A 56434-nucleotide genomic window follows, 5' to 3' on the forward strand; every position below is an offset into this window, starting at 1 on the left:
CCGACAGCGAACACGCGGCCGCCGGTGTGCCGAACGACCCCGGCATGCATGTGCACCTGACGTTCGACCCCAAGGACAACGTGGCGGCGCCCTTCATCAACGTGGCGGCTAAACCCCGTGTGGCTGTTTTGCGCGAGCAGGGCGTGAACTCCCACGTTGAAATGGCCTACGCCTTCACCGAAGCCGGCTTTGACGCGGTGGACGTGCACATGACCGATCTGCAGACAGGCCGTGCGCAGCTCAAGGACTTTGCCGGCGTGGTGGCTTGCGGTGGCTTCAGCTATGGCGACACCCTGGGTGCAGGCATTGGCTGGGCACGCTCCATCACCTTCAACGATCGTCTGTCTGCCGAGTTCCAGGCCTTCTTTGGCCGCACCGACACCTTCGGTCTGGGCGTGTGCAACGGCTGCCAGATGTTTGCCGAGCTGGCCGACATCATCCCCGGTGCGCAAGACTGGCCGCGCTTTACGCAAAACCAGAGCAACCGCTTTGAAGCGCGTTTGAGCATGGTCGAGGTTCTGGAATCGCCCAGCCTGTTCCTGCAAGGCATGGCCGGCTCGCGCCTGCCGATTGCCGTGGCGCACGGTGAGGGCTATGCCAACTTCAAGTTCCGCGGCAACGAAGGTGCGGTGCTCAAAGCCATGCGCTACGTGGACAACCACGGCCAGCCCACCGAGCAGTACCCGTTCAACCCCAACGGCTCCACCGGCGGCCTCACCGCTGTGACCACGGCTGACGGCCGCTTCACCGCCATGATGCCCCACCCCGAGCGCGTGTTCCGCAATGTGCAGATGAGCTGGACCAATGGAGATAAGTCGGAGTTCAGCCCCTGGATGCGCGTGTGGCGCAATGCGCGAAAGTGGCTGGGATAAATTGGCTGGGTTGATACCTTGCACGCTTGAATAGAAAAGCCCCGCAGTGTGAAAGCTGCGGGGCTTTTTTTTGTGTGCTGCGGACTGAGATTTGTTGCTGGTCTGTCTCAGGCCAGTCTCAGGCCTGTATCGGCATTTTCAGGCGCTTGTAGCTGCGCTGTCTGTCTGGGCTTGCAGATACTGCAGCAGACTGTTGTTCAGCGCATTTGCAAAGTCCGGGTTGTTCACGATGCGCACATGAGGAATCCAGTAGCGCAGCGTGGGCAGCAATTGCTCGGCATGGCTGACCTGGGTGCTAACTTCAAGATAGTTGCTGTGTTCTCTGAGAATGGCTTGCTGAGGCACCTGCTGGCGGCGCTTGAAATACTCCATGGCCAGCCCGGAAACATGCAGGGTGACGCTGGTTTTCAGGCCGAACCAGATGCCGTCGCTGCTTTCTATCTCCTGCGTGAAGTCATTGCGCGGCTCGAAAAACTCCTCGGTTTTCAGCACATGGCTGCATTGCGATAGTGCAAAAGCCTTGAGCTTGCCGTTTTCCGCTGCAGCCAGATACCAGATTCCCTGCTGGTTGATGAGCTTGTAAGGCGCGAGGGTTCTGGCTTTGCTGCGGTGGCGCAAATGGCAGATATGGCGTTTGCGCACCGCCTCTTCCAGTGTGTCGAAGTCCTGGCGGTTGATGCCTTCCATTTCCGAGAAGGGGCCGCGAAACAGATAGCTTGGTTCGTCGCCCGGTGTTTCGGCCCACTGAGTCAGTCGCCGTAGCGTGTTGCCCGGCAATTGCTCCTGAATATCCAGCAGTGCCATCACGGCTTCGAGCTGTTTGAGTTGCAGGCGAGGCTGCAGATGCGGTCTGAGCTGATATCGCCCTTCAGGTGTGCTGTGCACCCATTCTTCGAGGCGTTCCAGGTCGCGGAAGATGGTCCGTTCGCTGACGTTGAATTCCTGTGCAAGGGTCGCAGCTTGCTGCAACTGTTCGCCTGCATAAAGGCGGTGAATGAGTTCTGTCAGGCGCCTGGCTAATTTTGTGGTGTTTTCAGATGTCATGCTGCTTAAAAATGATTTCTTTTTGTGAGTATAGAGGGGCTCTCTGACAGCGGATGTCAGTGGAAGCATTTTTTAAGTATTTTGTGAATTTATTGATTGGATGATTCTTTGCTGACTTCACCTGTCATTCGATATTTCTAAGCTTCAGGCATATTGATTACAGAGGGTGCGGATGGCAGACATATTTTCTCAATACAGAAATGATGAAGATGCTTATGTGATTTATTCAGAAGTCATTGAGCTCAAAGGTGTACCAGTGCTTGCGCAGCGGTGGTGCTGCAATGGGGTGCTGGGCGAGAGTCTGGTTCTGAGTGCTTATGCGTTGAAACACTGGTCTCTCGGCCAGGTGCAGCAGCTTGTTGCCTCTCATGAGCATGTGCGGGACTTGCAGTCGCTGAGTATTTCATTCATGGGCGACTATGTAGTCGTGGACTTCAGTCAGAAAAACCTGGCACAAAAGCAGCCCTGTCGGTAGCTTCTGTCACGCCCTGTCAGTGACGCTGGCTAAGATAGGGTGTATCAAGGAGGACGTAATGAAAATCAAGGAATATTTGAGTTTGTTTGATGGCGGTATTTGTAAAGTCAAGGTGAAATTTAAAAATAATGCAGGCCAGGTTGCTGAAATGGCAATGGCTCCTGAGGAATTAATCAAAATTGTCAAGCCGAATGGCGAAGGCTTTGAAGATGAAATGAATTTTGATGAATGGAAATTCAAAGTAGAAAAATATGAAATATTTCCGCGAAAGAATTTATTGATTATTCATGCATATCAATAATAAAGATGGTGCAGGCGATTTTTTAATTTTGTTTCATTTGAACCCCGGGCGCAGATGGTAGGCTGATGCTTGGCAAGGTGCAGATCCTGTACCTGTGCGTGCGCTTAGCAGTTTTGGCTTGAGTCGCTTGATGGACAAGCGCAAGCAGCTATCAAATTAAAAGCAGCAACTTGACCGAAGAGGGGAGCATCGGTGTCGCGTGTACTAGCTACAGAAGCAGAGGTGTTGGCGCTATCGCCCGACGCGGCTTCGTCCAAAGCCGCCAAAGGGCTGCAATCCATCAGCAAGTGGCCGACCACGGGGGGTAACGATGCGGCGGTCTGGGGCGAATGCCAGGGCAGCGGCTCCAAGCCCTACCAAACGCAGGTCGATCTCAGTGGACCCGCCTTCAAATGCTCCTGCCCCAGCCGCAAATTCCCCTGCAAGCACGGCCTGGCGCTGATGCTGCTGCGCGCAGCGGGCCAGGTGGCAGATGGCGGTGAGCAGCCCGAATGGGTCAACGCCTGGCTGGGTGGCCGCGCAGAGAAGGCCGAGAAAAAAGAGGCCAAGGCAGCAGCCATAGCTGCGGCCCCCCCACCAGACCCTGAAGTGCTGGCCAAGCAGCAAGCCAAGCGCGACGACAAGCGCTGGGATAAGGTGGCTGCGGGCATGCAAGAGCTGTCGCTGTGGATGCAGGACATGGTGCGCACGGGCCTGGCCAACCAGTCTGGCGACGCCAAGGCGCGCCAGCACTGGCACACCATGGCCGCACGTATGGTGGACGCGCAGGCCACAGGCATGGCCGCCCGCATCAAGGAAGCCTGGGAGCTGGTGGACAGCCACCCGCAGTGGGCGCGTGATTTGCTGGTGCAGCTGGGCCACTGGCAGCTGCTGGTGGATGCGGTAGAGCGCCGCGAATCTTTGCCCGTCGATGTCAAAGCCGATGTGATGGCAGCGCTGGGCTGGCCGCTGGATAAGGCAGAAGTGCAAGCGCAGGGCGAGGCTCTGAGCGACCAATGGCGCGTGGCCGGCATACGCTTGATAGAGCGCGAAGGCCGCTTGCTGGAGCGCCATGTCTGGCTGCAAGGCCTGCAAAGTGGGCGCATGGCGCTGTTGCTGGACTACGCCCAGGGCGGGCGCGGTTTTGAATCGGCTTGGGTGCAAGGCGCCAGCTACAGTGGCCGCCTGCATTTCTACCCCGGCCGCGCCGCATCGCGTGCGCTGGCCGGTGGCGATATGCAATTGCTAGATAGCGATGCAGTGCTGAACACCGATGTGCTGGGCGATGTCCTGCAACAACTGAGCCAGCGCATTGCCGCCAACCCGCTGCAGCCCACGCAGCCGCTGTGGTGTGCCAATGCAGGGCTGAATTTTGTCGATGGACAGTGGTATGCCGCATGGCCGAAAACCGCCGATATGGTCACCAACATGGCGCCAGTGCCTGTGGTGATTCAAGACGCCGAAGCGTGGCGCCTGCTGGCGCTGACGGGCGGCGCACCCGTGGCCTTGTTTGGCGAATGGGAGGCTGGCCCGCAGATTGGCCGCTGGCGCTTGCTGAGCGCCTGGCAAGCCACAGAGCAGGGCGGTGCCTTGTCCTGCATCTGGCAAAACCGGGGAGAGGTGTGATGAGCCAAGCCAATTTATGGACTGCGCTGCAGCAGTCAGCCTTGGTGGGGGCAGAGCGACTGGCCGTGCCTGTTATTTTGACTACGCCCGATGTGAGCACGCCCGCCAGCGTGCAGGCCGTGCAAATGGCGCTGCAGCAGCCTGCGGCATCCATCGCCGCGCAAGTTCTGCGGGCCAGTGCGGCGGCTGCGGTGTTAGAGCGCACAGGCTGGGTGCCGGGCAGCCAGATTCAGCTGAGCGCGCCGCTGACGGTGCCTGTCATTCCGGCGCCCGAATCACGCAGCGCGCCAGACGATGCGCAGTTGGAAAGCCTGGTTGAAGCCATCATCACCGAAGGCCCGCAAGACCAGCTGGCGCCTACCTTTGCAGAGCTGAACAACGCTGGCCTGCGCCTGCCGCACGGCCTGCTGGTCAGTGCGCTCAACCAGGGCCGCCAATCGACGGAGCTGCGCGAATGGCTGCTGCCCGTGCTGGGCGAGCGCGGCCGCTGGCTGGCCACGCAAAACCCGCAGTGGGCTTATGCCGCAGGCGTGCAAGAGACGGCCAATGCCGAGCAAATCTGGCAAGAAGGCTCTGTTGCCCAGCGCGTGAGCCTGCTGGAGGCAGAGCGCGAAACCGACCCCGCCACGGCCCGTGCGCGGCTGGAAGCCAGCCTGAAAGAATTGAACGCCAAAGAGCGTGCACCCATGGTGGCGGCGCTGCACGCGGGCCTGAGCATGGACGACGAGCCGCTGCTGGAGAAACTGCTGGCCGACCGCAGCAAGGAAGTGCGCGAAAACGCCGCCCAGCTGCTGACCCGCTTGCCCGCCAGCGCGCACAGCCTGCGCATTACGGCCTGGCTGCAAACCATGCTGAGCCGCGATGACAAGGGCGAATGGCAAATCGAGCCGCCCACCGAGGGCAACAAAGACTGGGAGCGCGATGGCATTGCGCTGCAACTGCCTGCCTATGTAAAGGGCGAGCGTGCCTGGTGGCTGCAGCAGCTGGTGGCGCTGGCGCCCATTGATTTCTGGCGCCAGGCGCTGGACAAAAGCCCCGAGCAATTGTGGGATTGGAGCCGCCGCAGCGACTGGAAATCTGCGCTGCGCCAGGGCTGGCTGAAGGCGCTGGATACCCAGCACGACCTGCGCTGGCTGCCGCTGCTGCAAAGCATGGAAAGCGATTCGCGTGCGCAGGCTCTGCTGCCGCCGCTGCTCGACCAACTGACGACGGAGCAGCGCGAAGCAATGTGGCTGGAGCGCCTGCAGCGCAAGCAGGGCCAGAGCGCACTGATCGATTCCGTCAACAGCATGGATGACAGCATGGGTGCGGTCGATGTGCTCTCGCCCGCCATCTCGCAGTGGATTGTGGATGCGCTCTACACCGCCACACGCGGCAAACAGGCACAGGGTAATTGGCACAGCTGGCAGGCCGACCAGGCCGTGCTGGCCTGCGCCAAACGCCTGCATGCCAGCCTGCTGCCGCGCTTTGCCGACCTGTGGCGCACGCCTGTGCCTGGGAGCGATTTGCCAGCCGCTAGTGAAGAACCCAAAGAAGCTGTGCAAGGCCCGAACGCCGAGGCCAACGCCGAAGTCATTGCCAAGCTCAAAGCCGAGCAGGAAGCCCGCCGCGCGCGCGCCCGCTTGCGGCCCTGGGATGACGAGCGCGTGCTGCAGCAACTCAACCGTATTGTCGATTTGCGCATGGCCCTCGCCGCCGTCGCATCCCCCTCCATCTAACGCCCATTTTTTACCGGAAGCCACACCATGAGCCAAGTCCTGCGACAGCACGCCGAACAGCAATTTGCCGAAGAACTCGATGCCCTGCAAAAGGTGGATGACCGTCCACGTCCGCCGAACTGGAAGCTCTCGCCCTGGGCCGTGCTGCAGTATTTGATGGGTGGCACCTTGAGCAATGGTTTTGAAGTCAGCGCCAAGTACATCGGCAATCCGCGCCTGATGGAGATTGCGGTTTCCACCCTGGCCACCGACCGCGCACTGCTGCTGTACGGCGTGCCCGGCACGGCCAAGTCCTGGGTGTCGGAGCATTTGTCGGCTGCGGTCAGCGGTGACTCGACCATGCTGATCCAGGGCACCGCAGGCACCAGCGAAGAGCAACTGCGCTATGGCTGGAACTACGCCCAGCTATTGGCCCACGGCCCGTCCGAGAAAGCGCTGATCCCCAGCCCGCTGGTCAACGCCATGAAGCTGGGCAAGATCGCCCGCATCGAAGAGCTGACCCGCATCCCCGCCGATGTGCAGGACACCTTGATCACCGTGCTGTCTGAAAAGACCTTGCCCGTGCCTGAGCTGGGTATGGAATTCCAGGCTGTGCCGGGCTTCTCCGTTATCGCCACGGCCAACAACCGCGACAAGGGCGTGAACGAACTCTCCAGCGCCTTGAAGCGCCGCTTTAACACCGTGGTGCTGCCCGTGCCAGCCTCGCAAGACGAAGAAGTGCAGATCGTCACCAAGCGTGTGGGCGAGCAAAGTCGCGCCCTGCAACTGCCTGCCGAAGCGCCTGCGCTGCAGGAAGTGCGCCGCGTGGTGCAAATCTTCCGCGAACTGCGCAACGGCCAGACCGAAGACGGCAAGACCGTGCGCGTGAAGTCGCCCAGCTCCACCTTGTCCACAGCAGAGGCCATCTCGGTCATCAACAGCGGCATGGCGCTGGCGGGCCACTTTGGCGATGGCGTGCTGAGCGCGAACGATGTGGCGTCTGGCCTGCTGGGCGCGGTCATCAAGGACCCGGTTCAGGATACGGTGGTGTGGAAGGAATATCTGGAGACGGTCGTCAAGGAGCGTGCCGACTGGAAAGATCTATACCGCGCCTGCCGAGAGCAATTGTGAGTTGTGCGGCAGTGAATACAGCTCTTGATACTTCGTTGCCACGCAGGCCGCGCGCAAGCTCGCCGTAGCGCTGCTACTGTCTTCGCTTGCGACGCCTCGTCTCAACCGCCCATCTGCGATGGGCTGAGCTGTCTTCACTGCTGAAATTCCGTTGATTCACGCACATCGCAGCTTTCAAGAAATCTATGGCCACTTCCGCTGATTCCGTTCACTTCTTTGGCATACGCCACCACGGCCCCGGCTGTGCGCGCAGCCTGCTGCAGGCGCTTGAAGCTTTGCAGCCCGACTGCCTGTTGGTTGAAGGCCCGCCCGAGGGCGAGGCGCTGCTGCCCATGCTGCAAAGCGCCGAGCTGCGCCCGCCCGTGGCCATGCTGGTCTATATGCAAGACGCGCCCAGCCAGGCCGCGTTTTATCCGTTTGCCGAGTTTTCGCCCGAGTGGCAAGCCCTGCAATGGGCCAGCCGCCAGGGCGTTGCCACGCGCTTTATCGATCTGCCGCAAACCCATGCCATGGCGATTGAGTTTGCGCGGCGAGAGGCTTTGAAGAAGGCGATGGAAGAGGGCGGCGGCGCGACTGATGAAGTTGAAGACGCCGCTGAAGGCGATGAATCTGAGGCAGAAGCCGCAGAGCCTGCAGCGCAAGAAGCGGAAGGCGATGCACCAGACGCTGAGCAGATCGCCGCAGATGAAGCTGTAGAAGAGCCACAGACAGCGGCGCAAGAGCACCATAACCACCGTGATCCGCTGGACTGGCTGGCCCACGCGGCAGGCTTTGAAGACGGCGAGAGTTGGTGGAACCGCTTGGTCGAGGAGCGCGGCGATAGTGAGGCGCTGTTTGAATCCATCAACGAAGCCATGACCGCTGTGCGCAGTGAGTTGGCCAAAGACGGCGAACATTGGCGCGGCGAAGCCTATGTGCAGCGCGAAGCCATGCGTGAGGCCCATATGCGCCAGTGCATACGCGAGGCGACCAAGGCAGGCTACCAGCGCATTGCCGTGGTGTGCGGCGCATGGCATGTGCCCGCGCTGCAGCAAAGCGTGACGGCCAAGGCCGATAGTGCCTTGCTCAAAGGCCTGCCCAAGGCCAAGGTGATGGCCACCTGGGCGCCGTGGACCTATCGCAATCTGGCCAGCAGCAGCGGCTATGGTGCGGGTGTCACATCGCCGGGCTGGTATGAGCATCTGTGGCGCTGCTACCAGGCAGATATGGAATCAAACAGGCCGCTAGCGCAGGATGAAAGCGCGCCAGAAGCTATTAAAAATATAGTAAACCCTGCGGTCAAGCCAGCCGTTTTGCGCACCGCAGGCTGGCTCACCCGCGTGGCCCATCTGCTGCGCGATAAAGATCTGGACTGCTCCAGTGCACACATCATTGAAGCCACGCGCCTGGCCGCCAGCTTGGCTGCGCTGCGTGGCCAGCCCACGCCGGGGCTGCAAGAGATTAACGAGGCCATCGTCACGGTGGTTTGCATGGGTGAGACTGCGCCGCTCAAGCTGATTGACGACGCACTCACCGTGGGCCATGTGCTGGGCAGCGTGCCCGCCGATGTGCCCCAGGTGCCGCTGCAGCGCGATATAGAGCAGCAGCAAAAATCGCTGCGCATGAAGCCCGAGGCGGCAGCCAAGCTGCTGGCGCTGGATTTGCGCAAAGAAAATGATTTGGCACGCAGCCACTTTCTGCACCGCCTGCGTCTGCTAGGCATTGGCTGGGGCACACCCGCGCAAGATGCGCAGCGCAACCGCGGCACCTTCCGCGAAAGCTGGCAGATGCAGTGGGAGCCCGAGCTGGCCGTGCGCGTCATCGAAGCCAGCGTGCATGGCGCCACCGTGGCACAAGCCGCCACGGCCAAGCTACGCGCCAGCCTGACGCCCGAGACCGCACTGCCCGAGATTGCCCATGCCATTGACGACGCACTGCTGGCCAACTTGCCGCAGTTGGTTGAGGCCTTGATTGAAACTTTGGCCGAGCGCGCAGCCACCACGGGTGATGTGGCCCAGTTGCTGCAAGCCTTGCCGCCGCTGGCCAATGTGTACCGCTACGGCAGCGTGCGCCAGACGGATACGGTGCTGCTGGCCACGGTGATTGATTCGCTGGTGCTGCGTGCCGCCATCGGCCTGCCCGTGGCTTGCATGGCCATGGACGAAGACGCGGCGGGCGCGATGAAGATCAAGGTGCTGGCCGCCCACGATGCATTGCGCTTGCGCGGCATGGATGGCCAGGCCCAGGAAGCCGTGGACGCCTGGCGCGCCGCACTGCGTAGTCTGGCCATGGGCGATGCGGCCGCGGCCTTGCTGCGCGGCATGGCCTGCCGTTTGCTGCTGGATGAGCATCTGCTGGAAAGCGCCGAAGTGGTGCGCCAGTTCAACCGCAACCTCTCGCTGGGCGCCGCGCCCATGGATGTGGCGGCCTGGCTGGATGGCTTTTTGAACCAGCAAGCCTTGGTGCTGCTGCACGATGAATCCATCTGGGGCGCGATCGATGCGTGGTTGACGAGCTTGGGCGAGCTACAGTTTGCGCAAATCCTGCCGCTGGTGCGCCGCAGCTTTGCCAACTTCAGCAAGCACGAGCGACAAAGCCTGGGCGAGAAAGCCAAGCGTGCACCGGTCGCTGGTGCGGTGCAGACCGGCTCAGTGCAAGTCGCCCCAGTCGCAAGCGGCGAGGAAGCCGGACCATGGGACGAGCAGCGTGCAGCACTGGCACTGCCGGTGTTGAGCGCACTATTAGGGCTGAATCTGCCTGAAGTCCAGGCAGTAAAGTCGCCTGTAGCTCCTGATTTTGAAGCATCTACAGATAAGGTGTGATGATGAATGCCAACGTGAACACACCTAGCACCGATCCCGAACTGAACGAGCAGGAGCTGCAACCCACCTCACGCCTGCAGCGCTGGCGCATGGTGCTGGGCAGCCCGGCGGACGCCAGCTGCGGCGGTGTCTCTGGCCGTTTGCAAGAGATGGATCAGGCGCTTGCATCGCTGTATGAGCAAGACACCAAGCTGGGCTCGCGCAAGGGCGGGCGCGGCGATTCTTCGCCATCCGTCTCGCGCTGGCTGGGCGATATCCGCAAATACTTCCCCAGCCAGGTGGTGCAGGTGATGCAGCGCGACGCGATGGAGCGCCTGCAACTGCGCGAAATGCTGCTGCAGCCCGAGATGCTGGAGAACGTGCAGCCCGATGTGCATCTGGTGGCCGACCTGATCTCGCTGGGCTCGGTCATTCCGCAAAACACCAAGGCCACAGCGCGGCTGGTGGTGCGCAAGGTGGTCGATGAGCTGATGAAAAAGCTGGAAGAACCCATGCGCAGCGCAGTCAGTGGCGCGCTGGACCGCAGCCAGCGCAACCGCCGCCCGCGCCATGCAGAGATCGACTGGAACCGCACCATCCGCGCCAACCTGCGCCACTGGCAGCCCGAGTACAAAACCATCGTCCCCGAGACCTTGATTGGCTATGGCCGCAAGGTGCGTCGCCCGCAGCGCGAGGTGATTTTGTGCATTGACCAGAGCGGCTCGATGGCCAACTCGGTCGTGTACTCCAGCATCTTTGGTGCGGTGATGGCCAGCCTGCCTGCCGTGGCCACCAAGCTGGTGGTGTTTGACACGGCGGTGGTGGACTTGACCGACAAACTGGACGACCCAGTGGACGTGCTGTTTGGCGTGCAACTGGGTGGGGGCACTGATATCAACGGCGCGGTGGGCTACTGCCAGAGCATCATCAGCGAGCCGCGCAACACGATTTTGGTACTGATCTCTGACCTGTATGAAGGCGGCGTTGAATCGGGCCTGCTGCGCCGTGCCAACGAGCTGGTCGAATCCGGTGTGCAGTTTGTCACGCTGCTGGCGCTGAGCGACGAGGGCGCTCCGTCATACGACGCCGACCTGGCCGCCAAGCTGGCCGCCTTGGGCGTGCCATCGTTTGCCTGCACGCCAGACGCCTTCCCGCAGCTAATGGCCGCTGCCATCCGCCGCGACGATGTGAGCGCCTGGGCGGCGACGCAGGGTTTCAAGACCAGCAAATAACAAAGCTGGCTCGGCTGGCTCGGCTGGCTCAGTCTGGCAGGGCCACGCCCAGCTTGGCCAGCTTTGCCGCCGCCACATCACGGCGGCGTGCGGCTTTTGCCGCTGTTTCACTCACGGTGGCAATGGTCTTGGGGCCTTTGCCTGCAGCGGCCTTGACCAGGTCTGCCTTCTTGCTGGCTTCGGCGGCCAGCTTGCGGTAGCTGGCGATCAGTTCGGCAATCAGTTCGGCATGGGCTGCGGCTTGGTTCACGGGGTTTCCTGTTCGTTGAGGGCCGCATTGTCACGGCAAAAGCGGGAGCGCTTTGAATGCCATTACAGATTGGCGAATTACTGGCACGGAGGGCGCTGGGTTTGAAGGCATGATGGCGGTCGTTCAAACCAATGAGGAAATGCGATGGCAGGTGCAGGCCTATTGATGCTGCTCGACGACATCACAGCGCTGCTGGACGATGTTGCCTTGATGACCAAAACAGCCGCCAGCAAAAGCACGGCGATTCTGGATGATGTGGCCACTCAGACCAAAGTGGCGGTGCAGAAAACGGCCGGTGTGCTGGGCGATGATCTGGCGCTGAATGCGGAGCAGGTGACTGGCGTCAAGGCCAACCGAGAGTTGCCAGTGGTCTGGGCAGTGGCCAAGGGCTCGCTGATGAACAAGGCGATCCTGGTTCCAGCGGCGCTGTTGATCAGCGCGTTTGCGCCCTGGCTGATTACGCCGCTGCTGATGGTGGGCGGCGCTTTTCTGTGCTTTGAAGGAGTGGAAAAAATCCTGGAGCTTTTTCACAAAAAGAAGGCACACGATGTGCATGAAGCCGAGGTCGATGCAGACGAGGCCGTGCACAAGGGCGTAGCGCCTTCGTCGGTCAGAGCAGCGCGCGAAAAGCACATGGACCCGATGGAGTACGAGAAGCAAAAGGTCAAGGGCGCTGTGCGCACGGACTTTATTCTTTCTGCAGAAATCATGGCCATTGCGCTGGGTACGGTCTCGACCAAGCCCATCTGGGAGCAGGGCGCAGTGCTGATCGCAGTGGCGCTGGCCATCACGGTGTTTGTCTATGGTCTGGTGGCTGGGATTGTGCGTATGGATGACGTGGGCAACTGGCTGATGGCCAAGTCCAGCAGCGCCGCCCAAGCCTTTGGTCGCGGCCTGATTGCGTTCACGCCCTGGTTGATGCGTGGCCTGTCCATCGTGGGGACAGCTGCAATGTTCATGGTGGGCGGCAGCCTGCTGGTGCATGGCATTGGCCCGATTGAGCATTGGGTTCAGACCGCAGTGGTGCCTATGGGCGGTATTGCCGCTGCGCTGGGGCCAGTGCTGGTGCATGTGGTGGTGGGCGCCATCATTGGTGGCGTTGTGGTGCTGTGCGTGGAGTTGTGGCACAAGCTCAGGCCCGCCAAGGCTGCTCATTAAAAGCATAGCTAGCACCCTATGAGTGGTGCTGGCTTGAGATGAATCAGAAGCTAGCTAGATGCAAAGCGGCCGTGGCCCATGGGCAACGGCCGCTTTTTTCTTTGGGTTCATGGTTGGCAGATTGATATGGGACAAACCCGAGCAGGGTTGGCTTTGTTTCAATCAATGCCAAGGGAAGTGCAAAGCGCTCCCACTGATTACCTCAAGGAAAAGCCCATGAAAAAGACTCTGATCGCGATTGCCGCTGCTGCCAGCGCCCTGACTGCTGGTACTGCTTTTGCCCAATCCTTTGATGGCTCCAGCCCCTGGCAAGTGCGTGTGCGCGCCGTGCATCTGAACAGCGACAACGGCGGCGCTGCTGGCGATGCGGGTGTGAGCATCAACAACAAGTGGATTCCTGAAGTGGACGTGTCCTACTTCTTCACGCCCAATATCGCTGCCGAGCTGATCCTGACCTACCCGCAAAAGCATGACGTGCGTCTGGCTGGCGACAAGATTGGTTCGCTCAAGCATCTGCCCCCCACATTGCTGGCGCAGTACCACTTCACCAACTTCGGTGCCTTCAAGCCCTATGTGGGCGCTGGCGTGAACTACACCAATTTTTCGAGTGTGAATCTGCCTGAAGGCGTGAGCATCAAGAAAAACAGCTTTGGCGGTGCGCTGCAGCTGGGGTTTGACTATGCGCTGGACAAGAACTGGTCGCTGAACTTCGACGTCAAGAAGGTCTATCTGGGCACCAAGGTGACTGGTGCAGGTCTGGATAACGCCAAGTTGAAGGTTGATCCATGGCTGGTTGGCGTGGGTGTGGGCTATCGTTTCTGATAGCTGCACCGCAAAGAGTGTTCTTGCCTGCGGCCTTCTTCCGCAGGCAAGTCACGCACCACAGTCATTGTGGTGCACTGGAATAAGCGGGTCGGCATGGTCTGCTTATTTCGTGGCTAGGGTGTATGTTTGTATCGGTATTTCGCTTGCGCGGAGTACCGATTTTTTTATTCCTGAAGCTTGTAGCGAAATGCCTGAATCAGGCAGGCGGCGACGGGTTTTCCTTGCCAGGTGGGAGGCGAGAACTTCCACTGGCGCAGAGCCTGAATGGATGCCTTGACCAGCGCCGGATGGGCGCCGGGCCGCACCGCATAGTTCCCGAGTTGTCCCGTCTCTGAAATCTGGAAGATGATCACGACAGGCCCCTCAGTATTGCTGTCGATCAGAACTTTTGGGTAGTCAGGCAGGGCGGTGCGCTGGATCTGGGGCGGCTGATCGAGTTGTATGGATGACAGGCAGTCTCTGAGCCATGCCGGGCGCTCTGAGGCTGAAATCCACGGGGCTTGCTGGCTGCCCTGTGGCACCAATGATGGCGTGGTGCGCGGCCCCGCAGTGGGCGGTACCGCATAGATGGGTGCGGGGGCATCTTGGGGCTGCACAGGTTGCGGCTGCACAGGTTGCTGCACCTGGCTGCGGTCAATGACCGTGCGCTGCGCCGACTCTTCAATCGGCGGCTCTGGCTTCAGGGGCACTTGCCTGCAGCCCCCCAGCCAGAGCATGCCCAGCAGCAGGGCCAGCGCAGGACGATGTGGAAGGCAGCGATAGCCAGAGCGAAGTGCTGAAATCATGCGGAAGTCTCCTGGGTGCAGCCCGCAGCATTGCAGGTGCGGGCTGTTGCATGGAGACTTTTATACTTGGGCCAGTGCCTGCTCCAGGTCGGCCAGCAGGTCGTCAATATGCTCAATGCCTACCGACAGGCGCACCATGCCTTCGGTCACGCCCGCCTTGGCCAGCTCTTTTTCATCCAGCTGGCGGTGTGTGGTCGAGGCAGGGTGCGTGGCCAGTGATTTGGCATCGCCAATATTGACCAGACGTGTGAACAGCTGCAGCGCATCCAAAAAGCGCGCTCCAGCCTCGCGCCCCTGTGCCCCCTTCAAGCTGAACGACAAAATGCCCGATGCACGGCCGCCCGACTGCTTTTGCACGATGGCGTGGTCGGGGTGGTCTTTCAGGCCCGCATAGCGCACCCATTCCACCTTGGGGTGGTTTTGCAGGGTTTCGGCAATCTTTTGCGTGTTCTCGCAGATGCGGTCCATGCGCAGCGCCAGGGTTTCAATGCCTTGCAGGATCTGGAAGGCGTTTTGCGGCGAGATGGCAGCGCCCATATTGCGCAGCGGCACCACGCGGGCGCGGCCGATAAAGGCGGCTGGGCCCAGCGCTTCGGTATAGACCACGCCGTGGTAGCTGACGTCGGGCTCGTTCAGGCGCTTGAAGCGGGCTTTGTGCTCCGCCCAGGGGAACTTGCCGCTGTCCACAATCGCGCCGCCCACGCTGGTGCCGTGGCCGCCCAGGTATTTGGTCAGCGAATGCACCACGATGTCTGCGCCAAACTCGATGGGGCGCAGCAGGTAGGGCGAAGGCACGGTGTTGTCCACGATCAGCGGCACGCCGTGCGCATGGGCCACATCGGCCAGGGCCTTGATGTCGGTCACATTGCCCAGAGGGTTGCCGATGGATTCGATGAACACGGCCTTGGTTTTGGCGTCGATCAGCTTGCCAAAGCTGGCCGGGTCGCGCGGGTCGGCAAAGCGCACCTCAATGCCTTGCTGGGGGAAGGTGTGGGCAAACAGGTTGTAGGTGCCGCCATACAACGTGCTGGCCGACACGATGTTGTCACCGGCTTCAGCCAATGTCTGGATGGCCGCAGTGATGGCGGCCATGCCCGAAGCCACGGCCAGCGCGGCAATGCCGCCTTCCAGTGCGGCCACGCGCTTTTCCAGCACATCGGTGGTGGGGTTCATGATGCGGGTGTAGATATTGCCCGGCACCTTCAAATCAAACAGATCGGCGCCATGCTGGGCGCTGTCGAACGCATAGGCCACCGTCTGGTAGATGGGCACGGCGCAGGCCTTGGTCGTGGGGTCGGGGGAATAGCCGGCGTGTACGGCAAGGGTTTCGATGCGCATGGTGCTGTCTCTCTTTAGGGTTGAAGAATGCTTTTCGAGGAACCTGATCGTTTCATTATGCGTAGCTGTGAACGACGCATGAACGACACAGTAGCTATGTGCTTATGCGACTTCTGAAAAGACGATGATCGAAATCGTCAGGGTGTGGATACACTTTGCAGGAAAATTGACTACATAATTTTTAACATTCTCCTACAGGAGTCATTTCGGTGAACGAGCCCGCAGACCTGTACTTTGCGCTGATAGCACCGGCTTGCGTCGTGCTGTTCGGCGTGGTGCTGGTGCTTTGCTGGTGGGCTCAGCGGCATCGGGCGCAGTCAAAGTACCTGCTTTGGCTGGCCGCCGGGTATGTGCTTCCGGCTGCCGCCTTGGCCGCTCAAAGTCTGATGAGCAACGCGCAGCTGGGCAAAACGGCGCTGCTGACGGGCGTGCTCTATCTGTCGGGGGCCTGGTGCCTGGCTCAGGGAATGTCGCTGCGATTTGCCGGGCGCCGGGCCAGTGTGCTGGCGGGCCTGCTCATCGGGGGCTTTGCACTGTCCGGAGTCTTTTATTTTTCAGAGCTCAGCGACCGGTTGTGGATTCGTGTGCTATTTCTCAATCTCGGGGTGGGCTTGCTGCAGTTACTGGCCGTTTTGCCACCGCATCGCTTGTCGGCCGGTGCAGACAAGCTGGAAAAGACGGTGCGCTGGACTTATGGCCTGTTTGCCATTTACTCATTGCTGCGCGCGGTGGCAATCTGGCTTTTGCCTGTGCAGGAGAATGCAGAGCTCACACGTTCTGGCTATTGGCTGCTGACCCTGGCGGGCACCACCTTGTTCAGCCTGTGGTTTGCGCTGGTGCTGCTGGCATGTTCAGTGCGAGATGTTTTCATGACGCTGCGCGATGAGCGCAACCGCGATCAGCTCACTCGACTGCTCAATCGCCGGGCTTTTATGGAAGCTGCAGAGCCTTTGCTGCAGGACAGGCGCCTGACATCCTGGGCAGTGGTGGCCGTTGATATCGACCATTTCAAACAGATCAATGACAACTGGGGGCATGGCGCTGGTGACCATGTGCTGCAGCAGTTCGGGCTGCTGCTGCCCCAGCAGGTCAGAGACCGCGATCTGGTGGCGCGCTTTGGTGGCGAGGAGTTCATGCTGCTGCTGTCAGACGTGCAATTGTTCGAGGCGCATGCCATCGTGGAGCGCATCCGGGCAAGCCTGCAAAGCCATGTGTTTGAGCAACTGCCCTCGAATGCTCGCGTGACCGCCAGCTTTGGTGTTGCACCGCTCACATCGCTGCAGGGACTGGATGCCGCCCTGCGGCAGGCCGATGAGCTGCTCTATCAGGCCAAAAAAGCGGGGCGCAATTGTGTGCAGATGCCCGGCATGCCCGAGTTTGCGCATACCCAGCCCATGCCTGTGCTGGGTGCTTCTGAATCAATAGCATTAAGCGCTGGATAGCAGGGCGCTGGGGGCCTTTCTGCCATTCAGCGCGGGTGTGTGCTGCGCCTGCCGCCAGGAGCTGGAGCGGCTGGCGGCTGCCATGAGTCCAGTGCCGCGTGAATCACGGCTGGGGCATGGGCGTCATTGGCGGCATAGCGCACCTGGGTCGGGCTGAGCTGCTGCGCGGCCCAGTTGGATGTGGTGGTGCGTTTGGATTTGTGAAAGCTGCGCTGCAAAACCAGTGCAGCCGCAGCGCGCACACCGACGGATGCGCCGTAGCCGTGCTGCTTGAAGCGCTTATCAAGATCCTGAATGTTGACGAGATCGGCAGCCAGCTTTTGCGGCAGGCTGTGGCGGTCGTTGTCCAGCCCGAACCCTACTTTGCAGATATGGGCTGCGGCCATCAGCTCGCGCGTAATTTCCAGCGCCATGGGGTGGTGCAGTTGCAGCAGCCAGGCCTCAGAGGTGGTGGCCAGTTGCACCAGATGCGGTCCGGTATCGCGCTGGCCCACATTGAAGAGGGGCTTGCTTTCGGTGTCGAAGCCCAGCACTGGCTCTGCGATCAGCGCGCGGTAGCTGGTTTCAAATTCGGCCGGTGTCTGAGGCAGGTGGATGGCGCTGGCAGGCAGTTCTGCGAACGCAGGAAGCAGGGCGCTTTCCTCTTTGCTGGGGGCAATCAATCGGGGCATTGCCAGATTACACAACAGCTTTTATTGTCCCCAGATGATGTGGGCCGGTCTGTGGGTAATTCTGCGCAAAAGCCCTGAAAGCCATGCCTGCCAAGGCTTTCAGGGTGGTGCCTAAAAAACAGGCTGCTCAGGTATCAGCGCCTGGTAAAGGCTGCTTGACGCTTTTCCAGAAATGCATTGACACCCTCACGGCTGTTGGCGTGTCTTGAGCAGTCGGCGATGGCCAGCTTCTCTTCCTGCAGGTGCTGCGCCAGATCATGCCCGTGGGCGTTGTCGCACAGCTTTTTGATGTGAGCCAGAGCGTTGGTGGCCCCGGCTGCCAGTTCTTCGGCCAGTTTGATGGCTTCTGGCATTAGCTGGTCTGGCTCATGCAGCTCATCAAAAATGCCCATGCGCAAAGCATCTTGCGCGGAGACGGGGCGGTTGCTCATCAACAGGTATTTGGCGCGTGCTGCCCCGGCTCTGCGGCTCAGGTAATAGGACGAGCCAAGATCCGGACTGAGGCCAATGGCCGAGTAGCCGCCACGCAAAAACACCTTGCTGGAGGCCAGAACCAGGTCGGCACACAGGCCCAGGCCCAGACCGCCACCACCAATATTGCCCTGAATGGCGCTGATGACGGGCACTGGAAGGGTCACCAGCGTCTGCATCACGGGGTTGAGTGCGCTCAGCAGTTCTTCAATCAGTGCAGGCAGTTGCTCGCGGTTCTGCACAAACTCTCGGATATCGCCACCCACACAGAACTGTTTGCCGCTGGCAGAGATCAGTACGGCCCCAATTTCGGCACGGCTGGCCTGCTGCACCACGGCGGTTAGTGCATGGGCCATGGGTGTGCTGATGACATTGCCCTGATCGGGCTGGTTGAGAATGATGTGGCCAACGCCGTTGCGCACTTCCCAGAGAACAAGGTCTGACATCAGGCTACCTTTCTTTGATGGTTTTCCCAGAATGGCGCGCGCAGCACCGTCTTGAGAATCTTGCCAGCGCCCGATAGCGGCATGGCATCGATAAACGAGACCCCTCGCGGACATTTGTAGCTGCCAATGCGCTCCTTGCAGAAGGCAATCAGCTCCTCGGCTTCAAGCGCAGCGCCGGGCTTGCGCACGATAAAGGTGTGAACCAGCTCGCCCCATTGTTCGCTGGGTATGCCAATGACAGCGCACGAGGCCACAGCCGGGTGGGTGGTGATCACGCTTTCGACTTCAACGCTGTAAACGTTCTCGCCGCCGGTGACGATCATGTCCTTGAGCCGGTCCACGATGAAGACATAGCCGTCCTCATCCATGCGGCCACCGTCACCGGTGTGCATCCAGCCGTCGCGGATGGCGGCCGCAGTTTCCGAGGGCTTGTTCCAGTAGCCCAGCATGACACCCGGCCCGCGCACGACGACTTCACCCACTTCGCCGCGTGGCAGCTCATTGCCTTCAGGGTCAACAATGCGCACTTCGGTGCAGACCGTAGCGCGGCCTGCGCTGCGGTGCCAGCCTTTGGCGCGGCCTTTCTCGCGGTGCATTTCGGGCTTGAGGATGGTGGCGACGGGGGAAAGCTCTGTCATGCCGTAGGCCTGAATAAAGCCTGCGTGAGGGATGGCCTTCATGGCGCGGTCCAGCAGCCCTTCCGAGATGGGCGAGGCGCCGTACAGCATCTGCTGCAGTGAGCTCAGATCGTATTGATGGATATCGGGGTGATCCACCAGCATCTGGATCATGGTGGGAACCAGCAGCATGTCTGTAATGCCGTGGGCGGCGATGGCCTGCAATACACCAACCGGATCAAAGCGCGGCAGCATGACGTGGCAGCAGCCTGCGGCAAACAGGGCATTCATGAAGGCACCGTCAGCCAGGTGGAACATGGGGGCAGCATGCAGGCCAATGCTGCCGCGCCGCACGGTTCCTTCGGCTACACCCAGAATCGAGTTGGTGTAGAGGTTGCCGTGACTGAGCATCACGCCTTTGGGCGAGCCGGTGGTGCCGCCGGTGTAGAACACCCCGGCCAGATCATTGCCGCTGCGCATGGCATCTTCGACGGGGGCTGCCTCGGCCACCAGAGCCTCGTAAGACAGCATGTCTTGCGGTGCTGCACCGTCACCTAGATGAATCAGTGTCTTTAAAGCGCTGGAGAGTTTTTTGATCTCCGGGATAAGTGGCAAAAACGTATCGTCCACCAGCAAAACATGGGTCTGGCAATCGTCCAGAGAGTAGGCGATCTCGGTTGCGCTCCAGCGGATGTTGATGGGGTTGACCGCTGCGCCCGCCCAGTAGCAGGCCATGTAGTACTCCAGATACCAGTCCGAGTTCAGGCTCAGGATGCCAACCCGGTCACCGGCCTGCACACCCAGTGCATGCAGCGCCCCGGCGAAGCGGGATACGCGCTCACTCAGTTGCGCAAAGCTGCGTTTGCGTTCCCTGTAGATGCTGGCGGTGGCATGAGGACTTTGCTGTGTGGCGCGTCGCAGGCTTTGCGTGAGGTACATGGAAGAGGCCTTTCTGGTGGAGCGGAAAAAGCAGCCGCAGGGATTTACTGAGAGAACAGTTTTCTGGCGATCAGATCCTTCATGATTTCGTTGGCACCTCCGTAGATTTTCTGGATGCGTGCATCGGTGTACATGCGGGCAATGGGGTATTCCTCCATATAGCCGTAGCCACCAAACAGCTGCAGGCATTCATCCATGACCTTGCATTGCTGCTCGCTGCACCACCACTTGGCCATATATGCAGCCTCGTTGTCCAGCGTGCCATCCAGCAGCCGCTGTATGCAGTCATTGACGAAGCTGCGCACCACATGGGCAGTGGTCGCACATTCGGCCAGCTTGAAGCGGGTGTTCTGAAAATCGGCAATCGTCTGGCCAAACGCCTTGCGCTGCTGGGTGTAGTCCACCGTCAGGGCCATGGCCATTTCAATAGCGGTCGCAGCGCTGACGCCCAGCAGCATGCGCTCATAGGGCAGTTGGCTCATCAGCTGTTTGAAACCCTGGCCTTCTTTGCCGCCCAGCAAGTGGCTGGCAGGAATGCGCAAGTCTTCAAAGAACAGTTCGGCCGTGTCAGAGATATGCTGGCCAATCTTGCTCAGCCTGCGGCCCACGCGAAAGCCGGGCAGGTTCTCGGTCTCCAGCACCACCAGAGAAACGCCGCCACTGCCCGCATCACCTGTGCGCACGGCCACCACCAGCAAGTTGGCGCAGTAGCCGTTGGTGATGAAGGTCTTGGAGCCATTGATGACGTAGTGCTCCCCCTCCAGCTTGGCGCTGGTGCGCATCGCTTTTAGGTCAGATCCCACACTGGGCTCGGTCATGGCAATGCCAGCCAGCAGTTCACCACTGCACAGCCCGGGCAGCCAGCGCTGCTTTTGCGCTTCGGTGCCGTAGGCCAGCAGGTAGTGCGATGCAATGGTGTGCACGCTGGTGATGGCATGAACTTCAGCCTTGGTCAGTTCTTCCTGCACTACCAGTTGATAAGCCAGATTGCCGCCCCCGCCGCCCCATTGCTCGTCCATTTCGGGCAGCAGAAAGCCGTGCTCGCCAAATCCCTTCCAGGTCTCGCGCGGCACATAGCCCTGGGCGCGCCATGCAGGCACATGGGGTGTCAATTCACGCTCTATGTAGCGGCGTACCTGTTCCCGGAAGGCTTCGATGTCGGTGTCCATCCAGGCATGTTGAAAAGGTTTGGGTAGCTGCATGCTCAGACTCCTGTCAGTCCGCCGGTGCACATCAGGGTCTGGCCACTGATGTAGTCCGACTCGGGTTGGCAGAACAGGTAAACAGAGCCTGCTGCCTCATCGGGCGTACCCGCCCTGCCCAGGGGAATCATCTGCTCCATGGCAGCCATCAGGCCGGGGTTCACCCCCACCTTGATGTCGCGGCCCTCGATGCGCGCAGTCTCGCCATCTGCGGTGGAGTAGGTCAGCCGCGTCTTTATCAGTCCGAAGGCCACGCAGTTCACATTGACGTTAAGGCGCCCCCACTCTTTGGCCAGAGTCATGGTCAGGCCTGTGATGCCCGCTTTTGCGGTGGAGTAGTTCGTCTGCCCCGCATTGCCAAACAGCCCCGCTACCGACGAGATGTTCACCACCTTGCGCATGATGCGCTGACCGGCTTCCAGCTCTGCCTTGGACAAGGCCTTGATGACGGGCTGAGCCGCACGCAGTATGCGAAATGGCGCCGTGAGATGGCAGTCGAGAATGGCGTACCACTGCTCATCCGTCATTTTCTGGATGACGTTGTCCCAGGTGTAGCCCGCGTTGTTGATGATGATGTCCAGCCCCTTGAACTCCTGGACTGCAGTGCCCACAAAGCGTTCGGCAAAATCGGTGTGGGTGACATTGCCCACGCAGGCAACGGCCTGGCCACCCATTTCGCGAATCAGTGCAATGGTTTCATCGGCGGGCTCCTGGTCCAGATCGTTGATGACCAGCCGCGCCCCTTCGCTGGCCAGTTTCAGCGCAATGCTGCGACCGATTCCCCGGCCGGAGCCCGATACCAGAGCCACTTTGCCGTCGAGTTTTCCTGTCATCGTGTCTTCCTTTCAAGGTTCAGGGCAGAGTGATCCAGGCATCGCCTGCGATCTTGATCTGGCCGTGCTGATTGGTGGTTTGCACCTCGATGCGCACGCTGCGGTCAGCGTCGCGTTTTTCGGCAATGTGGCCTGTGCAGCTCATGGCATTGGCCAGATGGCTGATACCCAGAAAGCGCACGTCAAAGCGGTTCAGCCGGGACTGCGGCGCCCAGTTAGTCAGCAGTCGCCCCAGCCAGGCCATGCCCAGCATGCCCTGTGCAAAGACATCTGGCATGCCTGCCTTGCGGGCGAAGTCGGTGTCGATATGGATGGGGTTGTGATCGCCAGATGCACCGGCAAACAGCGCCAGAGTGGTGCGGTTGATGGGGGGCAGGGCCAGTGGCGGCAGCGCATCGCCAACCTGAACGCTTTCATAGCGAGGGGTGTCCATCTGTGGCCTTTCCTAGTTGCGAACCACGATGACCGTGCGCATTTCGGCGACCAGTTCGTTGTTCTGGTTGACGGCGCGGGACGACTTCACAACGAACTCCAGCGCGCCGTTCTTTTTGTCATAGATATCGTCCACCTTGGAGCGCACGGTAACGACATCACCCGCGCAGGCACTGCGGTGGTAGCAAAAGCTTTGTTCGCCATGCAGTATCTTGGCGATGGGGATTTCCAGCGTCTGCAGCAGCAGGTCTGATGCACCGCTGTCCAGCTCTGCCGCAAACAGAAAGGTTGGCGGGGCAGGCAGATCGGCATAACTTGCTTGGCGTGCTGCATCCACATCGGTATAGATGTCGCGGGTCTCGCCAATCGCCTTGGCGAAAAATCTCAAGCGGCTGCGATCCAGGCTCAGCGTTGACGCTGGAAGCTCGTGCCCAATCCATTTCTTGTCAATCATGGATGGCCTTTCAGACGCGTTCGTACAGCGTGACTACGCAGGCGCCGCCCAGCCCCAGGTTGTGCTGCAGGGCCAGGCGGGCGTTCTGCACCTGGCGCTGGTCTGCTCGGCCACGCAACTGCTGTACCAGCTCTGTGCACTGCGCAAGGCCCGTAGCGCCAAGGGGGTGGCCTTTGGATAGCAGGCCGCCCGATGGGTTGGTGACGAACTTGCCGCCATAGGTGTTGTCGCCGTCGCAGACAAATTTTTCGGCACCACCAACAGGGCACAGGCCCAGCGCCTCATAAGTCAGCAACTCGTTGTGGGCGAAACAGTCGTGCAGTTCAACCACGTTGACATCCTGAGGGCTGATGCCTGCCTGCTCATAAACCTGGCGCGCAGCTTCCTGCGCCATGCTGAAACCCACAACCTCACGCATATCGTGCGTCTCAAAGGTTTTGGGGCTGTCTGTGGTCATGGACTGAGCGCGGATACGGACGCTGTGGTCCAGCCCGTGCTTGCGCGCATAGGCTTCAGACACCAGCAGGGCAGCTGCCGCGCCGCAGGTGGGTGGGCAGGCCATGAGCCGGGTCATCACGCCGGGCCACATCACGGGGGATGCCATGACCTCCTCTGCGGTCACTTCGGTGCGAAACAGCGCCAGAGGGTTGCGCGCCGCATGGCGGCTGGCCTTGGCACGAATCTTGGCAAAGGTCGAGAGCTGCGTGCCGTACTGATCCATGTGCGCCTTGCCCGCGCCGCCAAAGTAGCGCAGGGCCAGTGGTACGCCGTTGTCTCCGACCAGGGCATCGGTCTCTTCTTCAAATCGGTCAAAGGGGCTGGGACGATCGTTGAAGACCGAGCCCAGCGCGCCGGGAGTCATTTGCTCGAAGCCAAGCGCAAGCACACAATCTGCAGCGCCGCTGGCGACGGCCTGACGCGCCAGAAACAGCGCGGTTGACCCCGTGGAGCAGTTGTTGTTGACATTGACGATGGGAATGCCTGACATGCCTACTTCGTACAGTGCGCGCTGGCCTGCGGTGGAGTCAGCATAAACATAGCCCACGTAGGCTTGCTGCACTGCGTCATAGCTCACGCCCGCATCTGCCAGAGCCAGCCCCGTTGCGGTGGATCCCATCTGGAAGTAGGGATCGCTCTTGCCGGGTTTGGCAAACGGAATCATGCCTACACCGGCGACAAATACATCACGACTCATGGAAGACTCCTTGAAACAGATGGCAAATACGGAACGGTCATTGGCATCGTAGAAATTACCGATGCGTAAACCCATTGCGGAGCGCATCTTTCATATGTCAAAAGACCTCAAAGTGATTGCGCGATGGCTGTTGCTTCTCCGGTTCCGTTCACGATCTCCATGGCCCTGGTAAGGGGCATTGCCGCAGGCGTGCGCCGCCGTGGTCATGACTGCGAAGCGCTTTTGCAGCGGGCCGGGATTGCGCCGGAACTGCTGGCGCAGCAAGGGGCACGGGTTACCACGGATCAATATGTCGCTCTGATGTGGCGCGTGCTGGAAACGCTGGGTGATGAGGCCATGTGCCAGTTCTCGCGCCCGCTCAAGCGCGGCAGTCTGGAGCTCATTGCACGACAGTCGCTGACCGGGCACAGCATGGAGCTGGCGCTGCAGCGCATGTGTGAGGTGCATGCGCTGCTGCAGGATGAGGTGGATGTGCTGCTGGTGCGCGACGGTGCGCTGGCAGGCATTGTGCTGCGGGCAGTGGGTAGCGAGCCGCTGCCGAATTTTCTTTATGAGTTTTCACTGCGCGTGCTGTGGCGACTCACCGCATGGCTGATGGGCGGCACGCTCAAGGTGCAGCATTTCGACTTTGCCTTTGAGCGGCCTGACTATGCCAACGACTATGGCGAAACCTTTCCCGCGCCTCTGCATTTTGGCAAGCCCTGCTCAGCCTTCTGGTTTGACGCACGCAAGCTCTCGCGTGTGTGCAGCCGTGATGAGCAGGCGCTGCAGACCTTTGTTGCCAGCTGGCCAGCCGCAGCCATCATGCCCCCGCGCACGGGCGAAGGCATAGATGCGCGGGTGCACGCCCATCTGCTGCAGTCGCGTCCGCAATGGGCGGGGCTGGAATCCACCGCTGCCGATCTGCATATGTCCGCGCCTACGCTGCAGCGCAAGCTGGCTGCGGCGGGAACATCATTTCAGGCCATCAAGGACGAGCTGCGCCGCGATATCGCTGTCTCGCGGCTGGGGACCAGCCGGGTCAGCTTTGCCGAGCTGGCTGCAGATCTGGGCTTTGCAGATGCCGCCGCTTTTCAGCGTGCTTTCAAAGGGTGGACCGGCAGCTCGCCAGGCCTGTATCGCGCACGTCCTGGAATTGACTGACGACGGTTTAAGTTGTTGAAAACCCTTGCGTACAAGCCCTAGATATTTTTACCAAACAAGTGATTGGTGAAAATAAAAAAGGCCGATATGCTGGCCCTCATGCAAGCAGGCACAGAAGTCGAAATCGAGAAAAAACGCGGACGCGGCAGGCCCCCAAAGTCTGCTGATGAACGCAATGAAAGTGCGCGCCGTGGAGAGCTGGTCTGCGTGGCAGCGAAGCAGTTCCGGCTGCGTGGGTTTCATGGCACCAGCACCCGCGATATTGCAGCGGCGGCTGGCATGCAACCGGGTTCCTTGTTCTATTTCTTTGAGAGCAAGGAAGCCATGCTGCATGCGGTCATGCGCGATGGAATGGCGCAGGCCGCTGCCAGCCAGAGTGCGGCTCTTGCCGCGCTCAGCCAACGCGCCAGTGGTGTGCAGCGGCTGCGCGCGCTGGTGCGCAATCATCTCCAGATCATGGTGGGGCCGGATAGCGACTTTATTCCGGTAATGCTTTATGAATGGCGCTTGCTCAGCGAAGCCCAGCGACTGGATGTGAGTGCGCAAAAAGATGAGTACGAAGCGCAATGGATGCCTGCGCTTGAGGCCTTGCATCACACCGGAAAACTCAAGGCCAGACCTGAAATTGCGCGGTTGCTGATTTTTGGCGCCCTGAACTGGACGGCGCAGTGGTTCTCGGACAGCGGCTCTCTGACGCTGGATGAGCTGTGCGATCAATCTCTGGCTTTATTCATTGGGGAGCGTTGATGTACCAATCCGTTTTCCGGCCTGCGCTGTTTGATGGGCAGGTTGTAGTGGTGACTGGTGGTGGCTCAGGAATAGGGCGCTGCGTAGTGCATGAACTGGCCTTTCTGGGGGCAACGGTGGCACTGGTCGGGCGCAACCTGGACAAGCTGGGCGCGGTGCAAAGCGAGTTGCTGCAGGCGGGTGTGCCAGCAGCACGTATCAGCACCCATGGCGCCGATATTCGTGACGAGGCGTCAGTCAAGGCGCTGGTGACCGAGGTGCTGAGTCAGCATGGGCGTATCGATGCATTGGTCAACAACGCGGGCGGGCAGTACATTGCGCCGCTGGCTAGCATTGGTGCCAAGGGCTGGCAGGCGGTGCTGGATACCAATCTCACGGGCGGCTTTCTGATGGCGCGTGAATGCTTTGTGCAGCACATGGCTGCGCACGGCGGCTCCATCGTCAACATGGTGGCGGATATGTGGGGATCCATGCCGGGCATGGGCCACAGCGGCGCAGCACGGGCGGGCATGGTCAGCTTTACCGAGACAGCGGCGGTGGAGTGGGCGCCGCATGGCGTGCGCGTCAATGCCATTGCCCCCGGTTATATCGCATCCAGTGGCATGGATCACTACCCGCCCGAGGCTGCAGCCATGCTGCGCGAGATGCCTGCAACCGTTCCGGCAGGGCGCTTTGGCAACGAGGCCGAAGTGTCTGCATCCATTGTGTTTTTGCTCAGCCCTGCAGCCAGCTTTATCAGCGGCACCGTGCTGCGCGTGGATGGGGCGCGACCACAGGTGCGCCTGGGCATGGGGCCGGTGGGCGCCAGTGCGGATGTGCAGCAGCGCGCAGCCGTGCGCGCCTTCGACGGCTTTCCGCTTTATCAGAGCCCCAAGGTGTTCCAGCCATGAAAGCTTTTGCATCGCAATGGAACGCTGGCGGCGAACAGGCGCAGCAGCGCACCGCCGCAACGCTGCAGCGTATTGCCGCACTGCGTGAGCTGGAGCAACGCGCCGCCGATGCGTCGCAGCGCTCCAAGCCGCAGTTTGAAAAGCGCGGCCAGTTGTTGCCGCGTGAGCGTGTAGCGCTGTTGCTGGATGCGGGGGCACCGTGGCTGCCGCTGTGTTCGCTGGCGGGATATTTGCAGGACAGGCCCGATGCGAACAAGTCCGTGCCGGGCGGCGGCATGCTGGCGGGCATTGGTTTTGTCAGCGGTGTGCGCTGCATGGTGGTGGCCAGCGATTCCGGTATTGAAGCCGGCGCGATTCAGGAAAAAGGCCTGGACAAGATGCTGCGCGTGCAGGAGATTGCGCTGCAGAACAAGCTGCCCTTTATTCACCTGGTGGAGAGTGCAGGCGCCAATCTCATGCGCTATCGCGTTGAGGGCTTTGTGATGGGCGGCGCGCTGTTTCGCAATTTGGCGCGCCTGTCTGCGGCAGGCATTCCGGTGATTACGGTGCAGCATGGTTCGGGCACTGCTGGTGGGGCTTACATGCCAGGCTTGTCGGATGTGGTCATCATGGTGCGGGGGCGGTCACGTGCATTTCTGGCGGGACCGCCATTGCTCAAAGCGGCCACGGGCGAGATTGCGACGGAAGAAGAGCTGGGCGGGGCCGAGATGCACACCGGTGTCTCGGGTCTTGGGGAATATCTGGCAGAGGATGACCGCCATGCGCTGGGCATGGCGCGTGATGTGGTGGCGCAGCTATCTCAATGGAAAGTGCCTCAGGTCCAATTCAATAAAGCGCTAGCAGCTATGAATTCAGGAGTCGCGGCGCCACGTTTCAATGCAGAGGAACTTCTGGGCCTGATGCCTGCGCATCACCGCGAACCTGTGGACATGCACGAGGTCATGGCGCGGCTGGTGGATGGCTCGCAGCTTTTGCCCTTCAAGTCCAGCTACGGTGCCGCAACGCTGTGTGCGCAGGCGCATATCGGTGGTCATGCGGTGGGCTTGATCTCAAATAACGGCCCCATTGATGTCGCCGGTGCCAACAAGGCCACGCACTTTATTCAGTGGATGTGCCAGCTCGGTTACCCCATCATCTATCTGCAGAACACCACGGGCTATATGGTGGGCAAGGACAGCGAGCAGGCCGGCATGATCAAGCATGGCAGCAAGATGATTCAGGCGGTCACCAATGCCACCGTGCCGCAGATCACGATTCAGTGCGGTGCCAGCTTTGGCGCTGGCAATTACGGCATGTGCGGGCGTGGTTATGCGCCGCGCTTTCTGTTCAGCTGGCCCGGCGCCAAGACGGCGGTGATGGGCGGCGAACAAGCTGCCCGCACCATGCAGCAGGTAACCGAGGCCGCCATGGCACGCAAAGGCCTGCCTGTGGATGCCGAGCAGATGCAAAAGCAGTACGACCAGATCGTGACCATGTTTGAGGCGCAGGCCGATGCCTTTGCCACAAGCGGCCTGCTTCTGGACGATGGCGTTATCGACCCGCGAGACACCCGCGATGTGCTGAGCTTTTGCCTGGACACGCTGGCCGAAGCCGATTCTCGTGCCCTGCGCCCCATGCAGTTCGGGGTGGCGCGCATGTAGCTTCATACCAGGCAGGGTGCCCCATCTCGCAACCTGCTGCTTATCTTCCCCATCAGAACGTCAATGGAGACTAGCCATGCAATGGACCCACGAGCATCTGGAAGTGCGCAAGACCTTGAAGCGCTATATCGACGAGCAGATCAATCCGCATGTCGATGAATGGGAAGAGGCGGAGATATTTCCGGCCCACAAGGTGTTCAAAGGGCTGGGCAATCTGGGGCTGCTGGGGCTGACCAAGCCTGAAGCCTATGGCGGCGCAGGGTTGGACTATTCGTACAGCCTGATGATGGCCGAGACCCTGGGCCATATCCGCTGTGGCGGTGTGCCCATGGCCATTGGCGTGCAGACAGATATGTGCACCCCGGCACTGGCGCGCTTTGGCAGCGATGCGCTGCGTGAGCAGTTTCTGGCCCCAGCCATTGCGGGCGATATGGTGGGCTGCATCGGCGTGAGCGAGCCGGGGGCGGGCAGCGATGTCTCGGGTGTCAAAAGCCATGCGCGCAAGGATGGCGATGACTACATCATCAGCGGCCAGAAGATGTGGATCACCAACAGCATTCAGGCCGACTGGATGTGCATGCTGGTCAACACCAGCGATGGCCCGGTGCACAAGAACAAGAGTCTCATCATGGTGCCGCTGCGTGACGGGCCCAATGGCAAGCTGACCAAAGGTGTGGAGGTGGCGAAGAAGCTGCGCAAGATTGGCATGAATTCCTCTGATACGGGCTTGCTGTTCTTTGATGAGGTGCGCGTGCCGCAGCGCTATCTGGTGGGGCAGGAGGGGCAGGGCTTTATCTACCAGATGCAGCAGTTTCAGGAAGAGCGCCTCTGGGCATCGGCCAGCGGCCTGGTGGCCATGGATGAATGCATTCAGGAAACGATTGAATGGGCGCAGCAGCGGCGCATGTTCGGCAGCAGCCTGATCGGTCAGCAGTGGGTGCAGTTCAAGCTGGCAGAGCTGCAGACCGAAGTCGAAGCACTGCGGGCGCTAACTTATCGTGCGGCCGATGTTTATATGAGCGGGCAGGATGCGCTGCAACTGGCCAGCATGGCCAAACTCAAGACTGGGCGGCTGACGCGCGAAGTTGCCGACACCTGCCTGCAGTTCTGGGGCGGCATGGGCTTTACCTGGGACAACCGCATCTCGCGTCTGTACCGCGACGGGCGGCTGGCCTCCATCGGCGGCGGTGCTGATGAGGTGATGCTGGGCATCATCGGCAAGACCATGGGGCTGATCAAACGCCCTTCGCATTGAACGCAAGGCCAGGGGAATCAGCATGGCTCAAGTGCTTGAAATCGAACGCCAGCCAATGGGTAGCGGTGCGATGGAATGGTGGCGACTGAATTCGCCACAAACACGCAATGCGTTGACGGATGAACTGGTGCTGGCATTGAGTGAACAATGCGCCAGAGCTACTTCAGACGGGCAATTGCGCCTGATTGTGCTGACCGGCAATGGCGGCAATTTCTGCGCCGGAGGCAGCCTGGGCAGCTTTGCCAGCAGCATTGGCCGGCCTTTGCAAAACGGCCAGGCCGATCCGCTGGTTCAGTTCAACAGGGATTTTGGCCGCTTGCTGCAGCAACTGGCCGCTTTGCCGCAGCTGTTGGTGGCGGCTGTGCAAGGTGCCGTCATGGGCGGCGGTGTGGGCCTGGTCTGCGTGGCTGATCTGGTGCTGGCAGATTCTGCAGCGGTGTTTGCCACGCCCGAAGTCACACTGGGCATTGTGCCTGCGCAGATTGCCCCCTTTGTGCAGCGCAGGCTGGGGGATGCGCGAGCGCGGCAATGGTTGCTGTGCGGTCAGCGCTGGTCGGCCAGGCAGGCTTTTGAGGCGGGGCTGGTGCAGCGGGTTGTCGATGCTCCGGATGCCGCCAGCTGGCAAGCGCAGCTGCAGCAACAGATTGGGCAATATGCGCTGGCCGCACCGCAGGCGGTGGCTGCCAGCAAAAAGTTGATGGCGGGTGATGCAGGCCAGAGTCTGGATGCCGTGCTCGATCAGGCGGCCATCGCCTTTGCGCAGGCACTGCGCGGGCCGGAAGCGAGTGCGGGGCTCAAAGCCTTTGCCAGCAAGCAGGCTGCGCCCTGGGTCACTGCAGGAGGTGAACGATGAAGCGCATTCTGATTGCCAATCGCGGCGAGATTGCGCTGCGCATCATGGCCACGGCCCATCGCATGGGAATTGAAACCGTGGCCGTGTATTCCGATGCGGATGCCCATAGTCTGCATGTGCAGCAGGCCACGCAGGCTTACGCACTGGGGGGGCTGACGTCGGCGCAAAGCTATCTGAATGTGAGCAAGCTGCTGGCTGCAGCAAAGGCTTGCGCGGCGGATGCAGTGCACCCAGGTTATGGCTTTTTGAGTGAGGATGCAGGCTTTGCGCAGGCGGTGCAGGATGCAGGGCTGATCTGGATAGGCCCGCCGCCAGCCGCCATCCGTCAGCTGGGCAGCAAGGCGGCGGCTAAGCAACTGGCCAAGGCCCATGGCGTGCCATGCTTGCCGGGCTATGAGGGAGCAGATCAGTCAGAGGCGCGTTTTGAGTCTGAGGCCGCAGCCATAGGCTATCCCGTCATGGTCAAGGCTGTGGCTGGCGGTGGCGGGCGTGGTATGCGGCTGGTGCCGGGTGCGGAGCAACTGGCTGCGGCGCTGGCTGGTGCCAGGTCGGAAGCGCTGGCGGGCTTTGGTAACGGTGATTTGCTGGTTGAGCGCGCCATCATGCACCCGCGCCATGTAGAGCTGCAGATTTTTGCCGATGCACACGGCCATGTGATTCATCTGGGCGAGCGTGATTGCTCCGTGCAGCGCCGCCATCAGAAAATCATCGAGGAAGCACCTAGCCCAGCGGTGAATGCAGAGCTGCGTGAACGCATGGGGCAGTGCGCGGTGGCACTGGCCAAAGCGGCAGGCTATGTGGGCGCGGGCACGGTGGAGTTTTTGCTGGAAGGCCAGCAGTTCTATCTGATGGAGATGAACACGCGGCTGCAGGTAGAGCACCCGGTGACCGAAGCGTTGACGGGGCTGGATCTGGTGGAGTGGCAGATTCGCGTGGCCAGAGGCGAGGCGCTGCCGCTGACTCAGGCCCAAGTTCAGCTCCATGGTCACGCCATTGAGGTGCGCCTGTGCGCTGAAGATGAGAATTTTCAGCCCCATACCGGTGTGGTGAAGTATTTTGAAGCCCTGGATGCGGCCGCTTTTCAGCCTGCGTCGCTGCGCTTCGATCATGGTCTGGCCTGCGGCAGCGAGGTCACTCCCTATTACGACGCCATGCTGGGCAAGCTGATTGTTCATGCGCCCACGCGGCAGCAGGCAATTGACCAGCTTATCCACGCGTTAGGGCAGCTGAAGCTGCTGGGCATTCCTACGAACCGTGCTTTTCTAATGGAGTGTCTGGGCGATGCGGTGTTTCGCCAGGGAAAGGCGCTGATCTCCTATCTGGCGGGGGATGCTGCTCGGCTGCAGCAGCAGTTGCGCGAAAAAGAATCTCAGTCACACAGACTGTGGGGTGTGCTTGCTGCCGTGGGGAAGATGCCCGGCAGCATGGCCTGCAGCTATACCCAGCTGCGCAAGCTGCGCCATCGTGGGCAGAGTCAGGAGCTTGCGCTGCAGCCCATCAGCCGTAATAGCTGGTCTTGCCGTGCGGATGACGGGGAAGCTGTGGTGCTTCAAATTAATGAGCTGTATTCGCATGGCTGGAGAGCGCTGCAGGCCGGTTTAATGCAAAGCATCAGCGCAGTTCAAGTGGCTTCGGAAGAAGGATTGGCCCGCTGGCATCTGCAGGCTGGCGCGGTGGACTGGTGGGTGGATGATGTCAGCTATCAGCCGCCGCAGAGTGCAGTGGGGGCGGCACAAGCCAGCGAACTGCGTGCACCGTTTAACGGCAAGGTCGTGCAGATCACGGTGAGCCAGGGCCAGACCCTCAAGCCCGGTGAGGTGGCCCTGGTCATCGAATCCATGAAACTGGAGCACAGCCTGAGCGTGCGGGCTGACTGCGTGGTTGAGACCGTGCTGGTCAACGCTGGCCAGCAGGTCGCGCCGGGCCAGGTTTTGCTGAAACTGGCACCGCTGGAGGGCACGGGCCATGCATGAACCGACCGAGCGTGAGATGCTTTATGACATGGTGCGTCGCTTTGCCAGCGAGCAGATTGCGCCCCATGTGACGGACTGGGATGAGGCGGGAGAGTTTCCGCGCCAGCTCTATCTGCAGGCAGCAGAGCTGGGCCTGCTGGGTATTGGTTACCCCGAGGAATGGGGCGGCACGCCCGCATCGCACAGCTTGCGTTCAGCGCTATGGATTGCGCTGTGCCGCCATGGTGCCAGTGGTGGCGTGCTGGCCAGCTTGCTGTCGCACAACATCGGCCTGCCGCCAGTGGTGGCGCTGGGTAGTGAGACCCTGTGCAAGCAGGTTGTGCCCGATGTGCTGGCGGGGCGCAAGATTGCGGCGCTGGCCATTACCGAGCCCGGTGGCGGATCGGATGTGGCGGCGGTGCGCACCCGTGCCCGCCGTGATGGGGATCACTATGTCATTGATGGTGAAAAAACCTTTATCACCTCGGGCATGCGTGCAGACTGGATCACGGTGGCGGTGCGCACGGGCGAGGAAAAAGGCGCATCAGGCCTGTCGCTGATTCTGGTTCCTGGCGACAGCGCTGGTTTGCGACGCAGCCGCCTGCACAAAATGGGCTGGCAATGTTCCGATACTGCGCAGCTGTTCTTTGACGGCGTGCGTGTGCCAGCAAGCCATCTTCTGGGGGCGGAGGGCGAGGGCTTTCGCGCCATCATGCACAACTTCAATGGCGAGAGGCTGGGCATTGCCTGCGGCGCGCTGGGTTTTGCGCAAGCCTGCTACGACGAGGCGCAGGCCTGGGCGCAGCAGCGCAAGACCTTTGGCGTGACCATCAATCAGCATCAGGTCATACGCCACAAACTGGTGGACATGCAACAGCGCATACGCAGCACCGAAGCCTGGCTGGACGCCGTGGCCGCACGCGCAGATGGCGGCGATACCGGCGCGGATTGGGTGGGCGAAGTCTGCGTGCTCAAAAACCAGGCCACACAAACCATGCAGTTTTGCGCCGATACGGCGGTGCAGATTCTGGGCGGTATGGGATTCATGCGTGGCACCGTGAGTGAGCGCATTTACCGCGAGGTCAAGGTGCTGACGATTGGTGGCGGCACCGAAGAAATCATGAAAGAGCTGGCAGCGCGCCAGTGGCGAATTTAAAGCGAAATTGGCCTGAAGCGCTTGTCCATCAAGTGCTATCAGCTTCTATTTGAGGAGCAAGCATGTCTGATATAGCCATCATCACCTGTTCGATTACGGGTGTTCTGACGGACCCGGCGCAGCACCATGTGCCCGTTACGCCAGAGCAGCTGGCGCAGGAAGCGCGCCGAGCCTATGACGCAGGGGCATCTGTCGTGCATGTGCATTTCCGCAAGCAGGAAGAGGGCAAAGGCCATCTGCCCAGCTGGGAGCCCGCTGTTGCCAAAGCCTGCGTGGACGCCATGCGTGCAGCCTGCCCGGACATCATCATCAACCAGACGACGGGCGTGGTTGGCCCCAGCTATCAGGGGCCGCTGGACTGTCTGCGTGCCACGCGGCCCGAGATGGCCGCCTGCAATGCCGGGTCGCTCAATTACCTGAAGGTGCGCAGCAACGGGCAGTGGGCCTGGCCTCCCATGTTGTTCGACAACCAGCCCGCCAAGGTGCAGGACTTTCTGGACGTGATGGCAGAGACAAACACGCTACCCGAGTTCGAGTGCTTTGATGTGGGCATCGTGCGCTGCGTGGGCATGTATGTGGAAACCGGCATGTACAAGGGCTTGCCGGAATACAACTTTGTGATGGGCGTGGAGTCCGGCATGCCCGCTGACCCTGATCTGCTGCCCATCTTGCTCAAGCTCAAGATCAAGGATGCGCCCTGGCAGACCACGCTGATCGGGCGCAGCGAGATCTGGCCCACGCATCTGCGCACGGCAGAGCTGGGCGGCCATCTGCGCAGTGGTCTGGAAGACACGTTCTATCTGCCAGATGGCAGCAAGGTCACGTCGAATGCGCCGCTGATAGAGCAACTGGCCCGCTACGCCTGCGATGTGGGGCGTGAGGTGGCAACGCCACAGGAAGCGCGGCAGTTGCTGCATCTGGCGGCTTGAGCGAGGAGCAGTTCATGAACGTGCAATTTGACTTCACAGGCCGCCATGTGATGGTGTTTGGCGGCACCACGGGTATCAATCTGGGCATTGCGCAGAGCTATGACAAAGCCGGTGCCAGGGTTTCGGTGGCCAGCCGCAAGCAGGCCAATGTGGATGCGGCACTGGAAAGCCTCGGGCCCGGTGCGATGGGCGTGGTGGCGGATGTGCGTGATGAGCAGGCCGTGGCTGCGGCGCTGGCGCAGGCAGTGCAGCGGCATGGGCCGATTGATGTGCTGGTCTCGGGCGCTGCGGGCAATTTTCTGGCGCCCGCCGATCAGATGTCTTTCAACGCGTTCAAGGTGGTGGTGGATATTGATTTGCTGGGCAGTTTTCATGTGGCAAGACAAGGTTTGCCGCATTTGCGCGAGGGAAATTCCAGCCTGATTTTCATTACAGCCCCGCAATCCACCGTCCCCATGACCTACCAGGCCCATGTGTGTGCGGCCAAGGCGGGTGTCGATCATCTGGCGCGGGTGCTGGCGCTGGAGTGGGGAAGCCGTGGTGTGCGGGTGAATGCTATATCGCCCGGCCCGATTGCGGGGACGGAGGGCATGCGGCGTCTGGCACCTCAGGGGGAGGAAGGTGATGCACTGGTGCGCAAGATGGTGCCCCTGGGGCGTATGGGCAGCACGGACGATATTGCGCAGCTGGCGCTGTTTTTAGGTAGCGATGCGGCCAGCTATATCTCTGGCACGGTCATCGCCTGTGATGGTGGTGCTCAGGGGCAGCTATCGCCCATGATTACTGCCGCAGCAGCCTCGGCAGCGGCTGGTATGGCGGAAAAAAGGGCGTAGAGATAACAGCAAAAAATCAAAAAAGCGAGATGGGTTGCGAATCACACTATCAAGGAGACACACCATGATTGAGATGAATCTGTCGAGGCAGGCGCGGCGCATCCGGCGCATTGCGCTGGGCGATTTTCTGTACCGCAGTGCGCGCAAATTTGGAGAACGCACGGCGCTGGTGGATGGCGATCAGCGCATCAGCTATGCCGATCTGGATGCACGAAGCTCGCGTTTTGCGCACTATCTGCTGTCAATGCTGGGTACGGGCAAGCAGGTGGGCATGCTGTGTGCCAACTCCATCGATATGGTGGTGGCGTGCAACGGCATTCATAAGGCGGGGCAGGTGTGGGTGCCTGTCAATATCAAGCAGGATGCGACTGCGATTGGCTACATCCTGCAGCATGCAGAGGTTTCGGCAGTCGTGGTGGACCATGAAATGCTTGGTCTGCCGGGGCTGCCAGAGCTGCTGCAGAAACTGCAGCTGCCGCTGATCATGACGAGGGCGCAGGCGCCGGTTGCTTCGGCTGTTTCACTGGCCGATGCGGAGCAGGGCCAGCCAGACTCTTTGCCGGATGTGGACATTGATGACAATCAGGCCGCTTTGCTGATGTACACCAGCGGCACCACGGGCAACCCCAAGGGTGTGGTGCATTCCCATCTCTCGGTCTATACCGCTGTCAAAGGCAATATTGACGAGATGCACTATTGCGAGACGGATGTGCTCAGTGGCTGGTTGCCGCTGTTTCACTGCGCCCAGCATTCCCTGACCCAGACTGCACTGGCAACCGGGGCCTGCACAGTGCTGACGCGAGCCTTTGTGCCTGCGGAAGTCGCTGCGCTGGTGCTGCGGGAAGGGGTGACGATTTTTGTGGGCCTGCCCTTGATGTACGCAGCGGTGCTGGCCGATCCGGGCTTTGCGCCGACGACAGTGCGCCAGTGCATTTATGCGATGGCGCCCATTCCCAAGCCATTGATTGCGCAGATTGCCCAGCGCATGTCACGCAACCTTTCACTGGCCACGGGGCAGACGGAAATTTACCCGGCCACCATGACGTTCTATCCGCTGCTGCATCCTGAGTGTGACGCGAATTTCTGGGGCCGTTCGCTGACCACCTGCGAGACAGCCGTGATGGACGATGAAGGCAATCTTTTGGGCCCAGGTCAGCTCGGTGAAATCGTGCATCGCGGCCCGAATGCGATGCTGGGATATTTCAAGGACCCCAAAGCGACCGAGGAAGCCCAGAAATATGGCTGGCACCATACCGGCGACCTGGGCATGTGGGATGCGCAGTGGCGCATGGAATTCATCGACCGCAAGAAGGACATGATCAAGACCGGCGGCGAGAACGTGGCCAGCGTCAAGGTGGAGGCGGTGGTGTTGGCCCATCCCGAGGTGGCGGCTGCGGCTGTATTTGGTTTGCCCCATCCGCACTGGAGCGAGGCCGTGTGTGCCTTTGTGGTGCGCAAGCCGGGTGCAGCGGTGGATGCCGAGTCGGTGCTGGCCCATTGCCGCCAGCATCTGGGGGGCTTTGAAGTGCCCAAACTTGTGCATTTTGTGGATGCGTTTCCGGCAACGGCTACCGGCAAGGTTCAGAAAAACGTGATGCGCCGCCAGTTCGAGCAGATTGCCAAAGAGCTTTGGGGCGGCTAAAGTAGTAATAGCTCTCTCTCATGAAAAACGGGTCGGCTGCAGATGCAGAGCGGCCCGTTTCTTTGCCTTGGGAATAGGTCAATTCACAGTTTCAGGGGCCCAGACAAAGATGGGGTTGCCCTTTTCGGCAATGATCTTGTTGCGTGCTTCAAGCAGCGGATAAAGCGTTTCAGGCTGGGGCACGATCCAGTAGTCACCACGGTCAATCGCTGCAAAAACCAGGCCCGCAAATTGATCGCTGCTCAGGCCGTTTTCATCAAGCATATGGGTCATCAAGCCATGAAACTGGGCAGATGCTTCGGATGGCGCTTCTCTGAAGATAGCAGTCTTGACGGGGCCGGGGGCCAGCAAGGAAACCTGAATCAGCGGGTTCAGCGTTGCCAGTTCATTGGCCAGGCTTTCAGTCAGCGCAACGACGGCGAACTTGGTGGCAGAGTAGGGAGCCATCAAGGGACTGGGCAGGAAGCCACCCACGGAGGCCGTGTTGATGATGCGGGCCGGGCGATCGGCTTTGAGCAGGCGCGGCACAAAGGCGCGCAGGCCGTTGACGATGCCGTTCACATTGACCTGCCAGGCTTGTTGCCATTTGGCGTCGCTGATCTCCCAGCTATTGCCGGTGGTCAGAACCCCTGCGTTGTTGAACAGCAGATCAACCTGACCAAAGGCGGCGTAGGCCTTGTCAGCCAGCGCATCGAGTGACGCCTGGCTGGTGACATCGGTCACGACGGCCAGGGCCTGCTCGCCCAGCTCGGCTGCGACTTTTTCCAACCCAGCTTGATCGCGGTCAGCCAGCACGACTTTCATTCCCCGGGCAACCGCCTGTTTGGCCAGACCCGCGCCAATACCGCTTGCAGCCCCAGTGATGACAGCAACTTTCATGATTTCCTCATTGCGTTAAATACCGTTTTATTAAAGCATTGATTCGATATTTGATATTTTCATGAATTCCCGCTTGACAGAATATTGATGCATTCGCAGTGCTGGATAAATCATTAAATACAAACCCTTGTTGACATAAAAATTCAAGGGGCACAGTGTGTTCAAATCAATTAATGGTTTTCCCCAGAGCCTGCGAGTGCAAGTCGATTTTGTAAAGAGGAAAATTCACAGTGATTTGTGCCCAGTAAAGTCGAAGAATACAAACCTCTCTTAATCGTTGATTGCATATTTCGAGGTTTGAATGAATCAAATAATGAGCGGCTTGCAGGGCAAAGTGATTTTGATTACGGGCGGTGCTTCGGGAATTGGCCTGGCCAGTGCCACGGTTGCGGCGGCCAGCGGCGCCAGGGTGATCTGTGCAGACCTGTCGCAGACCCATGATCTGCCTGCAGGCTGCGAATTTCGCAAGCTGGATGTGAGCGACTGGGAGATGACGCAGGCGCTGGTTGAAGATGTGATTTCGCGCCATGGGCAGATTGATGGGCTGGTAACTTCTGCCGGTATCTCGCGTGTCGGCGATCTGCAGACAATGACATTGCAGGAGTGGGATCAGGTGCTGCAGATCAACCTGACAGGCACCATGCTCAGTGCCCGCGCCGTGGCTGCACACCTGAAAGAGCGCAAGCAGGGCTCCATCGTGGCCGTTGCCAGCATCAATGGCATGCTGGGCAACCCCAGCAATCTGGCATATTGCACGTCCAAAGGCGGGGTTCTGCAGATGGTGCGCAGCCTGGCCGCTGACTTTGGTCTGCATGGGGTGCGTGTGAACTCCATCAGCCCCGGGCTGATTCATACCCCGATGACAGCAGGGCTGGATCAAAGCCCCGCCTATGCAGGCTTTGTCAAACAGCATTTGCTGCGCCGTGCTGGTGAAGCCCATGAAGTGGGTAATACCGTGGCTTTCCTTCTGTCTGATATGGCGTCTTTCGTGACGGGCGTCAATATTCCGGTCGATGGCGGATTTTCTGCGGCCAAAGTTATTGAAATGTATTGAGGTAAATAATCATGAAATATGATGTGATTGTCATTGGCTGCGGTATGTCCGGTATTCTGGCTGGTATTCATCTGAAAAATAGCGGCAAGAAATTCATTATTCTGGAGAAGGCCAAAACGCTGGGTGGAACCTGGCGAGATAATACCTACCCCGGTTTGACTTGCGATGTGCCTTCGCACGCCTATACCTATTCCTTTGAGCCTAACCCTGAGTGGTCGCGTGTGTTGCCGCCGGGTGCAGAGATTCAGCAGTACTTCCAGATGGTCTATGACAAATATGGCATTGCTGAATACGCGCAGTTCAATACCGAAATTACGAATGCGCAGTGGGAAGGCGATGCCTGGACGCTGCAGGACCAGCATGGCAAGCGCTATGAAGGACGCGTGGTAGTGGCCGCGACCGGTGTGCTGCATCACCCCAACTATCCGCAGATTCAGGGGCTGGAAGATTTTGAAGGTGATGTGATTCACAGCGCCCGCTGGGATCACTCCGTGCCGCTGGAGGGCAAAAAGATTGCGGTGATTGGCACGGGCTCTACGGGCGTGCAGATTGTTTCCGCCCTGGCGGAGCGCAGCAAGGTCAGGCATTTCCAGCGCACTGCGCAGTGGATTTTCCCGGTCGAGAATCCTGCATTCAGCGAAGAGCAGCGCGCTGAGTTTCGCAGCAACCGGGATTTGCTCGTATATCTGCAGCGTGAGCCCACGTATCTGGCCAATGTGGAGCGATTCACCCAGGGCGTGCTGGACCCGGATTCCGAGCAGATTCAGGAAATTCAAAAGCTGTGCCAGGAAAATCTGGATAACAGCGTTGCCGATCCGGCGCTGCGCAAGAAACTGCAGCCCAATTACCGTGCGGGCTGCAAGCGCCTGATTTACTCGCCCGACTACTACAAGGCGATTCAGCAGCCGCATTCCGAGCTGGTGACCGAGGGTATCGAAAAGCTTGAAAAAACGGGCATTCGCACCAGCGATGGCGTGCTGCATGAAGTGGACATCGTGGTGCTGGCCACGGGCTTCAAGGCCGACCGCTATGTGCGCCCCATGAATGTGACGGGGCTTCAGGGGCAAACACTGGAGCAGGCCTGGAGTAATGTGCCCACCGCCTATAAGTCCATCTCGGTGCCGGACTTCCCGAACTTCTATTTCATGAACGGCCCCACATCGCCGGTGGGCAACTTCTCGCTGATCGATACATCCGAGATGCAGTGGGGCTATATCTGGCAACTGATAGAGCGGGTCAGCGATGGCAGCATTGCTGGGCTGTCTGCAAAGTCCGAAGCACTGGCGAACTACGATCAGGAGCGCCTGCAGGCGGCCAAGGGCTCGGTCTTTGGCTCGGGTTGCAATAGCTGGTATCTGGACAAGAACGGCGTGCCCAATACCTGGCCGTGGTCACAGTCGCGTTTCCGTGAAGAGATGTCCCAGCCCGTCTGGCAGGACTACACCCATCATCAGACAGAAGTCGTCGCTGCCTGAGGGCGCCCATCGCTTTCAAGTTCCATGCCCATGGCGCAAGTCTTGGGCAATGTCTATCTCTCTTAAGGAATGAAGATGCAGATTCACCCCGAACTCGCCGCCATGCTGGAAGCGTTCAAGGACGCTCCCCCCATGGACTTTGTCAACATGCCTGTGCCCGAGATTCGCGAACTCATGGCGCAGATGCCGTTTCCGCCAGCAGACTTGCCCATGCATGAGGTGCGAGAGCTCAGCATGACGGGCGGCGCAGGCCAGCCCATGAAGGCCAGGCTCTATCGCCCGGATGATGTGCCTGTGGCTCCGGTGATGGTGTTCTTCCACGGTGGTGGCTGGTGCATTGGAACGCTGGACAGCCACGACAGTCTGTGCCGCCATCTGGCCCGCCTGCTCTCCATGAATGTGGTGTCTGTCGATTACCGTCTGGCGCCCGAGCATGTCTTTCCTGCCGCGCAGGATGATGCCTATGCGGCAACCCGCTGGGTGGCCGATCATGCGGCTCAGTTGCATTGCGATGCCTCACAGCTCGTGGTGGCGGGCGACAGCGCGGGCGGTAATCTCGCCATTGTCAGCTGCCTGCGTGCCAAGGAAGACGGCTGGGAGGGCATTCAAAAGCAGTTGCTGTTCTACCCTGTGTGCGATGCGCGCATGGATTCGCAGTCATACGCCATGTTTGGCCAGATTCCCATGCTGACCAGCGAAGCCATGGCGGCCATGTGGCGCCACTACCACCCGGGCAGCCCTGTCAATGCGCTGGCATCGGTGGCGCAATATGAGGATCTCACGGGCTTGCCGCCAGCGGTGATGGTGACGGCGGAGCTTGATATCTTGCGCGATGAGGGCGAGGCATTTGCCCAGCGCATGCAGCAGGCTGGTGTGCCGGTGCAAAGCATTCGCGCGCAAGGAATGATTCATGGCTTTGCAAGCTTCAGCACGCTGGTCAAAGCGGTTGCCCAGTCTCTGGAACAGGCTTGCCAGTTGCTGGAAAAGCTGCCTGCCGGGAGGGCGGTTTCAGTCGCTCAATAAGGGACTGTGTTTACGCACAGTCATGTGTGTAAGCTGCTGCAATTCTTATCCCCGCATCATGTGGACGCTCTTGTGGAAAACTGCGGTTTGAACTGCTGAAACCCGCGCCAGATGGTGCTTTCCACGGATTGCCTAAAAAATGGACGATCCGCCTGAAAATAGTGATTCAAGGGTTTTTACTAGGGGTCTGAGACAAAAAATTCGACAGCAAAAAAGCCCGCAACCAGGTCTGGTTTGCGGGCTTTTTTGTGTGCCTGAGGCTGCCTGAAGGGATGGCCGATAGCGCTTACGCCACAGGCTTGGGAGCTGGGCGCGTGCGGTAGAACTGCATGGGGTGTTCCTGCATTTCCTTGGCATGCTGGTTCATCACCGACTTCTTCATCTTGCCCACCACATGCATCTCGCAGGGCTTGCAGTCAAAGCGCAGCGTGAGCTTTTCCTTGCCGTTGATGAGCTGCAGCGGCTCGGCCTTGATGGTGCCCTTGACGCCAATCACCCCCTTGGCCTGCTTGGGGCACAGGCTCATGGAAAAGCGCACGCAGTGCTTGGTGATCATCAGGCTGACTTCGCCTTCTTCTTCCTTGCTTTCGTAGGCCGCGTCAATCACCTTCACACCGTGCTTCACGTAGAAGTCATGGGCCTTCTGGTTGAACACATTGGCCAGATAGCTGAGCGTGTCTTCGGGGAAGGGAACGGGAGGCTCTACCGGCACGGCGCGGGGCAGGCGCACAAAGCCGGCTTCACGTGCAGCTTCCAGAGCGGCCACCGCCTCGCGGCGCAGCTGGTTCAGAGCCGACGCGGGCACAAACCAGGGCTGCGACAGGTTTAGCGCAATATCGTGCACTTCAAAGACCGTAGCGCCAAAGCGGCCCAGTTGCTCGCGCAGCGTGGCCTCGGCCTTGGCTGCATCGGTGGCGGTCTGGTGTTCATGGGCAATCTCGGCGGCGCCCACAAAGCCATCGTCATCGGTCAGCTGCAGCGCAAAGCCGTTCGCTGTTTCCTTGAACTCGGCCCACAGGCCGATGCGGCGCTCGCTGGATTTTTTCTCCAGCGTACGCACCCATTCCATATCGCGGTTGCGATTGATCTCCAGGCCTTTGCGCAGGTCCTTGAAGGTGGCAATTTCGTTCTTGGGGAACACGCGCCAGATGCCTTTTTTGGCATGCATGCATTCGGCGCGGTTGATGTGCACTCCGACCAGTTCTTTTTGCAGGTCGTAGTAGCACAGGCCATCGCCGTTGTGCAGTTCGGTGGCCTTGTCGCTGGCTTCGATCTCGAACCACTTGTCACCCACTTGCGTGACCCAGCCAATGGCGCGGCCGGGGGTCTTGGGTGTGTCAAAGGCGCCGATATCATCCTGGCGGCCGTTGACAAAGTAGTCGGTGAACTCGCGGTTGAAGTTCTGGTCAGGATCGGGCTCGAAGGTGAACGTGGTGCGGCCCGAAGACGAGCGCGCCAGCGGGGCTTCGGAGAATTCGCGCTCTTCGATGATTTCGTCCAGCAGCTTGCGATAGTGGGCCGTGATGTTCTTCACATAACCCATGTCCTTGTAGCGGCCCTCGATCTTGAAGCTGCGCACGCCGGCGTCAATCAGGGCGCGCAGGTTGTCGCTCTGGTTGTTGTCCTTCATGGACAGCACATGCTTTTCGTGCGCAATGATGCGGCCGCTGGCGTCTGTCACCTCATAGGGCAGGCGGCAGGCCTGGTTGCAGTCGCCACGGTTGGCGCTGCGGCCCGTGTGGGCGTGGCTGATAAAGCACTGGCCCGAATAGGCCACACACAGTGCACCGTGCACAAAGAATTCGATGGTGGTGCGGGCGGGGTCGGTGGCAGCGCGCACGGCGGCGATCTGCTTGAGATCCAGTTCGCGGGCAATCACGATCTGCGACAGACCTGCATCCTGCAGAAAACGCGCTTTCTCGGGTGTGCGGATGTCGGTCTGGGTGGATGCATGCAGCTGGATGGGCGGCATATCCAGCTCCAGCAGGCCCATGTCCTGAATGATCAGCGCATCGGCTCCGGCGTTGTAGATCTGCCATGCCATCTGGCGTGCGCCTTCCAGTTCATCGTCGCGCAAGATGGTGTTGAGCGTGATGAAGATCCGGCTGCCAAAGCGATGGGCATGCTTGATGAGCCGCTCCAGATCGCGGATGTCATTGCCCGCGGTTGCGCGTGCACCAAAGGCGGGGCCGCCGATATAGACGGCGTCCGCTCCGTGGTTGATGGCTTCAATACCGATATCGGCATCACGCGCCGGGGACAGGAGTTCGAGCTGGTGGGGCAGGAGAGACATAGGGGCAGGATTATCTCAGCCCGGCCCGGTTTCGGCACGGCGATGGGTAATCGTTGATCGATAACTGCTTGTATCTCAAAGAACTGCAGGCCAATTTCTGCGTTGCCGAAAGAGAGTGCTTGCTTCGTTGGCTTGTCAATGTCCTCGTGGGCTAAAGGTGCGCGGAAATACCACCGGCCCGCTGCGGTCGGCCAGCCGGTAGCCCATGGCCGGGCGGTTGGACATGCCTTCCACATGCCCAGCCTCGAGCAGAAAGTTTGCGGCCAGCATGCGGGTGCGAAAGCCGCTTTTATCCACGGTGCGGCCCAGCACGGTTTCGTACACCTGCTGCAACTGGGGCAGGGTGAATGGCTCGCTGAGCAGAAAGGCGGGCAGCGAGGTGTATTCAACCTTGCTGCGCAGCCGCTCCACCGCCGTGGCCAGAATTTCGGAGTGGTCAAACGCCAGGCGGGGGTCTGCCAGCAGTTCATCGACATCGAACCAGGCCACATCGGCAGCGTTGGCGCCCTTGGTCAGCGCAATATCGGCCCCGGCAATCAGCGCAAAGTACACATGCGTAGCTGACCAGCCTCGTGGGTCGCGCGCGGCGCTGCCCCAGCTGCCTAGCTGCTCCAGATAAGGGCTGTCCACGGCAGTTTTCTCACGCAGCTTGCGTGCGGCGCAGGCCTGCAGATCGGCATCCAGCTCCACATTCACAAAACCGCCCGGCAAGGCCCAGAGGCTGGGGAAAGGGTCGTCAGGGTGTGCAGGCCGCTGCACCAGCAACACTTTGAGCGACTGCTCAAGAATCGTGAAGATCACCACATCCACCGTCGTGTAGGGGCGGGCAAAGTCCGGGGCCGGTTTGGTGTGACGATGCGTAACGCTCATGAGATACGGCTTGACGGTTTGAATATTGGGTTGTATTGTACAACTTATGTAAGTTGCTTAGTACAACTTATAAGTGTGAATAGATAGAAGAAAAAATAGGAAAAACGATGAAACTCCATAGTGCTCCCTACCTGCAGCAGGCGCACAGCTGGCCCAGCTCCGGGCAACATATCCTGGCCCAGTACGATGAAACGTCGGTGGTGGTCTATCAGGCTTACCGCGCGGCGATTGGCGAGTATGCGATTCGCCATGGTCGCTTGGATGGCCCGGACTTCAGCTTGCAGCGCATGAGTTGGATCAAGCCCAATTTCCTCTGGATGATGTACCGCTCCGGCTGGGGCCAGAAAGAAGGGCAGGAAGTGGTGCTCGGCCTGCGCATTTCACGCCAGTTTTTTGATGCAGTGTTGCATGCGGCGGTGCCCTCAAGCTGGGATCCTCAGCGCTATCCATCTCAGGCGGAATGGCAGGCAGCGGTGGCGCAGTCTGAGGTACGGCTGCAGTGGGATCCCGATCACACGCCAAGCGGCCTCAAACATCCCCGCAGGGCTGTGCAGCTGGGCTTGCGTGGGGCGACGCTTGCGGCCTTTGCCGGGGAGCAATTGCTGGAGGTAATTGATATGCGGGATTTTGTGGCCGCGCAAAGGCGCATGGCCTTTGACGACAGCGCGCAGTTGCAAACGCCTGTAGAGCACGTCTATGTGCCAGCGGCGCCTAGCATCGCCTGAGCCCGGCCATTCGAAGAAATAACAATAAAGGAATCACTAAATGAATAACAAGAACGACAACATCATCGTCACCCAAAGCAAGTTTCTCAGCCTGGTGCTGCGCCACAGTCCGCAGACCATTGGGCTCAAGCTCGATAGCGGTGGCTGGGCGCAGACCGATGAATTGCTGGCCTGCATGGCGCGTTCAGGCCGCCGCATGAGCCTTGCCCAGTTGCAGGCTGTGGTAGCAGGCAATAGCAAGCAGCGCTTTGCTTTCAGTGAAGATGGCTTGCGCATTCGTGCCAATCAGGGGCATTCCATTGCCGTGGAGTTGGAGTTGATGCCCCGGCTGCCACCTGCCGAGCTTTTCCATGGCACGGCCACGCGCTTTCTGGATGCTATTTTTCAGCAGGGGCTGACGCGCCAGAGTCGCCACCATGTGCACCTCTCGGCAAGCGTTGAAACTGCCAGTGCCGTGGGGCGCCGTCATGGCAAGCTGGCTTTGCTGCGGGTGGATGCAGCGCGCATGGCTGCGGATGGCCATGTTTTTTACCAGTCCGATAACGGCGTGTGGCTTACCGATGCTGTTCCCGTGACCTATCTGGCAAAGCTGGGGTCATGAGCAACTCAAAGCTGATAGCGCTGGACGCTGATGGCGTATTGCTGAACTACAACCTGGCCTATGCATCAGCGTGGGAGCGCGCCTTTGGTCAGCGCCCTGCGCTGCGCAATCCCCAAGCTTATTGGGCCATAGACCGCTGGGGCGTTGAAACCCTGCAAGGCGCGGATCTGGACAGGTTTCGGGCCTGCTTCGATGCGCAGTTCTGGTCCAGCGTTCCCGCGATAAGCGGGGCGGTGCAGGCCTGTGAAAAGCTGGTGTCTGCCGGGTATGAACTGGTTTGTGTCTCTGCACTCAAGCCGGAGTTTGCGCAGGCCCGTCAGGCGAATCTACGTGCGCATGGCTTCCCCATAGAGCAGGTTATTGCCACCAGCAATGCCGGTTCGGTGGAATGCAGCCCGAAAGCGCAGGCTTTGGCGCAACTGAAGCCCGTCGCCTTTGTGGATGATTTTTTGCCTTATTTCGCGGGTGTGGACCAGGCCGTGCACAAAGCAGTGCACAAGGCGCTGATCTTGCGCGAACCCGATGGCTCACCCAACACCGGCCCTGGCCTGCAACAGATGGACTCGACCCACACCAATCTGGCGCAGTTTGCCGACTGGTGGCTGGAGCGCCCTCACCAAATAGAGAACAACGATGAATCGAGATTTTGAAATCCGATCCGTGACGGATCTTTTGCTGCAACTGGATCAGGGCTACCGCCCCCGTTATTTTTGCTTCTGGGGTCACCAGAGTGAAAAAGATGGCACGGCGGGCAAGGGCTGCCTGAGCCAGTGGTTTCACGCGCCGTTCAAGGTAGATGGCGACACATTCCCAACGGCCGAGCATTTCATGATGGCTGGCAAAGCCCGTTTGTTTGGCGACGAAGAAGCCCGCCTGCGCGTGCTGGCTTCTCCATCGCCAGCGGCAGCCAAGCAAGTGGGGCGCAGCGTGCGCAATTTTGATGATGGCCGCTGGAATGCCGCGCGTTTTGACATCGTGGTGCAGGGCAATGTGGCCAAGTTCGGTCAGAACCCCGCCATGCGCGATTTTCTTTTGGCCACGGGCGATCGTGTGCTGGTGGAGGCCAGCCCGCGCGACCGTATCTGGGGCATAGGCATGGGCGCAGCCAACCCCGAAGCCGAGCAGCCGCGCAAATGGCGTGGCCAGAATCTGCTGGGCTTTGCCTTGATGGTGGCGCGAGCACAACTGCGTGAAAAGAGCGAAAAATGACTGAACTCGATCGCTGCGAGGGCGCGCTGCTGGGCCTGGCCTGCGGCGATGCCGTGGGCACAACGCTGGAATTTCGTTCACGCGGCAGCTTTGCGCCGCTGACCGATATGGTGGGTGGAGGCCCTTTTTCTCTTCAGGCTGGGCAATGGACCGATGACACTTCCATGGCCCTGTGCCTGGCCGAGAGCCTGATCGTCAAGCAAGGCTGCGACCCGAGGGACCAGATGGCACGCTATGCCAACTGGTATCAATGGGGCTACTGGAGTTCTACCGGCCACTGCTTTGATATTGGTATGGCCACCCGGGCGGCGATTCAGGAGTTTCTGCGCAGTGGCAATGCCCTGGCGGGCAGCACTGATCCGCAGAGTGCAGGCAACGGCTCTTTGATGCGGCTGGCGCCGGTTGCGCTGATGTATGGTGCTGATACGCAAAAAGTGCAGGACATGGCCGCGCTGAGTTCCCGCACCACGCATGCTGCGCCGCAGTGCCTTGATGCCTGCAGGCTGTTTGCGGTGGCCTTGAGCCGTGCGCTTGCCGGGCAGAGCAAGCAGCAGGTGCTGGATTTTTCACAGCTGTCGTTTGGTAGCACTGATATTGCTGAAATTGCACAGGGCAGTTGGCGAAGCAAAAGCCGCGATGAAATTCAAAGCAGCGGCTATGTGGTGCACAGCCTGGAGGCTGCGCTGTGGTGCTTTGCCCAGCACGACAGCTTTGAGGCTGCCGTGCTGGAAGCCGCCAACCTGGGCGACGACGCTGACACCACGGCCGCCATTACCGGTCAGATTGCGGGCGCATTCTGGGGGCGCAGTGGCATTCCTGCGCACTGGCTGCAGAAACTGCACCAGGAAGCAGAGATCAGGCAGCTGGCACAGGCGCTGCATGGGCTAAAGGCATAAGAACGTGGTCAAATCCGGGCATTGCAATTGCCGGGTTTCATCATGAAAGCTGTTTTTGGTTTGCTCAGTCTGGTGTTGGTGCTGGCTGTCGTTGGCGTGCTGGCCAGGAAAGGCTTGCACAGCAGCCAGGAAACTTTGACGCAGCAGACCCAGCAAGCGCCGGCAGGGCACAATCAGCCTTCCGGGACTGGCAATGTGCGCGAGCAAAGCCAGCAGATTCAGCAGCAATATCGCCAGCAACTGGAGTCCGCGCTCAACGCCAAGCGGCCCGATCCTGACGCGGCTCAGTAAGCTCGCATCAACCAGCCGCGCTGGAAGACTGTTCGCGTATTGCCACCTTCCCCCATCTGTTCCATCAAGGAGAAAGCATGCCCATGATCGCCAGCCCAGCCACCACTCATTTCGCCAGACTGCCGCTTGCTTTGGGGCTGGCACTGGCTGCGGGCTGCTTGACGCAAGCGCATGCGCAGGGTGTGGCGCAGGCCACGGCGCATTCAGCAGACAAGCCTCTGGTGGTGCGCATTGCCCATGGCGGGCCGGTTTCCGGCCCTATTGCGGCCTTGGGCAAGGATGAAGAAAACGGCGTGCGCATGGCCATTGATGAACTCAATGCGCGCAAGCTGCAAATCGGCGGTCGCCCTGTGCAGTGGAAGCTGGAGGCGGGCGACGATATGGGTGACCCGGGTCAGGCTGCGGCCCTGGCCCAGCGCTTTTGCGACAAGAAAGTGGCGGGTGTGGTTGGCCACCTGCAATCGGGCACAACCTTGCCTGCGGCCAAGATCTACAACGACTGCAATATTCCCAACATCACGCCTGCAGCCACGAACACCTCGATTACCGAGGCCGGTTACGACGCCAGCTTTCGCGTGATTGCCAATGACAAGGCCATGGTCGATGCACTGCTGGACTATGCGGTCAAGCATCGCGGCATCAAGCGCGTGGCCATCATTGACGACCGCACGGCCTATGGGCAGGGCATTGTCAAACTGTTCGAAGCCGCGGCGGCCGAGCGCGATGTGCAGATCGTGGACAAGCAGTACACCAGCGACAAGGCCACGCAGTTTGCCCCCATTCTCACGGCGATCAAGGGGCACAAGCCTGATGCCATCTTCTTTGGCGGCATGGATGCGCAGGCTGGTCCCATCCTGCGCCAGATGTCGCAGCTGGCCATGAACCAGACGCAGTTTCTGGGAGGCGATGCGCAATGCTCGGAACGCCTGCCGGTCATGGCAGACAAGGCTCCGGCCCTTAAAAATGTGGTCTGTGTGATGAGCGGCAGCTCTCTGGCGAAGATGCCGGGCGGCACTGCCTGGAAGCAGAAATACGACCAGCGTTTCCCCGGTCAGTATCAGGTTTACAGCCCTTACGCCTATGACGCGACCATGGTGCTGGCACAGGCCATGCTGCGTGCGGATTCCGCGCAGGTCGAAGCCTACCTGCCGCGCCTGCGCCAGTCGCACTACGAAGGTGTGACGGGCACGATTGAATTCGACTCTCAGGGTGAATTGCAGAACCCCCGTGTGACCTTGTTTGGCTATGCCTCGGGTGAGCGCAAGGAGCTGCAGGTCAGCGGTCAGTGATTGTTGCAGGGTTTGGAGTGAAATAGCTCTCAAGTCCCGTTGATATAAGCGCAAGCAGCTATGGAATTTGATGTGTCTGTGCACGAGGGCTTTATGCGCCAGGCGCTGGAGCAGGCCCGCGCAGCTGCAGCTTGTGGCGAGGTGCCGGTGGGCGCTATCGTGGTCAAGAATGGGCAGGTCATAGGCCGTGGCCGAAACAGCCCGCTGTCGGTCAACGACCCCACCGCCCATGCAGAGGTGATGGCGTTGCGCGAAGCGGCGCTGGCGCTGGGCAACTACCGGCTGGAAGGCTGCACCCTGTATGTGACGCTGGAGCCTTGCACCATGTGTAGCGGCGCCATGCTGCATGCGCGGGTTGCCAGCGTGGTCTATGGCGCGGCAGAACCCCGGACCGGCGCGGCAGGATCCGTGCTCAATGTGTTTGGCTATGCCGAGATTAATCACCAGACCCAGGTGCTGCGCGGCGTACTGGCCGATGAATGCGCGGCGGTGATGGCAGATTTTTTTCAGCAACGCCGCAAAGAAAAAAAATTGCAGGAGCCGCATCCCCTCAAGGACTGGGCGCTGCGCAATTCAGAGGAAACCTTTGCCAGCCTGTCGCACTGGCCCTGGCAGCCGCATTGGCGCAGCGATCTTCCTGCGTTGCAAGGCCTGCGATTGGCGGTGGTGGATGAAGGGCCAGGCCATGCCTCGCTGACCTGGCTATGTTTACATGGCAGCCCCGGCTGGGGCTATCAGTTCAGGCATGTGCTGCCCGAGCTGCTGGCGGCGGGGCATCGCGTGGTTGTGCCGGATTTGCCTGGCTTTGGGCGCAGTGACCAGCCCAAGAAAGACAGGCAGCACAGTGCTCATTGGCATGTGCAGGTGCTGGCTGAACTGGTGCAGGCGCTGAATCTGCAGTCGGTCATGCTGCTGGGGCAGGGCGATGGCGGCTTGATGGGCTTGCAGCTTGCAGCGCAGATGCCTGAGCGTTTTATGGGGGCCTGGCTCAAAGACGTCTGGCCGCTGGCGCAGCAGCCGGACAGCCGTCGCCAGTGGTTTGAGCAGGCAGCGCGCAAACCCTCGTTGAATGTGGCGCGTGCCATGGCCGAGGTAGAGGGGGGCAGCATGCCCGGTGACGATCAGGCATGGAACGCCCCTTTTACCCAGCCCGGCCACCGAGCCGCACTCAAGGCTTGGCCACGCGTGCAGCAGGAACTGGCGGGTGTACCCGCCGAACTGCTGATGCAATGGGCGCAAGGGCGTCGTCTGTGGCTGCAAGCGCCTGCTGCAGACCGGCCCGTGAGTTCAGCCCAGTGGCAAACCGCCTGGCGCCAGGTGCTGCCGGAATTGGCGAGCGAGGACGCCGCCTGGCGCCAAACCCCGCATGGCTCTCTGGTTCCTGTCCAAAGTCAGGGCAGCGCGGCAGCGGCTGTGGAATACTTTGCGCCATCGTCTGCAGCTCAGTAAGACCCGCTGACACTGGCCTTGATACGTCGTTGCTTCGCCTACGCGGCCCGGCATCTCGTCTCAAGCGCAAACCTTCGGTTTGCTCGGTGGTGTTGGTGGCTTTAAGAGCTGCGCTCTGAACCGAATTTTCGAGTCTGCGGATTCACCTATTTCACGGAGCATGCGGCCAGTGGCTGCATGAAAAGGCTTTGGCAACCTCGCGCAAATCCCCAGCATCCACCAAGCAAGACAGCACCGATCTGAACGATCACGCGAACCCCCATGAGCACACGCATGCCCACGACTGCGGCCATGCAGACCATGTGCATGACGAGCATTGCAGCCATGAGCACCACGACCATCATGACCATGTGCATAGCGCCGACGGCAGCTGCTGCGGTCATGACCACAGCCATGGTGCCAAGCACATCTATATCTACTCCCCATCGGGTGCGGTGCGTGACAAGGCCGCTTTCAAGCGCGGCATCAAGCAACTTGAAGCGCTGGGCCATGAGGTGGAAGTTGATGCGGATGCACTCTCCAGCAGCCAGCGCTTTGCGGGCGATGATGCTACCCGTCTTGCGGCCATTCACCGTGCTGCAGCCAGCGGCGCCGATGTGGCGCTGATCTCGCGGGGTGGCTACGGCCTCACGCGCATCCTGCCGGGCATCAAATACAAGACGGTGGCCAAGGCCATCGCCAATGGCACCCGATTCGTGGGCCTGAGCGACTTCACCGCCTTCCAGCTGGCCATGCTGGCGCAGACAGGTTCCACCACCTGGGCAGGCCCCGCACTGAATGCTGACTTTGGTGTGGATGTCAAAAAGACGGGCGAGCCCGTGGACGACATCATGCTGGACTGCTTTGAAGACCTGCTCAGCGGGCAGGGCGAAGGTGCTGGCTGGCAGATGCCCAGGATTGGCGAGCTGCCCAATGGCAAGCCCCAGCTCAAGGATTTTTATGTGCCGGGCGGCGCCACGCTGTGGGGCGGCAATCTGGCGGTGCTGGTGTCCCTGCTGGGTACGCCTTATTTTCCGCAGATCGACGGCGGCATTCTGTTCCTGGAAGATGTGGGCGAGCACCCCTACAAGATTGAGCGCATGCTGACCCAGCTGATGCTGGCGGGCGTGCTGCAAAAGCAAAAAGCCATCGTCTTTGGCCAGTTCACCGAGTTCAAGCTGACCCCGCACGACAAGGGCTTCAAGCTGCAGACCGTCATCGACTGGCTGCGCATGCAGATCAAGCGCCCGGTGCTGCAAGGCCTGCCGTTTGGCCATGTACCCACCAAGGTGCTGCTGCCGGTCGGTGCTCAGGTATCACTGTCTGTCGAAGGCCGCGATGCCCTCATCTATTGGGGTCATACTCACTGATTGATAGCTGCTGGCGCTTGATAGATAAGCGCTAGAGCCGGTTTTGATTGAAATTTCTGAGAAGGATGGGCTGGCATGGGTAAGGCCGCATTGCAATGGACCGATGACATGCTGGCCCAGCTGGGCAAGGAAAAAGACGCTGTGCTGGCCGAGCGCTGGGGCACATCGGCCAAGACCGTGAACCTCAAGCGCAATGCGCTGGGCATTGCTGCCTTTGGCCACTTTCAGTGGACAAAAGAAGCGGTCGCCATGCTGGGCAAAGAGCCGGATGCCGAAGTGGCCAGGCAACTGGGCATCAGCAAGGCCAGCGTGGTGGCCAAGCGCACGGAGTTTGGCATTGCCTCTTTGACGGGGGCGGCCAGCGGTGCGTTTGACTGGACGGATGAGGCGGTTGCCCTGCTGGGAACCGCATCGGACGCCAAGGTGGCAGAGCAACTGGGCCTGAGCCGCCTGACGGTTTACAACGCCCGCATGGCGCGCGGCATTGCTGCTGCGAAAAAAGCTACTGCCAAGGAATGAGCGCCACCGCGCCAGATTCACCCATGCCATCGCAAAGCCTTGTGCAAAGCGGCTTGCGCGGGCTGGTGCTGGGATGGACCTGGCTGGCCGCGTTGTGGTGTGCCGCACATTTTCTGACGCAGCTGCCTGCATGGGGCTGGCTGCTGGCCGTTTTGCTGCTGGCCATCATGCCGGCATGGGGGCTATGGCTGGCCTTCATGCTGCGCAAGAAGATTCTGCGGTTTCAGTTTGCGCCACAGGGCCGTGTAGGCCGCTGGCTGTCCGGCGGCTGGTGGGCCGCCTGCAAGGCCCTGCTGCTGGCGCTTTTGCTGTGCAGCACCGCGCTGTGGCAAGCATGGTTTCTGGCGAGCTGGGAGTGGGCGCTGCTGGCGCTGGCGGTTCCGCTTTATCTGGTGATGATGGCGTGCCTGCAGGCTTGGCTGGCGCCGGAATTTTCAAGCACTACCTTTGCGTGGCGCTGGAGCCAGAGGGCGGCCAGAGTCTTGCTGGTGGTTGCGCTGGGGGGCTTGTGGCTGTACCTCATGGCGCGCAGCCAGGACTTTGGCCGTGCGCTGACACCCGCCATGGAGCCTGCAGCACTGGATGCGGTCATTGCGCAGATTCGTTCGGCTCCGTCAGGGCTGGTGCGCTGGGGACTGGATAGCTTGCTGGCGCTGCAGGTGGCGGGTGCCGCTGCGACGGATTTACCCCAGATTCCTGCGCTCAGGATTTTGCTGCTGGCGCTGTTTGGCCCTGTGGGCATGCTGCTATGCATTGCCGCTGCCATGCAAGGCGCCAGTGGCTGCGCTTTCATCTGGCGGCAGGCGGCGCCACCCGGGGGCGGTCGAAACTCTGCGCCTTTGCTGGGCGTGATCGGCGTGCTGGTGCTGGGCATTCTGGTGCAGGCCACGGCCAGCCTTGATGGACTGGCGCGCACGTATGAAAGCCCGCTGGCATTGCAGCGCCTGCCAGAGTGCGAGCGCATAGGCCAGCAGTTCTACCGCCTGGGTACGCTGGACGCCACGCGCCAGCTGGCGCTGCAGGCACTGGGAAAAATGCAGGGGGCGCAGGCGCTGTGCCAAGGCATGAACGGGGTAGAGCAGCAGTTGGATGCCGCCGTGGAGCGTTACCTTGACTGGTACTTCAGCCTGGGCGCGGAGTGGGGGCGCATTCTGAGCCTGCTGACCGGGGATGTGGGCCAGTTTCTGCAGAACAAGCTGACAGAGACATTGTTGGCCACGCCGGGGCTGGATGCCTGGGTGCAGTCCGTGCAAAAGCAGGCCCAGCAAGGGGGCTCGGCTCTGACCCAGGCGCAGCAGCATATCAATGAGACATTGGCGCGCCACCATCTGGCGCTGGATGCAAGCCAGTGCATTGTGCGCACGCAGGTGCCGCAGCTGCCAGCGCTGGACATGCTGGGCAACGCCCGCCAGCGCCTGACGGCCAGCGCGCTCGGCGCCACAGGTGCGGGCGCATTCGCAGCCGTGGTCGCAGGCAAGGCCATGGCCAAAACCTCCATGAAGGCGGCCAGCAAGGTGCTGGCCAAAGCTGCTGCCAAGCAGGGGCTGGGCAAGGCCGGTGCTGCCGCAGCCGGGGCGGCTGTGGGCTCGGTTGTGCCCGGCGTTGGTACAGCTGCCGGGGCCATTGCCGGGGCCGTGGCTGGTGCGCTTATCGGCGTGGGGATTGACTGGGCGGCGCTGTATGCCGAGGAAATGCTGACGCGAGATGCCATGCGCGCCGATCTGCAGGCGGCCTTGAGGGAGCAGCTGCAAATGCAAAAAACTGCACTGGGCTGCGGGGCCGCCAGCATGACCCAGTGACGGTGCGCGTCCTTGGCTGACAGGCATGGGCCTGAACATGGCGTACAACGCAGTGGGTTGGCGCTGCTATTGAAAATACAGCGTCTGGCCCTTTATCCCATTGAGCTTGAATGCTTCAGGAGTTCTGAATGTCCGATTCCGATATGGCGACAGTCGCCCGCAAACTGATGTACTGGCTGGTCAGCGTGCAAGGGCTGCGCGACGGCGATGGCGTTTCGCCGCAATTGCTGGCCAAAGGCATGGAAAAGCATGGCATCACAGGCGATGCAGAGCAGGCGGCGCTGGACTTGGCTTTCTCCAGTGGCTGGCTACAAAAAGGCCCGCTGGACGAAATTCAGCTCACGAAGAAAGGTTTTGGACTGGATTTCGGGCAATAAATAAGAGAGCGCAACTCGCCCTATTTACGGCTCTCTCACGGCTCTCTCACGACTCTTTCAAGGCGTTTACTCCAGATAAACGCCTTTTTCCTTTTTGCGGGCGCGCATGCCGGTGCGCAGAAACAGCACGCTGCCGCCTTGCTCGGCCAGTGGCTTGCCACCGGCTGCGGCCAGATGGGTGTCGGCACGCTGATCCCAGTTGGCGAGCAAATCCTGCAGCGCCTGGTGCTCGGCATCGCTCAGTTGCGGGTGCTCATTGAGGAAAGTCTGCAGATACTCGCTGGCGTCCTGCCTGAGTTGCTCGCGTGTGGTGGCCAGAGAGATATAGCTGATGTCGTCCTGTCCGGCAGTCTGCGTGCCCAGCAGATAGCAGCCTATGTAGTCGCCCCGGGTCTGGCCCACTTCAGGGTCCTGGCTGAGTTTTTTGAGCAAGCTGAACGGCCACATGCGTTGAATTCCTAACACCGGGCCACGGCCCAAACAGGTATTGTCTCTCATGCTTGGTGGCTGCCCGCATGTGGTTGTTGCGCAGGCAGGCATCAAAAAAGAGGGCGCATGAAACACACAACAAGCTCTGGAAACTGGGTCCGCCGTGGTCTGCATGCGGTGGCTGCCGTCACGGCGCTGGCGTTGCTGGCGGGCGGCGCTGTCGCTGTCTATGGCGTGAGAGCGCAGCCCAAGCTCGATGTCAAGCTGACTCTGGTGGGCTTGCAAAAGACGGTGCTGGTGCGGCGCGATGCGGCCGATATCACCCATATCAGTGCGGCTTCGCCTCAGGATGCCTGGCGGGCGCTGGGCTTTGTTCATGCGCAGGAGCGAGGCTGGCAGCTGGAGTTCAACCGCCGCCTGATGCGGGGGCGGCTTTCCGAGATTCTGGGGCCCGCCACACTGGAGCTGGACAAGCTCATGCGGGCGCTGGACATTCATGGCGCGGCGCGCCGCCAGTATCAGGCCATGCCAGCTGCGGTGAAAGAAGCCCTGATGGCCTACAGCCAGGGGATTGCAGCTTTCTACGCCCGCCCATCACAGGCCACGGCCCCCGAATTTTTGCTGCTTGGCGCAAAGGCGGGTGGCGACAAAGGCCAGCCCTGGGCGCCTGAG

At 60.4% G+C, this 56434-nt stretch carries 54 protein-coding genes (2 of these 54 cut by a window edge); 38 read left to right on the forward strand and 16 right to left on the reverse strand.

Translation table 11 applies throughout. The annotated features are described in order from the left end of the window. Positions 1 to 872, forward strand: partial view of a phosphoribosylformylglycinamidine synthase gene (gene purL / locus JDW18_RS09090; protein WP_218243299.1) — the end only. Its footprint begins 3139 nt before the window's first position; only the last 872 of its 4011 coding nucleotides appear in the window; its start codon lies off the left edge, out of view; its stop codon occupies positions 870 to 872. 138 nt (positions 873 to 1010) lie between these two features. Here the strand turns inward: purL and JDW18_RS09095 are convergent, their stop codons facing one another. Continuing rightward, positions 1011 to 1985, reverse strand: a complete 975-nt coding sequence (locus JDW18_RS09095; RefSeq protein WP_218243300.1) for a helix-turn-helix transcriptional regulator — start codon at positions 1983 to 1985, stop codon at positions 1011 to 1013. A 103-nt stretch (positions 1986 to 2088) separates the two neighbouring features. Here JDW18_RS09095 and JDW18_RS09100 point away from each other — a divergent pair, with 103 nt between their 5' ends. From JDW18_RS09100 to JDW18_RS09130, 7 genes are all read left to right on the forward strand, one after another. Continuing rightward, entirely contained in the window at positions 2089 to 2391 is a 303-nt protein-coding gene (locus JDW18_RS09100) for a hypothetical protein (protein ID WP_218243301.1), read from the forward strand. 58 nt (positions 2392 to 2449) lie between these two features. Next, a complete protein-coding gene (locus JDW18_RS09105) occupies positions 2450 to 2692 on the forward strand; it encodes a hypothetical protein (protein WP_218243302.1) in 243 nt (80 codons plus the stop codon). 192 nt (positions 2693 to 2884) lie between these two features. Beyond that, positions 2885 to 4297, forward strand: a complete 1413-nt coding sequence (locus tag JDW18_RS09110; RefSeq protein ID WP_246610398.1) for an SWIM zinc finger family protein — start codon at positions 2885 to 2887, stop codon at positions 4295 to 4297. After that, positions 4297 to 6015, forward strand: coding sequence for a DUF5691 domain-containing protein (locus tag JDW18_RS09115; RefSeq protein WP_218243303.1), 1719 nt, complete (start codon positions 4297 to 4299; stop codon positions 6013 to 6015). Before JDW18_RS09110 ends, JDW18_RS09115 begins: the two co-directional genes overlap by 1 nt. A gap of 27 nt (positions 6016 to 6042) precedes the next feature. Next, positions 6043 to 7125: an ATP-binding protein gene (locus JDW18_RS09120; RefSeq protein WP_218243304.1), complete on the forward strand. Its 1083-nt coding sequence runs from the start codon at positions 6043 to 6045 to the stop codon at positions 7123 to 7125. Positions 7126 to 7310: 185 nt separating this feature from the next. Further along, positions 7311 to 9926: a DUF5682 family protein gene (locus JDW18_RS09125; protein ID WP_218243305.1), complete on the forward strand. Its 2616-nt coding sequence runs from the start codon at positions 7311 to 7313 to the stop codon at positions 9924 to 9926. 2 nt (positions 9927 to 9928) lie between these two features. Further along, positions 9929 to 11137 carry a VWA domain-containing protein gene (locus JDW18_RS09130; protein ID WP_218243306.1) on the forward strand — a complete coding sequence of 403 codons (1209 nt, stop codon included), beginning with the start codon at positions 9929 to 9931 and terminating at the stop codon, positions 11135 to 11137. Positions 11138 to 11165: 28 nt separating this feature from the next. Here JDW18_RS09130 and JDW18_RS09135 read toward each other — a convergent pair whose 3' ends face one another. Beyond that, positions 11166 to 11387, reverse strand: coding sequence for a hypothetical protein (locus JDW18_RS09135; RefSeq protein WP_246610400.1), 222 nt, complete (start codon positions 11385 to 11387; stop codon positions 11166 to 11168). 144 nt (positions 11388 to 11531) lie between these two features. Here JDW18_RS09135 and JDW18_RS09140 point away from each other — a divergent pair, with 144 nt between their 5' ends. Further along, on the forward strand, positions 11532 to 12545 hold the full coding sequence (locus JDW18_RS09140) for a DUF808 domain-containing protein (protein ID WP_218243307.1): 1014 nt from the start codon (positions 11532 to 11534) through the stop codon (positions 12543 to 12545). Between the two features lie 216 nt (positions 12546 to 12761). Further along, on the forward strand, positions 12762 to 13367 hold the full coding sequence (locus JDW18_RS09145) for an OmpW/AlkL family protein (protein ID WP_218243308.1): 606 nt from the start codon (positions 12762 to 12764) through the stop codon (positions 13365 to 13367). A 167-nt stretch (positions 13368 to 13534) separates the two neighbouring features. Here the strand turns inward: JDW18_RS09145 and JDW18_RS09150 are convergent, their stop codons facing one another. Next, complete coding sequence (locus JDW18_RS09150; protein WP_218243309.1) at positions 13535 to 14155, reverse strand: energy transducer TonB; 621 nt, start codon at positions 14153 to 14155, stop codon at positions 13535 to 13537. Positions 14156 to 14215: 60 nt separating this feature from the next. Beyond that, the gene (locus tag JDW18_RS09155; RefSeq protein ID WP_218243310.1) at positions 14216 to 15493 is read right to left on the reverse strand and encodes an O-acetylhomoserine aminocarboxypropyltransferase/cysteine synthase family protein; all 1278 of its coding nucleotides are present in this window, start codon (positions 15491 to 15493) and stop codon (positions 14216 to 14218) included. A 209-nt stretch (positions 15494 to 15702) separates the two neighbouring features. Here JDW18_RS09155 and JDW18_RS09160 point away from each other — a divergent pair, with 209 nt between their 5' ends. Then, positions 15703 to 16935, forward strand: a complete 1233-nt coding sequence (locus JDW18_RS09160; RefSeq protein WP_218243311.1) for a GGDEF domain-containing protein — start codon at positions 15703 to 15705, stop codon at positions 16933 to 16935. Positions 16936 to 16961: 26 nt separating this feature from the next. On the opposite strand, the gene JDW18_RS09165 is transcribed toward JDW18_RS09160, so the two are convergent. The 8 genes from JDW18_RS09165 to JDW18_RS09200 all read right to left on the reverse strand — a co-directional run bounded on the left by JDW18_RS09165 (position 16962) and on the right by JDW18_RS09200 (position 24195). After that, complete coding sequence (locus JDW18_RS09165) at positions 16962 to 17606, reverse strand: 3'-5' exonuclease (protein ID WP_218243312.1); 645 nt, start codon at positions 17604 to 17606, stop codon at positions 16962 to 16964. A 134-nt stretch (positions 17607 to 17740) separates the two neighbouring features. Continuing rightward, positions 17741 to 18523: an enoyl-CoA hydratase/isomerase family protein gene (locus JDW18_RS09170; RefSeq protein ID WP_218243313.1), complete on the reverse strand. Its 783-nt coding sequence runs from the start codon at positions 18521 to 18523 to the stop codon at positions 17741 to 17743. Next, positions 18523 to 20079 (reverse strand): acyl-CoA synthetase, encoded by a 1557-nt coding sequence (locus JDW18_RS09175; protein WP_218243314.1) that lies wholly within the window; start codon positions 20077 to 20079, stop codon positions 18523 to 18525. Before JDW18_RS09175 ends, JDW18_RS09170 begins: the two co-directional genes overlap by 1 nt. 44 nt (positions 20080 to 20123) lie before the next feature. Continuing rightward, positions 20124 to 21281, reverse strand: coding sequence for an acyl-CoA dehydrogenase family protein (locus JDW18_RS09180; RefSeq protein WP_218243315.1), 1158 nt, complete (start codon positions 21279 to 21281; stop codon positions 20124 to 20126). Between the two features lie 2 nt (positions 21282 to 21283). Then, positions 21284 to 22114 (reverse strand): SDR family NAD(P)-dependent oxidoreductase, encoded by an 831-nt coding sequence (locus tag JDW18_RS09185; protein ID WP_218243316.1) that lies wholly within the window; start codon positions 22112 to 22114, stop codon positions 21284 to 21286. Positions 22115 to 22133: 19 nt separating this feature from the next. Further along, the gene (locus tag JDW18_RS09190; protein WP_218243317.1) at positions 22134 to 22547 is read right to left on the reverse strand and encodes a MaoC family dehydratase; all 414 of its coding nucleotides are present in this window, start codon (positions 22545 to 22547) and stop codon (positions 22134 to 22136) included. 12 nt (positions 22548 to 22559) lie between these two features. Then, entirely contained in the window at positions 22560 to 23000 is a 441-nt protein-coding gene (locus JDW18_RS09195) for a MaoC family dehydratase N-terminal domain-containing protein (RefSeq protein ID WP_218243318.1), read from the reverse strand. Between the two features lie 10 nt (positions 23001 to 23010). Continuing rightward, positions 23011 to 24195, reverse strand: coding sequence for a lipid-transfer protein (locus JDW18_RS09200; RefSeq protein WP_218243319.1), 1185 nt, complete (start codon positions 24193 to 24195; stop codon positions 23011 to 23013). A 123-nt stretch (positions 24196 to 24318) separates the two neighbouring features. On the opposite strand from JDW18_RS09200, the gene JDW18_RS09205 reads away from it, so the two are divergent. The 11 genes from JDW18_RS09205 (at position 24319) to JDW18_RS09255 (ending at position 37235) form a co-directional block, all read left to right on the forward strand. Next, positions 24319 to 25338: an AraC family transcriptional regulator gene (locus tag JDW18_RS09205; RefSeq protein WP_218243320.1), complete on the forward strand. Its 1020-nt coding sequence runs from the start codon at positions 24319 to 24321 to the stop codon at positions 25336 to 25338. Positions 25339 to 25425: 87 nt separating this feature from the next. Then, positions 25426 to 26085 (forward strand): TetR/AcrR family transcriptional regulator, encoded by a 660-nt coding sequence (locus JDW18_RS09210; RefSeq protein ID WP_218243321.1) that lies wholly within the window; start codon positions 25426 to 25428, stop codon positions 26083 to 26085. Beyond that, complete coding sequence (locus JDW18_RS09215) at positions 26085 to 26975, forward strand: SDR family oxidoreductase (protein WP_218243322.1); 891 nt, start codon at positions 26085 to 26087, stop codon at positions 26973 to 26975. The genes JDW18_RS09210 and JDW18_RS09215 overlap by 1 nt, the downstream gene beginning before the upstream one ends. After that, a complete protein-coding gene (locus tag JDW18_RS09220) occupies positions 26972 to 28615 on the forward strand; it encodes an acyl-CoA carboxylase subunit beta (RefSeq protein ID WP_218243323.1) in 1644 nt (547 codons plus the stop codon). The genes JDW18_RS09215 and JDW18_RS09220 overlap by 4 nt, the downstream gene beginning before the upstream one ends. Positions 28616 to 28691: 76 nt before the next feature. After that, positions 28692 to 29870, forward strand: a complete 1179-nt coding sequence (locus tag JDW18_RS09225) for an acyl-CoA dehydrogenase family protein (RefSeq protein ID WP_218243324.1) — start codon at positions 28692 to 28694, stop codon at positions 29868 to 29870. Between the two features lie 22 nt (positions 29871 to 29892). After that, complete coding sequence (locus JDW18_RS09230; protein ID WP_218243325.1) at positions 29893 to 30723, forward strand: enoyl-CoA hydratase/isomerase family protein; 831 nt, start codon at positions 29893 to 29895, stop codon at positions 30721 to 30723. Beyond that, entirely contained in the window at positions 30720 to 32696 is a 1977-nt protein-coding gene (locus tag JDW18_RS09235) for an acetyl/propionyl/methylcrotonyl-CoA carboxylase subunit alpha (RefSeq protein WP_218243326.1), read from the forward strand. Before JDW18_RS09230 ends, JDW18_RS09235 begins: the two co-directional genes overlap by 4 nt. After that, a complete protein-coding gene (locus JDW18_RS09240; protein ID WP_218243327.1) occupies positions 32689 to 33831 on the forward strand; it encodes an acyl-CoA dehydrogenase family protein in 1143 nt (380 codons plus the stop codon). The genes JDW18_RS09235 and JDW18_RS09240 overlap by 8 nt, the downstream gene beginning before the upstream one ends. A gap of 62 nt (positions 33832 to 33893) precedes the next feature. Beyond that, on the forward strand, positions 33894 to 34760 hold the full coding sequence (locus tag JDW18_RS09245) for a beta-keto acid cleavage family enzyme (protein WP_218243328.1): 867 nt from the start codon (positions 33894 to 33896) through the stop codon (positions 34758 to 34760). Positions 34761 to 34774: 14 nt separating this feature from the next. Next, positions 34775 to 35593 (forward strand): SDR family oxidoreductase, encoded by an 819-nt coding sequence (locus JDW18_RS09250; protein WP_218243329.1) that lies wholly within the window; start codon positions 34775 to 34777, stop codon positions 35591 to 35593. A 64-nt stretch (positions 35594 to 35657) separates the two neighbouring features. Next, positions 35658 to 37235 carry a class I adenylate-forming enzyme family protein gene (locus JDW18_RS09255; RefSeq protein WP_218243330.1) on the forward strand — a complete coding sequence of 526 codons (1578 nt, stop codon included), beginning with the start codon at positions 35658 to 35660 and terminating at the stop codon, positions 37233 to 37235. Between the two features lie 78 nt (positions 37236 to 37313). Here the strand turns inward: JDW18_RS09255 and JDW18_RS09260 are convergent, their stop codons facing one another. Beyond that, on the reverse strand, positions 37314 to 38114 hold the full coding sequence (locus JDW18_RS09260; RefSeq protein ID WP_218243331.1) for an SDR family oxidoreductase: 801 nt from the start codon (positions 38112 to 38114) through the stop codon (positions 37314 to 37316). Between the two features lie 301 nt (positions 38115 to 38415). On the opposite strand from JDW18_RS09260, the gene JDW18_RS09265 reads away from it, so the two are divergent. The 3 genes from JDW18_RS09265 to JDW18_RS09275 all read left to right on the forward strand — a co-directional run bounded on the left by JDW18_RS09265 (position 38416) and on the right by JDW18_RS09275 (position 41666). Continuing rightward, positions 38416 to 39168 carry an SDR family NAD(P)-dependent oxidoreductase gene (locus JDW18_RS09265; RefSeq protein WP_218243332.1) on the forward strand — a complete coding sequence of 251 codons (753 nt, stop codon included), beginning with the start codon at positions 38416 to 38418 and terminating at the stop codon, positions 39166 to 39168. Between the two features lie 11 nt (positions 39169 to 39179). Continuing rightward, positions 39180 to 40643 carry a flavin-containing monooxygenase gene (locus tag JDW18_RS09270; protein ID WP_218243333.1) on the forward strand — a complete coding sequence of 488 codons (1464 nt, stop codon included), beginning with the start codon at positions 39180 to 39182 and terminating at the stop codon, positions 40641 to 40643. 75 nt (positions 40644 to 40718) lie between these two features. After that, complete coding sequence (locus JDW18_RS09275) at positions 40719 to 41666, forward strand: alpha/beta hydrolase (protein WP_218243334.1); 948 nt, start codon at positions 40719 to 40721, stop codon at positions 41664 to 41666. A 286-nt stretch (positions 41667 to 41952) separates the two neighbouring features. Here JDW18_RS09275 and JDW18_RS09280 read toward each other — a convergent pair whose 3' ends face one another. Beyond that, positions 41953 to 43959, reverse strand: coding sequence for a peptidase U32 family protein (locus JDW18_RS09280; RefSeq protein ID WP_218243335.1), 2007 nt, complete (start codon positions 43957 to 43959; stop codon positions 41953 to 41955). 135 nt (positions 43960 to 44094) lie between these two features. Then, the gene (locus tag JDW18_RS09285; RefSeq protein WP_218243336.1) at positions 44095 to 44829 is read right to left on the reverse strand and encodes an NUDIX hydrolase; all 735 of its coding nucleotides are present in this window, start codon (positions 44827 to 44829) and stop codon (positions 44095 to 44097) included. 107 nt (positions 44830 to 44936) lie between these two features. Here JDW18_RS09285 and JDW18_RS09290 point away from each other — a divergent pair, with 107 nt between their 5' ends. From JDW18_RS09290 to JDW18_RS09345, 12 genes are all read left to right on the forward strand, one after another. Continuing rightward, positions 44937 to 45554: a DUF4291 domain-containing protein gene (locus JDW18_RS09290; protein WP_218243337.1), complete on the forward strand. Its 618-nt coding sequence runs from the start codon at positions 44937 to 44939 to the stop codon at positions 45552 to 45554. A gap of 40 nt (positions 45555 to 45594) precedes the next feature. Beyond that, positions 45595 to 46155 (forward strand): RNA 2'-phosphotransferase, encoded by a 561-nt coding sequence (locus tag JDW18_RS09295; RefSeq protein WP_218243338.1) that lies wholly within the window; start codon positions 45595 to 45597, stop codon positions 46153 to 46155. Next, the gene (locus JDW18_RS09300) at positions 46152 to 46805 is read left to right on the forward strand and encodes an HAD family hydrolase (RefSeq protein WP_218243339.1); all 654 of its coding nucleotides are present in this window, start codon (positions 46152 to 46154) and stop codon (positions 46803 to 46805) included. The genes JDW18_RS09295 and JDW18_RS09300 overlap by 4 nt, the downstream gene beginning before the upstream one ends. Then, positions 46789 to 47364 carry a riboflavin biosynthesis intermediates N-glycosidase gene (gene ybiA, locus JDW18_RS09305; RefSeq protein WP_218243340.1) on the forward strand — a complete coding sequence of 192 codons (576 nt, stop codon included), beginning with the start codon at positions 46789 to 46791 and terminating at the stop codon, positions 47362 to 47364. Before JDW18_RS09300 ends, ybiA begins: the two co-directional genes overlap by 17 nt. After that, complete coding sequence (locus JDW18_RS09310; protein WP_218243341.1) at positions 47361 to 48260, forward strand: ADP-ribosylglycohydrolase family protein; 900 nt, start codon at positions 47361 to 47363, stop codon at positions 48258 to 48260. The genes ybiA and JDW18_RS09310 overlap by 4 nt, the downstream gene beginning before the upstream one ends. 42 nt (positions 48261 to 48302) lie before the next feature. Beyond that, positions 48303 to 48551: a hypothetical protein gene (locus JDW18_RS09315; RefSeq protein WP_218243342.1), complete on the forward strand. Its 249-nt coding sequence runs from the start codon at positions 48303 to 48305 to the stop codon at positions 48549 to 48551. Positions 48552 to 48634: 83 nt separating this feature from the next. Next, positions 48635 to 49840 (forward strand): branched-chain amino acid ABC transporter substrate-binding protein, encoded by a 1206-nt coding sequence (locus tag JDW18_RS09320; protein WP_425514798.1) that lies wholly within the window; start codon positions 48635 to 48637, stop codon positions 49838 to 49840. 60 nt (positions 49841 to 49900) lie between these two features. Continuing rightward, positions 49901 to 51289 (forward strand): tRNA adenosine(34) deaminase TadA, encoded by a 1389-nt coding sequence (gene tadA / locus JDW18_RS09325; protein ID WP_218243344.1) that lies wholly within the window; start codon positions 49901 to 49903, stop codon positions 51287 to 51289. A gap of 302 nt (positions 51290 to 51591) precedes the next feature. Next, positions 51592 to 52638 carry an LD-carboxypeptidase gene (locus tag JDW18_RS09330; protein ID WP_218243837.1) on the forward strand — a complete coding sequence of 349 codons (1047 nt, stop codon included), beginning with the start codon at positions 51592 to 51594 and terminating at the stop codon, positions 52636 to 52638. A 75-nt stretch (positions 52639 to 52713) separates the two neighbouring features. Next, on the forward strand, positions 52714 to 53157 hold the full coding sequence (locus JDW18_RS09335; protein ID WP_218243345.1) for a hypothetical protein: 444 nt from the start codon (positions 52714 to 52716) through the stop codon (positions 53155 to 53157). Between the two features lie 23 nt (positions 53158 to 53180). Then, positions 53181 to 54956 (forward strand): hypothetical protein, encoded by a 1776-nt coding sequence (locus JDW18_RS09340; RefSeq protein WP_246610407.1) that lies wholly within the window; start codon positions 53181 to 53183, stop codon positions 54954 to 54956. Positions 54957 to 55084: 128 nt separating this feature from the next. Then, on the forward strand, positions 55085 to 55333 hold the full coding sequence (locus tag JDW18_RS09345) for a hypothetical protein (RefSeq protein ID WP_218243347.1): 249 nt from the start codon (positions 55085 to 55087) through the stop codon (positions 55331 to 55333). A gap of 66 nt (positions 55334 to 55399) precedes the next feature. On the opposite strand, the gene JDW18_RS09350 is transcribed toward JDW18_RS09345, so the two are convergent. After that, on the reverse strand, positions 55400 to 55780 hold the full coding sequence (locus tag JDW18_RS09350) for a hypothetical protein (protein WP_218243348.1): 381 nt from the start codon (positions 55778 to 55780) through the stop codon (positions 55400 to 55402). Positions 55781 to 55888: 108 nt separating this feature from the next. Here JDW18_RS09350 and JDW18_RS09355 point away from each other — a divergent pair, with 108 nt between their 5' ends. Further along, positions 55889 to 56434: the 5' portion of a penicillin acylase family protein gene (locus tag JDW18_RS09355; RefSeq protein WP_218243349.1), read on the forward strand. 1998 nt of this gene lie beyond the right edge of the window; only the first 546 of its 2544 coding nucleotides appear in the window; the start codon lies at positions 55889 to 55891; its stop codon lies off the right edge, out of view.

This window comes from Comamonas fluminis, assembly GCF_019186805.1.
GTDB classification, from domain to species: Bacteria; Pseudomonadota; Gammaproteobacteria; order Burkholderiales; family Burkholderiaceae_C; genus Comamonas; species Comamonas fluminis.

Bases quoted from the DNA above. Each gene is read 5' to 3' on its own strand.
- JDW18_RS09095 (WP_218243300.1), bottom strand. From the start codon at position 1,985: ATGCTTCCACTGACATCCGCTGTCAGAGAGCCCCTCTATACTCACAAA.
- JDW18_RS09100 (WP_218243301.1), top strand. From the start codon at position 2,089: ATGGCAGACATATTTTCTCAATACAGAAATGATGAAGATGCTTATGTG.
- JDW18_RS09105 (WP_218243302.1), top strand. From the start codon at position 2,450: ATGAAAATCAAGGAATATTTGAGTTTGTTTGATGGCGGTATTTGTAAA.
- JDW18_RS09115 (WP_218243303.1), top strand. From the start codon at position 4,297: ATGAGCCAAGCCAATTTATGGACTGCGCTGCAGCAGTCAGCCTTGGTG.
- JDW18_RS09120 (WP_218243304.1), top strand. From the start codon at position 6,043: ATGAGCCAAGTCCTGCGACAGCACGCCGAACAGCAATTTGCCGAAGAA.
- JDW18_RS09125 (WP_218243305.1), top strand. From the start codon at position 7,311: ATGGCCACTTCCGCTGATTCCGTTCACTTCTTTGGCATACGCCACCAC.
- JDW18_RS09130 (WP_218243306.1), top strand. From the start codon at position 9,929: ATGAATGCCAACGTGAACACACCTAGCACCGATCCCGAACTGAACGAG.
- JDW18_RS09140 (WP_218243307.1), top strand. From the start codon at position 11,532: ATGGCAGGTGCAGGCCTATTGATGCTGCTCGACGACATCACAGCGCTG.
- JDW18_RS09145 (WP_218243308.1), top strand. From the start codon at position 12,762: ATGAAAAAGACTCTGATCGCGATTGCCGCTGCTGCCAGCGCCCTGACT.
- JDW18_RS09150 (WP_218243309.1), bottom strand. From the start codon at position 14,155: ATGATTTCAGCACTTCGCTCTGGCTATCGCTGCCTTCCACATCGTCCT.
- JDW18_RS09155 (WP_218243310.1), bottom strand. From the start codon at position 15,493: ATGCGCATCGAAACCCTTGCCGTACACGCCGGCTATTCCCCCGACCCC.
- JDW18_RS09165 (WP_218243312.1), bottom strand. From the start codon at position 17,606: ATGCCCCGATTGATTGCCCCCAGCAAAGAGGAAAGCGCCCTGCTTCCT.
- JDW18_RS09170 (WP_218243313.1), bottom strand. From the start codon at position 18,523: ATGTCAGACCTTGTTCTCTGGGAAGTGCGCAACGGCGTTGGCCACATC.
- JDW18_RS09175 (WP_218243314.1), bottom strand. From the start codon at position 20,079: ATGTACCTCACGCAAAGCCTGCGACGCGCCACACAGCAAAGTCCTCAT.
- JDW18_RS09180 (WP_218243315.1), bottom strand. From the start codon at position 21,281: ATGCAGCTACCCAAACCTTTTCAACATGCCTGGATGGACACCGACATC.
- JDW18_RS09185 (WP_218243316.1), bottom strand. From the start codon at position 22,114: ATGACAGGAAAACTCGACGGCAAAGTGGCTCTGGTATCGGGCTCCGGC.
- JDW18_RS09190 (WP_218243317.1), bottom strand. From the start codon at position 22,547: ATGGACACCCCTCGCTATGAAAGCGTTCAGGTTGGCGATGCGCTGCCG.
- JDW18_RS09195 (WP_218243318.1), bottom strand. From the start codon at position 23,000: ATGATTGACAAGAAATGGATTGGGCACGAGCTTCCAGCGTCAACGCTG.
- JDW18_RS09200 (WP_218243319.1), bottom strand. From the start codon at position 24,195: ATGAGTCGTGATGTATTTGTCGCCGGTGTAGGCATGATTCCGTTTGCC.
- JDW18_RS09205 (WP_218243320.1), top strand. From the start codon at position 24,319: ATGGCTGTTGCTTCTCCGGTTCCGTTCACGATCTCCATGGCCCTGGTA.
- JDW18_RS09210 (WP_218243321.1), top strand. From the start codon at position 25,426: ATGCTGGCCCTCATGCAAGCAGGCACAGAAGTCGAAATCGAGAAAAAA.
- JDW18_RS09215 (WP_218243322.1), top strand. From the start codon at position 26,085: ATGTACCAATCCGTTTTCCGGCCTGCGCTGTTTGATGGGCAGGTTGTA.
- JDW18_RS09220 (WP_218243323.1), top strand. From the start codon at position 26,972: ATGAAAGCTTTTGCATCGCAATGGAACGCTGGCGGCGAACAGGCGCAG.
- JDW18_RS09225 (WP_218243324.1), top strand. From the start codon at position 28,692: ATGCAATGGACCCACGAGCATCTGGAAGTGCGCAAGACCTTGAAGCGC.
- JDW18_RS09230 (WP_218243325.1), top strand. From the start codon at position 29,893: ATGGCTCAAGTGCTTGAAATCGAACGCCAGCCAATGGGTAGCGGTGCG.
- JDW18_RS09235 (WP_218243326.1), top strand. From the start codon at position 30,720: ATGAAGCGCATTCTGATTGCCAATCGCGGCGAGATTGCGCTGCGCATC.
- JDW18_RS09240 (WP_218243327.1), top strand. From the start codon at position 32,689: ATGCATGAACCGACCGAGCGTGAGATGCTTTATGACATGGTGCGTCGC.
- JDW18_RS09245 (WP_218243328.1), top strand. From the start codon at position 33,894: ATGTCTGATATAGCCATCATCACCTGTTCGATTACGGGTGTTCTGACG.
- JDW18_RS09250 (WP_218243329.1), top strand. From the start codon at position 34,775: ATGAACGTGCAATTTGACTTCACAGGCCGCCATGTGATGGTGTTTGGC.
- JDW18_RS09255 (WP_218243330.1), top strand. From the start codon at position 35,658: ATGATTGAGATGAATCTGTCGAGGCAGGCGCGGCGCATCCGGCGCATT.
- JDW18_RS09260 (WP_218243331.1), bottom strand. From the start codon at position 38,114: ATGAAAGTTGCTGTCATCACTGGGGCTGCAAGCGGTATTGGCGCGGGT.
- JDW18_RS09265 (WP_218243332.1), top strand. From the start codon at position 38,416: ATGAATCAAATAATGAGCGGCTTGCAGGGCAAAGTGATTTTGATTACG.
- JDW18_RS09270 (WP_218243333.1), top strand. From the start codon at position 39,180: ATGAAATATGATGTGATTGTCATTGGCTGCGGTATGTCCGGTATTCTG.
- JDW18_RS09275 (WP_218243334.1), top strand. From the start codon at position 40,719: ATGCAGATTCACCCCGAACTCGCCGCCATGCTGGAAGCGTTCAAGGAC.
- JDW18_RS09280 (WP_218243335.1), bottom strand. From the start codon at position 43,959: ATGTCTCTCCTGCCCCACCAGCTCGAACTCCTGTCCCCGGCGCGTGAT.
- JDW18_RS09285 (WP_218243336.1), bottom strand. From the start codon at position 44,829: ATGAGCGTTACGCATCGTCACACCAAACCGGCCCCGGACTTTGCCCGC.
- JDW18_RS09290 (WP_218243337.1), top strand. From the start codon at position 44,937: ATGAAACTCCATAGTGCTCCCTACCTGCAGCAGGCGCACAGCTGGCCC.
- JDW18_RS09295 (WP_218243338.1), top strand. From the start codon at position 45,595: ATGAATAACAAGAACGACAACATCATCGTCACCCAAAGCAAGTTTCTC.
- JDW18_RS09300 (WP_218243339.1), top strand. From the start codon at position 46,152: ATGAGCAACTCAAAGCTGATAGCGCTGGACGCTGATGGCGTATTGCTG.
- ybiA (WP_218243340.1), top strand. From the start codon at position 46,789: ATGAATCGAGATTTTGAAATCCGATCCGTGACGGATCTTTTGCTGCAA.
- JDW18_RS09310 (WP_218243341.1), top strand. From the start codon at position 47,361: ATGACTGAACTCGATCGCTGCGAGGGCGCGCTGCTGGGCCTGGCCTGC.
- JDW18_RS09315 (WP_218243342.1), top strand. From the start codon at position 48,303: ATGAAAGCTGTTTTTGGTTTGCTCAGTCTGGTGTTGGTGCTGGCTGTC.
- JDW18_RS09320 (WP_425514798.1), top strand. From the start codon at position 48,635: ATGATCGCCAGCCCAGCCACCACTCATTTCGCCAGACTGCCGCTTGCT.
- tadA (WP_218243344.1), top strand. From the start codon at position 49,901: ATGGAATTTGATGTGTCTGTGCACGAGGGCTTTATGCGCCAGGCGCTG.
- JDW18_RS09335 (WP_218243345.1), top strand. From the start codon at position 52,714: ATGGGTAAGGCCGCATTGCAATGGACCGATGACATGCTGGCCCAGCTG.
- JDW18_RS09340 (WP_246610407.1), top strand. From the start codon at position 53,181: ATGCCATCGCAAAGCCTTGTGCAAAGCGGCTTGCGCGGGCTGGTGCTG.
- JDW18_RS09345 (WP_218243347.1), top strand. From the start codon at position 55,085: ATGTCCGATTCCGATATGGCGACAGTCGCCCGCAAACTGATGTACTGG.
- JDW18_RS09350 (WP_218243348.1), bottom strand. From the start codon at position 55,780: ATGTGGCCGTTCAGCTTGCTCAAAAAACTCAGCCAGGACCCTGAAGTG.